Origin of the sequence: Levilactobacillus fujinensis (assembly GCF_003946335.1) — a bacterium.
Lineage (GTDB): Bacteria > Bacillota > Bacilli > Lactobacillales > Lactobacillaceae > Levilactobacillus > Levilactobacillus fujinensis.
Window position 1 is genome coordinate 1 of sequence record NZ_RHNX01000016.1, and the last position, 57,671, is coordinate 57,671.

Here is a 57,671-nt window from a genome sequence, read left to right on the forward strand (position 1 = left end):
GATTGGTATAATAATTCGCGACGCCAACCAACACTAAACGGCATGACCCCAGTAGAATACCGGAATCATGCCGTTAAGAATACTGCATAATGATTTTAATTATTTAGCTGTCTACTTGACAAGGAGCCGCGCCACTTCTGTCCAGTCTCTTCGTTTCAGTTAGGTTAGCGACTAAAGGATGAACATGCTAAAACAACTAGAACACTGCGCTTAAAATTGGACAACGTTGCTCGAATTTCACCCGAATAGTCGGCACTTTTAATTTTCAGTCAACGGATTAAAAGTTTCGTTGCTCCCGTGAAATGGTGCTAGCGTCGATACGGTGCCGGATCGCCTTCGCAATTTCCGTGACGATCAGCACGACGGCCCCCGCTACGATTGGGATTCCCCAACCATAATGGAAGTTGACGCTGGTCGTGTGGAACACACCTTGCATGGCTGGCCAGTAGATGATCATGGCTTGTAACGCCAGCAAGACGGCCACGATGACGAAACTCATCTTATTTCTGAAGAAGTATTTCGACAATACGGGGTGGTCATTTTGCAGGTTAAACAGGTAGAAGACCTTCCCAAAGATGATGACGTTCAGCGTCATTGTACTCCCAATAACGGCCGAAAGTCCTTGTGCCGTTAAGAAGTCGTAGGCAAACATTCCCAACCCGGAGATTAGTAACGACACGTAGGTGACCTCAAAGACGTCCAACTTGGATAAGATACCACGCGTCACGTCCCGCGGCCCCCGCTTCATAATGCCGCTCTCGGCCGGTTCGAAGATGAAGGCAAACTGAATCGTCAATGCGGACACCATGTTGATCCACAACAATTGCGTTGGGAACAGTGGCAGCTCCTGATCCATCAAGATACTCAGGACCACGATCAATCCTTCGGCAAAACTGGTTGGCAGCAGGAATCGAATCGTCTTACGAATGTTATCGAAGACGTGACGCCCTTCTCGCACAGCACCCAGGATCGACGTGAAGTCGTCATCGGCTAGGACCATGTCGGCGGAATCCTTGGCAACGTCGGTTCCCCGAATCCCCATGGCGACCCCAATGTCGGCCTGCTTCAGTGCAGGTGCATCGTTGACCCCATCACCAGTCATGGAAACCACGTGACCGCGGGCCTGTTGCGCCTTCACGATTCGTAGTTTGTCAGCCGGTGTCGTCCGCGCGAATACGGTATACTTGTCGATTTGACTCGCCAATTCGTCATCATTTAACTCGGCCAATTCCGGTCCGGTAATGGCGCGCGCTTGTTCCGACAGGTTCAACTGTTGGGCAATCGCAGCGGCCGTTTCGGGGTCATCACCCGTGATCATTTTAACCTTGATTCCGGCGTAACGTAACTGGCGCACAGCGTCGGCCACCCCAGGACGCGGTGGATCGATGATGCCGGCCATTCCGGCTAAATGGAAGTTCTGGCCCACGGTGATATCGTCAACTTCAACAGCGTCAGCGGCAACCGGCTGATAGCCCAAGGCCACCACCCGTTTTCCTTGGCGGGTCAGTTGCGACAAACGTTGTTGCCAAGCATCTTCATCGACAGCCTCATCCTGTTCACGCATCAAACGCGTCAAGGTTTGCGGTGCCCCCTTGACCAGCAGATATCGCTGGCCCTTATGGTCGACTAATCGTGCCGAATACCGAATGGCGGAGTCAAAAGGCAGTGAATCGATCTCTTGTGGATCGGGATCAGTGCCAACCAGCTTGTGGTAAAGTGCGGTCAGAGCCCCATCGGTCGGTTCCCCAGTCAGTATCCACTGGCCTTCCTCCTCGTGGAATTCGGCGTCAGAGGTCTGACCGGCAATTTGGACCAGCCATTCGAGGTCGGGGTCAGCCTGCCAGTCGACGTCTTGGCCCTCGTCGTTTTGCACCTGACCAGCGGCATCGTAACCCACGCCAGACACGGTATAGGTGTCAGCAGTCGTCAAAATATCGGTCACGGTCATTTCATTTTTCGTCAGTGTCCCGGTCTTATCGGTATTGACGATATCCACGGCCCCCAACGTTTCCACGGCAGGCAGTGTTTTAACGATAATATTTTGCTTCGTCATCTGTTGGGTTCCCATGGCAAGGACGACCGACGTACTGGCCGGTAGCCCTTCAGGCATCGACCCGACGACCATCGTAATGACGGCGACTAACAGAACGGGCAAACTGTACACCTTGGTGATCATCCCTAAGATAAATAAGAGGACCGCTGCAACTAAAATCGCAATGGATAGCCCTAAGCCTAAGCTATTCAGGTTCTTCATCAATGGTGTTGCTTGCTGCTTAACTTCCGCAACGTTTTGTTGGATATGACCGATTTCGGTCTGTGCACCGGTCACGGTCACGATACCGCGGCCAGACCCATTGGTAACGGCCGTTGAGGCAAAGGCCTGGTTCGACCGTTCGGCTAACGGTAAGTTTGCGGTGGGTAAGGGATCCTCTCCCTTAAGCACCGAGTCAGTTTCACCGGTCAAGGCGGACTCCTGGATCTTTAAGTTATCCGCGCTGATCAGTCGGAGGTCAGCAGGGACAGTATCCCCGGCTTCCAACTGAACAATATCTCCAGTCACCAATTCACGGGCGGGCAAATTAATTTTCTGTCCATCCCGAATGACGATGGCTTCGGAGACTAAGAGGGCCTTGATGCGGTCCAAAGCGTTATCCGCTGAGCGTTCCTGAAAATAGCCAATGAAAGCGTTGGCGATGATGACCAATCCGATAACGATAGAATCGGAATAATGGTGCATCAACAGCGTAATCAACGCGGCAGCCGCCAAAATATAGATGATGGAGTTGTTGAACTGCTTCAAGAAGCGTAACAAGTTTGATTGCTTCTTCGCGGTCAGCTCATTAGGACCATTTTGCGCGAGGCGTTTCTTCGCCTCAGCGGTCGTCAGCCCGGCATCTTCATCGGTGGCATACTCAACAAGTAAGGACTCAGTCGAGCGCTGCCATAACGGCGGCTGCTGGCTGGGTCCAGGGTCAGTGGTTTCTGCTTCGGTTGTCGTTGAAACGGTTGATTCGGGTTCTTGTGCCATATAAATAAATCTTCCTTTCTACGATAAAAAACTAACGATTAGCGGTCCGGTATTGGGAGTGCTGCAAACGGTTGGTGCAAGACGTCCACCTCCAAATCTCATTTTTAGTTAATTTATTTTACCAAGTTTTCATGAAAATTGCATCTATTTAGGGGGTAATGCAATCTAAATTTAATACTGGGAGTAAATCAATAACGGTGCAAGGGACATTTCACGTGACTGGTAGTTGCTAAAAATTTACATGTTATTGGCAATAACCGTCGCCTTGCCTGTCAATTTTCAGCGAAACTAAGTAACGAAATGGGTTGCTTTTCACCGATTTTCCCTTAAGCTAAACCTATGACAACTAAAGGACTGATATACATGCAAGCTTGGACGATTACCGGGGCTGGCCCCCACAGCCTCAACGAATTACAGCTGCAAGATGTGCCGGCACCCCTACCACAGACCGGTGAGCTGCAGGTACGGGTACACGCGGTCGGCTTGAATCCCGCCGACTACAAGGTCATCACCGGCGGCTCATGGCAAATACCGCACGTGATCGGCATGGACGTGGCTGGCGAAGTCACTCGGGTCGGCGCCAACGTCACCGATTTTACTGTTGGTGAACGCGTCTTTTATCATGGTGACCTGCGGCGATCGGGGAGCCTAGCCGAGTTCACCGTCACCTGCAGTTGGTCGGTCGCTAAGATTCCGGCGAGCGTTTCTTATGAACAGGCTGCGGCCAGTTTATGTGGCACATTGACCGCCTATCAAGCGCTCTACCGCAAGGCTAACTTAAGTTTAGCAAAGACGATTCTGATTCACGCAGGCGGTGGCGCTGTTGGCTTGGCCGCACTACAATTCGCCCACCAGCTTGGCTTGACGACGATTACGACGACCTCTGCACGCAAACGCGCACTGATCGACCGGGTTGGGGCCGACATCATCATCGACTATCATACTGAAAACGTGACCGAAAAAGTTCGCGCCGCCACTAACGGTCGCGGCGTTGACCTCAGCATCAACACGATTGGCGGTGAGGAACTGGCAGCCGATGTCGACCGACTCGCCTACAACGGCCAGATTATTGCTGTGGGCGACGGTTACCCGCAGCACTTTGACTTCGACGACAAGGCACTGGGCCTGACGCGTTCGGGGCTAGGTGGCGTCTACCGATCAGCTGATTTTACCGGTATTCATGACTTAGCCACCATGGCAACGGCGGTTGGTGATTTGTTGGCGGCCGGAAAATTTGATCCTGTAATCGACCGGATTTTGCCATTTGACCAAGCCCAGGCTGGACTGATGACACTCCAGCGCGGCGAAAACTTGGGGAAAATTGTGGTTCGGATCTAAGTAAAGCGTTTGGGACATAACTCAAAAAGTCGCTTCTTTCAGCATCGTTAGATTCTAAAAGAAGCAACTTTTATTTACGCCATTATGGTATCGAAACGTGGGACATAAGGCAGTTTGTTGCGCTTAATCCGATAGCGAAATCATGCCAGAATCAAGCATAATCTCTGCTATCACGTTAATACTCGTAAACTAACCGTCTTATATCCCACTCTGTTGCTTGCCTAATAAATTACTTTAAAATTGGTTTGCTGTTCCCCAGTCACAACTGGATGTGCCTCGAAATATTGCATGATGAGTTCGGCCATATCCACGTTGACCTCCCGAATGGCCTTGGCTGGTGAGAACATCGGGTAATCGCCACCGCCGTTGCCACGGTACTGGTTCATGGCAACGTCCAGTTGGTCAGTCGGCTGGACCGCACGCCCGTGATACTTCAGTGACACCACCCGACTACCACGCGGTTGGGTCAGATCAAAGCAATAGTCCAGCCCACTATAGATATCGTAGTTGTACAGTTCGCATTTCGGCGTGACAAACGCCGCAGCGATTCCAACACGCTGATCGGCGTGCAGGTCGAAGAAGCTTGCACATCGTTCCAGCGCCAGCCGCACGTCCGCTCCGGTCAAGCATTCGACCACCAGCGTATTGGGATACGGGTAGCTATTCAATAGTTGGCGGAGCGACACGTTGCGACCAAATCCACGGACTTCATCATTAAAGAGCGCCGTCGCAGCAATATCCGTGCCACCCGCAGCCATTTCAACTTGATTAATAAACTGGAGGTAGGGATGGCCGTGGAGTCGCGCATCCATTGGGTCCGTGACCGCTAAACTGGTCCCTGCAATTTGACCAACCGCTTGGTCCAACCACGTTTCGACCCTATCTTGCACTGGTTGGGTAAGCTGTGTCAACGCTACGTCTGGTTCCACACCCGCCGTTGGTAACAGTCGGGCTGACCGCGCGATTATTCGATAAGTCGCATCCAATTCGAGGTCGATACAGCCCACCGCAATTCCCTTGTCGCCTGGTTGTGTTGCGGGCACGCCCTGATAGACCCCAGCGATTTGGCGGTGCTGATGGCCGGTCACTAACGCGTCAATTCCCGGAACCTCGGCTAATAACTGATACCCTTCATTCTCCCCAGTCTGTCGTTCCGTTGGTACCCCGGTCGCCGGGTCGGCTTCAAAACCACCATGATAGGCAACGACGACGATGTCGGCTCGTTGCCGCAGCTCAGGAACCAAACGCCGGGCAGTGGCAACGGCTGGTTCAAAGGTCAAACCAGCAATGTTACTGGCCCGCTCCCAAACCGGCACATAGGCCGTGGTCAACCCTAAGATTGCAATCTTAATCCCCTGTTTCGTGATAATTTTATAAGGGGCGTCTAGAATGCGCTGATTCTGACCACCAACGATATTGGCGCCCAATAACGGATAGGTCCGCTTGGCCTCCGCCGCGCGAATATAGGCTAAACCATAGTTAAACTCATGATTGCCGAGAATCCCGGCATCGTAGTGCATGGCACCCGTGATACGAGTGAACAAGTCTTGCTCCGCGGCTGGGCGTTTGGCCAGGTAAGTCGCAAATGGCGCCCCTTGTAGCCAGTCCCCATTTTCAATCGTGATCACCACGTCATCTGGGCCTGCAGTCGCCTGGGCCTGCCGAATCACCGTAGCTGCCTTTAACATGCCGTATGCATGCCGATCTGTCGGCGTGCTGTAATCCGTCGGGTAAACGTAGCCGTGCACGTCACTCGTCGACAGGATTTGAATATGCATGGTTAAATCAACCTCTTTCGTAATTGCTCGGACAGCGAATCAATCAGCAGCACCATAACCACGATACCTAAGAGAATGATGCCGACCTTAGACCAATCCCGCGTTTGAATGGCGAAAATCATCGGCGTCCCAATCCCACCGGCACCGACCATCCCCAAGATGGAGGCAGATCGTACGGCAATTTCAAAGCGGTACAGCGTGTAGGACAGAAACTCCGGCATGATTGTTGGAATCGTCGCTAACGCAAAGACTTGACTGGAACGACCACCGGCACTGGTAATGGCCTCTTCAGAACCCCGGTCCATATTCTCAATGGCCTCGCCAAATAGCTTACCCAACATGCCGACCGAGTGAACGCTGACGGCCAAGACCCCAGCGTAAGATCCGGGGCCAACTGCCTTGATGAACATGATGGCCAAGACGATTTCTGGAAAAGTCCGAATCAACGTCAAGACGATTTTCCCACTACCGGAACGTAGAAAATAATGTTCCTTAGGTCCACGCGCCGCCCAAAAAGCAAAGGGAACACTGATCAAAGCCGATACAATCGTTCCCAAAAAGGCAATCGCTAACGTTTGTAAAATCAAGGAGACGAGGTCTTCGCCGCTGCCGTCATAAACGTAGGACCACGTCGGATGAACCAGTCCGTGCAGAATGGATTTCGAGACCGCGGACGCCGATTCCTGAAACCCCGTAAACTTCAGACCGTTGATCGTCCAGAAATAAATGATGCCAATAATCAGTACCCAGAGCAGCCAGCCCCACCGTTGCCACAGCGAATGCCGTTGAGAAGGCGTCGTAATTGTTGTTTGCATGTTAAAGTAGAACCCTCCTTAGATGGTTGCTGACGCCATCGATGACCAATACCACCACCAGCGTAGCCAAGATAATGACCGCCGTCTGGTTGTAATTGAACTCATTTAACGAGCGTTGTAAGAAGACACCAATCCCGCCGGCACCCAAGTACCCCAAGACGGTTGACGCCCGGACATTGATCTCTAAGGTATACAGAAAATAGCTGACAAATTGGTTCAGAATCTGTGGGAGCACCGCGTACCAAATAATGGTGATCTTCGTGGCTCCCACCGACTCCAGAGCCTCTAGCGGCCCCATATCGATGGTTTCAATGACTTCATAAAATAGCTTGGATACCATCCCAAAGGAAAAGATCGCCAAGGTGATGACCCCGGCCGTCGACCCAATCCCAAAAATTGCAACGAAAATCGCAGCCAACAGTAAATCGGGTAAGGTCCGCACTAAGTCCAAGAACAGTCGTGTCAATCCACGCAACCAGCGATTGTGAATCAGGTTGCTCGCACTTAGAACCGCAAAGGGAATCGCAAATGCCGCCCCAATCGTGGTCCCCAAAATCGCCATCTGAATGGTTTCCAAAAGTGGTTGGATGATAACCGCCGTGTAGTCCCAAGCGGGGTTGGACATCCGTACCAGCAGATTCGTAAACTGACCCAGGTTGCTAAAGAACATGCCCACGTTGACCCCAGTCATCTGTGCAGAAGCAACCAGTAAAACCAAGAGGAGCACTGTCCAGCCGATACCCTTCACATGGTATCGTTGGGTCCAGGAACGCCGCGGAATTGTGGGTGTACTCATGCCTTTTCCCCCTCTGCCTGATAGATTTGGTCCAAATCATCTACCGTGACCTTGGCAATCGGCTGGTCATAGACGAGCTGACCGGCCCGCAAGCCAATGATACGGTCGGCATATTCCCGTGCTAATGCGACCGAGTGCAGGTTCACGATGACGGTGATCCCGTCCTCTTGGTTCAAGCGCTTAAGGGTATCCATGACCGTCTTCGTGGTCAGTGGGTCCAGTGAGGCCACCGGTTCATCAGCTAAAATGATTTTGGGGTCTTGCATCAACGTTCGCGCAATCGCAACCCGTTGCTGCTGTCCACCGGAAAGTTCATCGGCTCTGGTATAAAGTTTTTCTACTAAATTGACACGTTCCAGGGCGTGCACCGCTTTTTCCTTATCTGCCTTGCTAAAAAGCCCTAAAATCGTTTTCCAGGTCGCGTAATAACTAACCCGCCCAGACAGAACGTTCTTCTCTACGCTCGATCGATTGATCAAATTGAACCCTTGGAAAATCATGCCAATCTTACGCCGCAACAGCCGCAACGCCTTGCCCTTATAGTCACCAATAGCTTCATCTTCCACTGTGATCTCTCCAGACGTAATCTCGTGCATCCGGTTAATGGTCCGTAACAAAGTACTCTTACCGGCTCCCGAAAGCCCAACAACGACCAGGAACTGACCACGGGGAATGTCAAAACTGATATCCTTGAGGCCAACGGTGCCGTTGTTGTAAACCTTATTGACGCCTTTAAATGAAATAATTGGTGTTGCTTGCTCCATAGTTGGTTCCCCCGTTATTAAAAAAATAGTGAGGTACGGTGTCGCTGCCCTCACTACTTCTGCTGTCTGATCTTCTCTTGAGACGCTATCTTTTACCTGCCGAGCCTATGCATCATTTAAGTCAGGCGGTCATCAGAACAAGAATCTCTAATTCTGCTAACCACTAGATTCATCTAAAAATCTGACATCGGCTCATCACAACGCGCTACTTATCTAACTTTTGAATCTGCTTGTCGTAGTCACGAATGATATTAAAGGTACTGTCCTTCGCATCCACGTAACCTTCGTGAGAGTAAACGCTAGAAATGATGGCGTGCCCCTTCTTGGTCTTGGCAATTGTCTTGAAGGCTTCAGCAATCTTCTTTTGCCACTTCGCACTCATGTCACCACGAACCGTGATGGTATCGTTAGGAATCTTGGCAGTCGTGTAGATTGGAACGACTTGACTCATGATATCCTTATCGTCCTTTTTCACTAAGTTCCGGGCCCCTTGGAAGACAAAGGCGGCGTCGGTGTTTTTGTTGTAAACGGAGAGAACCCCTTGGTCATGTCCCTTGACCGTGACTGTTTGGATATTGTCCTTATTAATGTTGACACCGTGCTTCAACATTTCAACGGCAGGGTAGATCCAGCCGGCAGTCGACGTGGTATCTTGAACGGCGATCTTCTTGCCCTTCAAGTCCTTTAACGTCTTGATGCCACTATCCTTACGTACTAAAATCTGAGCGCGGTAGTAGTTGACCAACTGCTTAGTTGCTTGGTCATTTGGTTCCTTAACGCCAAACCGTTCAGCCTGTAAGAGCACTTTATCCCCATACTGCTTATGTGCAAGCACGTAGGCATCAGGCGGCAGGAAGCCAACATCGACCTTCTTTGATCCCATGGCCTCAACAATCGTATTGTAGTCGGTCGAGACACTAACCTTAACCGGAATCCCCAATTGTTTCTTCAACAGGCCCTCTAACGGTTTGGCCTTCGCTTCAATCGTCCCCGCGTTAGATGACGGTACAAATTCAACCGTCAACTGTTTCGGCGTATAGCCTTGCTTGGAACTTGAACTCGTGCTGCTGCTTGCCTTCCCACAGGCAGCCAAACCAGCTGGTAGTAACAATAATGCTGCCGCGATTAAGAGTAATTTTCCCTTACCCTTTAAGTACATCGAACTCACTCCTCAGATTATGTCGTATGGCTCTCTTAAGACACTTTTAATATTACCAGAAGAACGAACTTTTACAATGGCTTTATCGTTTTAAGTTCGTTATTAAAATGCTTATAATGTGTCATGGCGGTGTTTATTAGAGGGTAAAACGTAAAACCCAAACATTAATTAATTTAATTATTTAATGTCTTTCGCTAGCCTTTTCCCTAAAACTTGGTTCCACTACGACACTAGCACTATCATTTAACGGAAAAGTTACTAAAAGGAGCTACCAATTTTGCTCTAACAGATGGCAAAATCGGTAACTCCTCGTTTAAATTTACTAATTGTTTACATTAACCTTGCGTCGCGTTGTGACCGTGATCTGTGGCCGTATCCGCTAGCGCATTCAGCTTCGCCATGTCGGCCGCATTGATTGAGAAGTCCAACTGGGCGTTGGCTTCAATGTGCGCTTGACTCGTGGCCTTTGGTAATGGCAAGACACCATTTTCCAAGACGAACCGTAGTGCCAACTGGGCCGGTGAAACGTGATACTTGTTCGCCATTTCCTTAACGTCAGCATTCTCAAGCATATCACCGGTTGCGAGTGGTGAGTAAGCTTCAACCAACATGTTGTGGTCTTGTGCGAATTTCGTGATCTTAGGTTCCGTAAAGCCCACGTAATACTGAATTTGGTCGACCATTGGGGTAACTTCGGCGTGATTCAAGACATTTTGCAGGTCGTGCACATCAAAATTGGAGACCCCGATAGCCTTAGCCTTGCCGCTGGCATAGATTTTTTCCATCGCCCGCCAAACGTCGCGGTTGCCCTGATCGCAGTCCTTCCCAATTTCCGCCCATGGCCATGGGGCGTGGACCAAATACAGGTCAACATACCCCACATCCAAGTTCTTCATCGTGGTGGCAAATGCGTCCAATGCCCCTTGGTACGTCTTCACTTCAGCTGGCAGCTTGGTCGTCACAAAGATCTCTTTGCGGTCGATCCCAGAGTCGCGGATAGCCTTCCCCACACTGGATTCGTTGGCATAAGCCTTCGCCGTATCGATGTGCCGATACCCGGTCTTCAACGCGTTAGCTACCGCATTGTAAGCCGTATCGCCACCAGGAATTTGCCAAGTACCAAAACCAACTTGGGGAATCTGAGTCCCGTTAGCTAAGTTAAACGTATCCGTTAATACTGACATAGCAAAACCTCCAATTGTATTAGACCTGCCGCGCGCACACCGAAAATGAGTAGCTCACCGCACATCCTAAAATGTGTCCAGCCAAAACGTTTAGTCAATAAATAAATTAACCAGTCACACTCACCTATGAATAATTATACGCCCGGGTACCCACTCAAAAGCAATTATTCCGTCAAAGCACAGCAATTGTTTATAGTATAACTATTCGTTAAAACTAATTTGGAAAATTGTAATATTACAAATTGCCAGAAACGCCCAAAGCCCTTGATTTCTTTGTTATGGCAAATTACAAGTTTAATCCGAACAAGCCCGGAATCTTTCAATGGCAGTCTGTTGATGATGTATTTTTAATGGTCGTTGATTAATTAGTTCAAGTGCTGCTAGGATCTCATCAGTCGTTACTTGGCTAAAATTGGTCTTTTTCGGGAAGAACCAGCGTAACCGTCTATTAAAATATTCATTGGAACCTCGCTCCCATGGTGAATATGGATGGCAAAAATAAACTTTGATCTGATAATCCTGTTCTAAGGCCTGATAATTGGCAAACTCTTTACCATGATCAACAGTAATGGATTTTACTTGGGGACCGAAGGCCCCCATAAACTTGCCAAAGGCGGTGTTTAGAGCCTTAGCCGTTCTATTAGGGGCTTTGATGGCCCATAGAAGTCGGGTCTTACGTTCTACGAATGTAACCAGACATGATCGTGACTCACTTCGACTAGAAAGCACCGTATCTACTTCCCAATGACCAAAGGCTAACCGTTGATTAACAGTTGTTGGCCGTTGTTCGATGGAAGTCCCACTTGTAAATTTCCCACGATTTTCGCTCACTCGGTGCTGGCGGACATTCCGATTGGGTAGATCAGTCAATTTGAAGGGGAGCCAGCCACGATTAAGCCAATTATAAATTGACGCAGTGCTCAAGTTATAAGCGGCCGCAATGGTTTCTGGTGACCAGGTTAATCGTAAGTGATTGGTAATTAAAGTCGCTAATGCTGCCGTCAGCATCGAACGACGACCGCAATTCCGCCTTTTGCGATCTGCATCTTGCTGAGCTAATTCTGGATCATAAGGTTTAACCCGGTCCAACTCATAGCTAATCGTAGCTTTGGCGACGCCTAAGGCGTCAGCCATTACTTGGTAAGATTTATTCCCCTCATTGACCAGTTGTGCTAGTGCGCCACGTTGAAAACGTGATAAAGTAGATGTACCCAAAGTAATCACTCCCTATATTGGTTGGAATTAGCTACTACCATTGTAAGTGATTGCTTTGGGCTTTTTAATTTCTGTTCGGATTAATTATAGAATTTGCCTTATTATAAAGATGTCGTAAAACAATTGCTTAACAAACTGACGACAAACTAAAGCTTTTTTGGTAACAGTCAACGAAGTACCCGGAAAATGCTTCGTTGGTCACTGTCCCCAATTGAATATTAATCCCATTGAATCAGGCTAAATCCCAGTTCGATTCAATGGGGTTAATTTTTTTGCGCTAAAATAATTATCGACTAGAGGTCCTATCTAAATGATTGACCGCTAGAAAAACCAGACCAGATTGCCTATTTTTTGGCTGGAAGCGTTCCCCACAGCAAGCGGAATCCCTGGCGGCCGGCGTGCGGCTGTTTTCACTAATTTAGCCGTAATAATTCCTACTGTCGCAAGAGTAACGCAAATACTTTGGCTTCCAACCTTTAGATTTCTTTAATAAAAATCCCGTTGAGCCAGCTATCACTAAGCTCAACGGGATTTTTCGTCTCCCTCCCTATTCCTCATAATCGTCGTTGCCGTTTAAGACGGCTGACAGGCGTTGTAAGACGCGTAGAAGCTCCCCACGGTCCGCATCTGAATATTTCGCTAACCGTTGGCGAATGGCCGCTTCTCTGGCTATTTTAATCTGATGGACCGTTTGCTTGCCGTTAGGGCTCAAGATAACCTGGCGAACGCGTTTATCTCGGCGCTCGGTCTCCTCTAACCAGCCGGCCGCAATTAGCTTATCGACCTGCCGACTAATCGAAGAGTGGTTCCGACCAATCTGATCAGCCAGCTCACCAATACTGATTCCGGGTTGGTGATCAACCCGCATGATGATTGGTAAAGTTGGCGCGTCCAGCTTGACATGAGCTCGTTCCAGTAGCTTGCGATCCTCTTCCGTTTGATTGAAAAAAGTGACGATTTCAAATAGTGCTTCGAAAATTTGATTATCCATACTTGTTATTATACCAGAACAATGCTAAGATGTGTGCATATTGCACGGATAAATTCAACCACTTAAGGAGACTCCCTATCATGACAAAGAAAATTGGTTTAATCATTGGCTCGACGCGGCCTAACCGTATCAGTACCAGCATCGCAACTTGGCTTCAACCCGCCGTCGCCCAAGAAGGTTTGGCCGTTGATTTAATCGACCTCGCAAAGATCGACCTGCCCTTCTTAGACGAACCCGGCCAGCCTGCCGACGGTAACTACACCCTAGCACACACCAAGGCCTGGAGCCAGTTGATTCAGGGCTACGACGGCTTCATCCTGCTCTTTCCCCAATATAACTGGGGCTACCCGGCACCGCTAAAAAACGCGCTCGACTATCTCTATGCGGAATGGCGCGGCAAGCCGGTCAGCCTGGTATCCTACGGCGGTCATGGTGGCTTCCAAGCCGCATTGGGCATGCAACTAGTCGTCCGCGGGCTCAAAATGCCACTGATGACGACGAACCTGCAATTGACGCTGCGCAAACAGGACCTGGACGACAATGAACAATTTATCGACCCGGCTCAGGCCCTCGCCCCCTACGCCTTCAACGCCAACCAAATGGGCGCCGAATTTCTCAATCGCTTGTCTTAGGTCACGGACAGCTCTAAGGTATCGCCCGGCGGCAGGGATTCCGCCTGCTGTGCGGTCGCCTTCCAGCCAAAGTATGGGCTTTCGGCTCGATTTCAGAATAGGCACGATAATCGCTACGATTGACAAAAATTCACGGTTCTTCCGTGACCTGCAAGTCAACATGCCTTTCAAAGAACCATTCGATCAACACGTCATCGAAAATAATTTAAGTTCACAATCAGCGCAAAAAGCGGATGCTACCCACTATCAGGTAACATCCGCTTTGCCATGCAATCACTTCTAGTTTAACCGATACTGCCAGCGAACGGCACGTGTGGCCAAGTCGTCGGCTAACAGAAACGACTTTCGCTACCCGCGCATCAGGTCTTGGCGGAGGCGCATCATGCCGATGAAATCATCGGTGAAGATACCCGCCACGTGTTTCTGGAACAGTTCCGTTGCCAACTCTGGCTTATCAACCGTCCAGATACGTTCGGCGACTGGCACGTCAGCTTGATAGTGACTCAAATGGAGGCCGCTCAGATGCTCATTGGCCACAAACGCTGCGGCATTGACCACCGGTTTATCCGTCAACCAGCAGTAGGATTCGTCTGGCGCAATCTTTTGACAATTTTTCAACGTCTGTAAATGAAACGACGAGAAGATGACCGGGTGCTTGAGCGGCGCCCCATGGACCATAGCCATGACGATGGCTTCGATCTCTGGGTACTGGATCTTGTCCGTCTTCAACTCCAAATTCAACTGAACATCAGTGTCGTCGACCAACGCTAAGAACTCCGCTAACGTGGGAATGGCCTCCTGATTTGCTAAGCGAAAGTGCCGCAATTCGTTGAAGGTGAAGTCGTTGATCAAACCACTACCATCTGTCGTACGGTCGATGTGCTCATCGTGCATAATGACCGGGACTTGGTCCTTGGTCAAATGGACATCGAATTCCAACCCGTCCACGTTGTTCTCCAAGGCATAGCTGAACCCAGCGATGCTATTTTCCGGAAACTTTACCGGGTAACCCCGGTGTCCAAATACTAACGTTTTCACTGTCATAAAATCGCTCTCCTACTTAATAGCCGTTCGCACGGTTGTTATTTTTAATGTTGCCGTTGAGCGACGTCTGCGCCGTCTGCAACGCCTTTTGAATGTTACTCCTCGCATAGATCTGCTCCATGGCAGTCTGGGTCAAGTTACGAGCCTGTATCAGACCTTGCATGAAGATTCCAGAGTTCGTATTGTTTGGTTGCGCTGCGGCCAATTGTTCGCCAGGCACTTTGGCTTCCGGCAACTTCTTGTACATATTCAGTAAGGCCGGTTGCTTCTGTGAATCCTTGTTTAAAGCTAAATATCCGGTCGCTGCCTGCCATTCTGCTTGGCTCTTAGCGGTCATTAAGAACTTGATGAAATCCCATGACCCACGTTGAACGGTCGCAGACTTATCATTTGAGATCCACAGCGACGCGCCGCCAATGGCCACCCCATTACTCTTTTGGCCATCGGGATGCGGATAGTAGGTGATACCCAATTTATTTTTGTTGCCCGTAGTCAACTGTGTTGTCGTCGCGGAACTTTGAAGGAACATGGCAAGTCGGCCAGACAAGAAGCTGGCGATTTCGTTGTTCAGTGCATTCCCACTGGCTCCGTAATTGGCAAAGACACCATCTTTGACGTTCGTTTGCAGCCATTTCATGGTATTCACGGTGCTAGTCCCAGTCAGGTTAGAGGCCGTTGGCGTGCTCGTGTGACCATCGTCGTTGTTCGCAAACGAAGTGCCGGAGTTCGCCATGAACTCTTCAAATAACCAGCCATAAATCTCGACCGACATTCCTTGAACCTTCTTGTTAGATTTTTGCATCACCTGGGTAGCAACCCGCGTAATGTCACTGTAGGACGGATTGACGGGAGGTGGTGTAACACCCAACTTCTTTAACAACGTCGCGTTGTAAAAGAGAACGGGTTGTGACGTGTTAAATGGCATGGATAGCTGCGTCCCCTGGTTGGCATAGAACGCCCGGGCACCTGCGGAGATCTTGTTCACATCATAATTATCGGCATCGATGAATTTCTGGACCGGCGTCGTATAGCCAGTGTGGTGCATCTGACTGGTCGAAATGTCCATGGATTGAAAGACCGCGGGCGACGCATCGGTGCCGTGCGTGTTGATAACCTTCTGGACGGCTTCATTATAACTCCCCTCGAACTCGGGGACGACCTCATACTTCTTTTGGGACCGGTTAAATTCGTTAGAGAACTTAATCAATTGTTGCTGCGCGGGCCCTGTCATTTCGTGCCAAAAGACCACCTTGATGCGGCCATTGCTCTGCGCCGAAGCGGACGGATGACTGAACGCGGTCCATCCCAGAACCACCGCCAAAACGACCAGAACACCGGCCACAATGGCAAACACTTTGTGGGAAACTGTTTGTTTTTTCATTTCGTGGCCCCCTCATTCAAGCCATCCTTGAAGTAATGTTGGCCCACAAACAGCACGATCAGCGTGGGAATCACAACGATCACGGCACTGGCTTGAATCATCCCCCAGTTGTTAAACGTTTCTTGTGACTGCAGTTGCCGCAACCCATCTTGGACAGGGCGGAACTTATCACTAAACGTGGTCAACATTGGCCAGAGGTATTGGTTCCAACTTTCAAGGAAGCTGTAAGCGGCTAACGTAAACAGACTGATCCGGGCATATGGTAACGTCACCCGCCAGTAAAATTGCCAGTGATTTAAGCCCTCAACGTCGGCGGCTTCCTTTAACTCCGGTGGAATCTGACGGAAGGATTGCCGCAACATGAAGATACCGAAGGCCGATGTCAGAAATGGAATAACCATAACGGCGTAGTGGTTCAGCAGGTTCAGCTGACGGACCGTGACGAAGTTCGGAATGACCTCAGCTTCAAAGGGCAACATCATCGTGGCCAGAATTACATAGAACAGGAAGTCGCGCCCCTTAAAGGACAGAAAGACAAAGGCGTACGCTCCCAGCGAACAGAACAAGAGTTGCGCCGCCATCGTCAACAAGGAGATCACGAAACTATTGAGCAAATAACGCATAATGGCCGTTTGCTGCACGGCGTCCACGTAGTTTTGCAAGGAAATATGGGTGCTGAATAACGCCCCCTTGGCAATGTCAGCCGTGGGTAACAGGCTGGTCCAGAACCCCAGGATAAACGGACCAATGATGATAATTGCCATGATGACCAACACCAGATAACGTAACGTTTTATGAGTCTTTGTCAACATCATTAGTAGGTCACCCGTTTCTCAAGGAATTTGAATTGTAACAGCGTAAACAAGGCAATGATGACCGCCAAGATCACGGACTCAGCACTCGCCAACCCATAGTTACCGCTTAAAAAAGCATCTTGATAGACCCGATAAACCAATAGATTGGTAGCGTTATTAGGCCCCCCAGCCGTCATCAGGTCGATCAAGCCGAAACTCTTGAAGGCCCCGATCAGCGTGACCGTTGACGTGAAGAACAGCGTTGGTGAGATCATTGGAATGGTCACGTGGAAGAATTGGTAGCTCTCGGACGCCCCTTCGATTGCAGATACTTCATAGAGCGATTGTGGTACCATCTGTAAGGCGCCAAAGAGGATCAAGAAGGTAAAACCTAGATTCATCCAAACCGTGGAAATGACAACAGCGGTCATGGCGGGACCGGGCTGCGTTAACCAAGCGACAATCGGTAAATGTAAGAAGCTACCGATCTGGTCAAACAGACCGATCGATGGACTGAAGATAAACAGCCAAAAGATAGCGGCAACGGAGACGGAAACTCCCATCGTGGCGGAGAAAATCGTCCGAAACCATTGAATACCAGCGAGTTTCTTGGCCGCGAGTTGTGCCAGCAGCAACCCTAGAATCAGGGTCAAGGCAACAACTGCAATCACGTAAATCGCCGTGGCTTGGAGGCTGGCCTGATAGGCGCTAGAGGTCAACAACCCAATATAATTTTTCAACCCAACAAAGACCGTGGGGCGCCCCACATTATCGGTTAAAAACAGGCTTAGATAGAGTGTTCGCAGCATAGGATAGAATACGAAAGTTCCGAGTACCAAGAGGGATGGTCCCAGAAAAGCAAATGCATAATACTTGTCACCTGCGTGCAGGTTGTAGCCCTTTGCGCGCTGGCGACTAATCGCAGCCGACTGATCAGCTTTAGGCTTGGGCGCTGGCGTGACTTCTGCTTGCATGTTGGCGACCCCCTTCCACCATAAATTGGACTTCGCCGGCATGGTCAAAGACGTAGGCGTTGCCATCAATGCCAACAGACAGCCAGTCACCGGTCCGATAAACGTCGTCGGGATCCGCGGTCAGTTCGATTGGTGTCCCGTCGCTGAGTTCAGCCTCCAACAAGATTTGGGCGCCAAGGTATTCGACGGTCTTAACCTGCGCATTGGGATCGCCTTTTCCTTGAGGGACTAGGTACAGCGACGTTGGTCGAATTCCCACGATATAATCGGCAACGGGAACGGGCTTAGGTAACGCTAATTTTAATGTATCCGCCAAGGTCAATTCCCGGTCGGCCGTCACCCGCGCCGGTAAGAGATTCATCCGCGGCGTGCCAAAGAAACTGGCCACGAAGGTGTTGGCTGGTCGATTGTAAATATCGAGCGGCGTCCCGATCTGCTGAATCTTGTGATCGTGAAGCACCATGATGTGATCGGCCATGGTCATCGCCTCAACCTGATCATGTGTGACGTAGATGACAGTCAGTCCCAGTTCTTGCTGGAGGTTTCGCAATTCCGTGCGCATCTTGATACGGAGTTGGGCATCCAAGTTGGACAGGGGTTCGTCCATCAAGCAGACCTTGGCGTCGCTGGCAATTGCCCGGGCTAAAGCGACCCGTTGGCGCTGCCCACCAGATAGATCACGGGGACGGCGATCCTTGAATTCCTCCAAGTTGACCAATTTGATGGCCTTCGTGACCCGCTCTTCGATTTCCTTAGCGGGAAACTTTCGGGCCTTCAATCCAAACGCAACGTTATCGGTGACCGATAAGAATGGAAATAACGCGTAACTTTGAAACACCATGGTTAACTGGCGGTCTTTGGGAGGCAAATCAGTTGCCACCTTACCGTCGATCTGAAGTTCACCGGTCGAAATTGGAATTAGCCCGGCAATCATCCGTAACAACGTACTTTTCCCACATCCAGAAGGTCCGACAATCGCGAAAAATTCGCCACTCTCAATGTGCGCTGTCACGTTCTGCAAAACCCACTCATCAGCGGTGTACGCTTTCCCCAATGCGTTTAACTCAATCGACATCTCGCCACTCCCCTTACTTAAGTATGAGGCAAGTGTACGCGGTCCATGTAACGAGCCCGTGTTGTCCACGTAAATAGTTTGTAAACCATCCTCAACCACGCCAAAAACGACCATGCCGCGGGGCTGGTAGCCCGGCACAGTCGTTTCAGTGGCACTTGATTTAGGGGGTTATTTAGTGAACCATCAGAACCGGAGAAAGTCAGAAATGTAACTAGCCATATCGACGATGTTAGTCAGCGTTCTTTCCGGCTTATACACTATGCGACCTGGGAGACGCCTGATTTTGGCGGCTTTCAGGCGAGCTGGAAGCCCGTCCTTTGGCTGGAAGCGTTCCCCACAGCAAGCGGAATCCCTGGCAGCCGGAGTGCGGCTGTTTTCACTAATTTAGCCGTGATAATTCCTAATGTCGCAAGAGTAACGAAAATATTTTGGCTTTCAACCTTCAGTAACTTAATTTTAGATGGTCAACCCGTGTGCCAAGCTATCCGCTTTACCCCCAAACGTCGTCGGCAATCCGTTTGACCAACTTGAGTTTGGCCCACTGTTGTGCTTCCGTTAATTGGTTGCCTTCTTCGGTCGAAGCGAAGCCACATTGCGTGGACAGGGCCAAGTTAGCCAGTGGTATCTGTTGCGCAGCGTCCGCGATGCGGGTCTTGATGTCGGCCTCATTTTCCAATTCAGGGAACTTTGACGTAATCAGACCCAACACTAATTTCTTATTCGGATCGTTATTCCAGATCTTCTTGAGCGGGGTAAAATCACCGGCCCGATCGCTGTCATACTCCAAGAACAGGCCATCGTAATGCAGTTGGCTCAAGTAGGCGGCAACGTCATCATAGCCACCGGAGAACAGGTACGTCGACTTGAAGTTGCCCCGACAAATGTGGGTGGTGACCGTCAAATCGTCTGGCAAGTCAGTTAACAGGGCATTAATGATCCGAACCGCATCTTCTGCCAAGGACACGTACGTCTGATGCGCGGTTGCATCATCGACTGTCTCATTGAGCTTGCTGATAAGAAAGGCCCACGTCGTATCGTCCAGTTGTAGGTAACGACACCCAAGCTCATAGAAATGGAGAATCGTTTCATGGTAAGCCTTAGCCAAGTCATCTAAGTAGTCATCCCAGGTCTCATAAAATTCATGCCAGTTGTCACTTCGGTTATCCCGAAACAACATGGTCGGTGATGGAATCGTCTGCTTGACGAGTACCCCTGCTGGGACTAGAGATTGCAAATACTGGAAGCTCTCAAAGAACGGATGCTCCGGGTTAAAAGCAATTTTGCCCACCAGGTCGGCATTGTCGGTCCGAGTCTTGCTCCCGTGGAATTTATAACTTTTCTGGTAGTCATAATGACCGACACCATTCAGTCCCCACAAGAAATCTAAGTGCCACCAGCTCCGGTTAAATTCACCGTCAGTGACCGCCTTCAGCCCGATGGCCACCTGCTCGTCGACGACCCGTTTCGTTTCGGCACGTTGAACGGTCTTCAGTTGGTCAATAGCAATTTCACCCGCTGCAAATTTTGCCCGGGCGTCCTTCAGGGTTGCGGGACGCAAGAGACTGCCCACAACGTCATAGCGGTAAGGGAACTCATTTTCTGTCGTCGTTGTCATGATTTATTTCCTCCTAGATTAGGTCAAACCTAAACCGCTCGACTGGCAACGTGAAGCGCTCATTTGGCGAACACGTCACCCGCAATCCTCCCAGCGTGCACCGCAAAGAGAATCTCAAGGGGTTAGCAGCGGCGAAATGGCCGTTGCCAGTCCAGCGATATAGGTCGCTTTATTTTCTAATCGGTCAGCCAAAAAAAACGACACGCTCCTCCCCCGAACTAATTGCTTAGTTCAAGGGACGAACGTGTCGTTTTACCACCCTAGTTCACAAAGTCCTCGCAGACCTTGCCTCAACGGTACCAGTTGATACCCGGAAAGTTAACGGTTCCTACCGACCAAGCAGCGTGAACCGCTTGATAGCTATCGGGAGCTCATCTTCATGGTTCGTCGCAGACCCGTTTCCACTCTTTCGGGCTCACTGTGCAACGACAACGCCACTACTCTTCTCCTAGCCTCATTTATGACAGACCGATTAGAAATTAATGATAAGTTTAGGACTCTTCCTCATGCCTGTCAAGGGCAGATTTATTACTAGCTGCTAAAGAGGTTAAAAGCCAAATCGTTTGCATTACTCTTGCGACAGTAGGAATTATCACGGCTAAATTAGTGAAACCAGCCGCACTCCGGCTAAGCTCAGCGCACTGTTCCGCCTCTTAACTTCAAGTTCTGAGAAATCCCTTGGTACCGGTATTTGGTCCTAATGACTAACTTGCTCTTGCAATTTACGACTACTTCTTCGGCCCTAGTCAATCAGGACTACGACAGCACGACCACCTTGCCAAAACTATGCTGGCCTTCCAGATAAGCGTGAGCGGCTTGCATCTCACTTAAGAGATACGTCTTCACCGGCCGCACGTCAATTTCGTGCGCTGTGATCACCTGGAGCAGGTCTTGTAGTCGCTGACCATCAACATCCCCGGAATAAAACGAAGTCAAATAGCAATCATTAGGAATCTCTGAAATAGGCTCAAACTCTGGCAACGTCCACTGTCCGCCCAATTGGCCGGTCGAGCTAACGATTCCGCCAGGATTTAACCGTTGTAGGGAATCTGGCACGGTTGCTGGCCCAATCAAATCGAGGATACGGTCAAATTTTACGGCGGTTGCCAGCTGGTTGCCTTCCTCTTGTATAATTTTATCTACGCCAACTGCCGCGAGTTGGGACGTTTTCGTGACGTCCCGCGTTGTGGCACTGACCGTGACGTTCGCCATGGCGTGGGCTAATTTGCTGGCTGCAACCCCAACACCACTGGTTCCCCCACGGATCAACAGCTGTTGTCCCGCAGCTAGTCGCAATCCTAGCAGGGCACCATATGCTGTGTAATAGGTTTCTGGCACAGCCGCCAGTTCCGCCCAGGACAAGCGCGTGGTTACCGGAAAAATCTGTCCATTTGGCACCAATACGTACTCAGCGTACCCACCATCGTAGGCGCGCCCCATTTCTCCCATGAAGGTCACGACCGTCTGTCCCACTGGCAAACGTTGCTCATCGGTTGTATCAGCGATGATTCCAACCGCTTCAATTCCCAGGATTCGCGGAAATTTCACGCTAGGTGACTCACCTTGTCGTGTAAAAATTTCCGAATGGTTAATCCCGCGACCTTTCACCTGAATCAACGTCCAGCCTGTTTTCACCGTCGGCTTCAGCACCGCGACTGTTTCTAAGACCTCGGGGCCCCCGGGATGGCGCACAACGACTGCTTGCATCATGACAACTTCCTCTCTAATTCAACAGGCCGTGACTTCGCAGGTAATCACGGGCCACCGTCGCCGCCTTTTCGTGCGCAACGGTAACCTTGTAATTCATCTTCTGCATATCGGTCGTGGAGACCTTGCCGGCTAACTTATTCAACGTCGTCCGCAGTTCGGGATGTTCCGTCAACAATTTTTCGGTCATTAACGGTGCCCCTTGATATGGTGGGAAGAATTGCTTGTTGTCCTTTAACACGACCAAATGGTATTCCTGAACTTCGGGATCGGTCGTGTAACCGTCAACCAGATTCACCTTGCCGTTGGCGATGGCCTTGTAGCGAATCGACGGCTCCATCGTTTTCACGCTGGCAAACTTCAGGCCATATGCCTTGCTTAACCCCGGGTAACCGTCCTTTAATTGATGAAAATCGGGGTCAAATCCAGCGTGGACCTTGTCCTCGACCGCGACCAAGTCGGCCACCGTCTTCAAATGATACTTCTGGGCAAACTGCTTGGTTACAGCGAGATCGTACCCATTTTGATACTTCATAGGCTTTAAGTACGCCATCTGGTGTTGTGCCTTCAACGCCTGCTTGGCCATCTGATAGGTCTTGGCCGGATCGTGATTCGCCGACTTTTCACCCGTGACCAACGACTCTAAAACGGTCCCGGTAAATTCGGGATAAATATCGATTGACCCCGACTGGAGCGCCTTGAACAAGAAGGAGGTCGCACCAAAATTAGCTTTCGTTGTCACCTTGATATTCGGGTGATCGTGTTCAATCAGATCCTTATACATATTGATTAAAATTTCGGGTTCGCTACCCAATTTACCAGCAACGGTGATGGTCGTTTGGGGGTTCACCAGCTTACGGTAACCGGCAAAACCACCAATTAAAACGACCAGTGTTAACAGAACGATACCCGCCTTTTTAAAGGATAACTTGCCCAGCCAATCGATAGCCGCACCAAATACCAGCGCGAGAATGGCCGACAAGACGGCCCCAATGATTAGGAGTGCATTGTTGTTGGTTTCAATCCCCAACAGAATGTAAGTCCCCAATCCACCGGCACCAATCAGGGCGGCCAAGGTAGCAGTCCCAATAATCATGACCATTGCAATCCGAATACCGGAGATAATCATCGGCAACGCCAGCGGTAATTCAACTCGAAAAAGTTTCATCCGCCGGGACAGTCCAAACGCCGTCGCCGCTTCCTCTAGGTTGGGGTCGATGGTGGTCAGTCCAGAATAGGTGTTTTGAAAAATCGGCATCACCGCATAGATGACTAAGGCAATGATTGAGGGGATGGTCCCAATACCAACAATGGGAATCAGGATCCCCAACAACGCCAGACTGGGAATCGTTTGCAGAATACTGGTAATCTGGAGCATGACCTTCGCCCAGCGCTCGTGATTCATCAATAAAATTGCTAAGGGGATAGCGATGACAGCAGCAATCAGCAGTGAAATCAGCGACAACCCAATGTGTTGCCCGATGGCACCGACGATATCGCTACCCTGCGTCTGAAGAATATGGATAATCTGTGCCAACTAGTCCGCCTCCTTAGTTGCCAAATAGTCGAGCAGATCCGGCGTACTGAGCGTCCGTGACGTCTCACCGACGCGTACGACGACCGGGGCAGTGCCCTTTAGTGCCGCTGCTAACTCGTTGACTGTGGCCGTAGCCGTCAACGTGGCTGGCGCAGTCGTTACTTCACCGTAGCCCTCATTCAGGAGCGACTGCACGGTGTCGGGACGCGGTGCATGTTCATTTTCAAAAAAGCCACGCACAAAATCATTGGCCGGGTGCTGCATGATGTCCTCACCCGTCCCCACCTGTTGAATGTGACCGAGTCGCATCACCGCGATGTGTTGGCCCAGTCGTAAGGCCTCGTGCATGTCATGGGTGACAAACACGAAGGTCATCTGAAGCTCCTTATGCAACTGTAAAACCAGGTCCTGTAACTGTTTACGGGAAATGGGGTCCAAGGCACTGAATGGTTCGTCCATTAAGACGACCTTAGGCTTGATGGCAAGCGCCCGGATGATCCCGACCCGCTGTTGTTCCCCACCGGACAGCTCATTGGGCATTCGCGTCGCGTACTTATCCGGGTCCAAATCGACCTGTTTCAGCAGTGCCCGTGCCCGCTCAACCCGCTGCTTACGTGGCCAGCCAAGGGATTCCGCCTGAATGGCAATATTTTCTTGAATATTTAAATTAGGAAAAAGGGCAATATTTTGTAGCACATATCCCATTTGAAGTCGTAATTGTGTTAAATCATAATCGATCAGACGCTTATCTTCAAAGTAAATATCGCCCTTGGTTGGCGCAATTAAGCGGTTCAGCATTTTCAGTGTGGTCGTCTTCCCACTCCCACTAGGGCCGACCAACACAAAAAAATCCCCCGTTGGAATGGTGAGATTGAGGTTGTCAATCGCCTGGTTGCCGGCGTAACGCTTGCTGACATTTCTAAATTCTATCATTCGTGACCTCCCAATACTGACTTTCAAATAACGTTCTTATTTTCAGGATAGCCTGTCGAAACGAGTTGCAGGTCGTCCAACTTTACGCGTCACATTTCGCATGATTGTCTTCAATTATACTAATCTTCTACCAATTGCCTAGAAATTAGGCTCATGAATTTTGTCAGGCAACAGGGTTCCACTTTACACGTTTCGCCGGCGGCTGTTAATATTAAAAAGAAAGACTTTCCGTCCTAAAAACTTAGAAAATAAGGTGTTTACTGTGCCCGACGAAACCGATCTTGCCATTATCAAGGAACTTAATCACGATAGTCGTATCAAAATTAGTCACTTGGCGGAACTCGTCCATCTGTCCGCGCCAGCCGTAGCTGCCCGGATTCAGCGACTCGAAGATACCGGGGTCATTACGAAATACACGATTGAAGTTGACCTCGACCAGGTTGATCTGCCGCGCCAAGTTTTTATTCAAGTTGCCGTTCAAGATCGTCAACACGCAGCCTACTTGACGCTGGTCAGACACCACCACAATGACTTCCGCCACCACTACCGTACGACTGGGAGCTACAACTACATGTTGGAAGGGGCGTTCCATGACCGCCACGTGTTGAATGACTTTCTCCTGGCCCTAGGGAAGGTGGCCCGTTATCAGGTCATCGACGTCATCGACGATATTTAAAACTTATTTTTCGTGCGGGCGAGCACTAAAGCGGTCGCCTCTGGTTGTCAGAAATTATCCGCTGTTGTAGAGGGGGTTGTGGGCACGCCTCCAGCCAAAGAACGGGCTTCCGACGTCCATGACCACCTATGGCAACGGACCGCAACGAGGCCTTCACTAGCAAGGGGGCTTCCGAATTAGTTTCCCGCCAATACCAAATTCAGAACTAACATCGTAATTTCTCCCACCCAAACGCACCAGCATTCTTGACCAGCCCCACAAAAAGTGCTGTAATCAAGTTGATAACAAACGATTACTTTGCTTAACTAGTCACAGTATCGGAGTTTACATTTAAAATTAAGGTGGGACTTAACATGGACGAAGTGGTACAAGCACTGAGTGACATTGTCAAATTAAACACAGTTAATGGGAACGAAAAATTAGTTGCCGACTATCTGGCCGATCTTTTTAAGCAACACGGCATTGACAGCACTGCCGTTGAATACGCCCCCAACCGGGTCAGCCTCGTTGCCGAAATTGGTGACGGCAACGGTCCCGTCGTTGGTTTCGACGGCCACTCAGATGTTGTGGCTCTGGGTGACGCCGCCAAATGGCAGGTCGACGCCCTCTCCGCAACGGTCGTGGATGGTAATATGATTGGTCGGGGCACATCTGATATGAAGTCCGGTTTGATGGCCGGTGCACTCGCCATGATTCATTTGAAGGACCAAAATGTGCCACTACACGGTACGTTGCGTTTCATGGCCACGGTCGGTGAAGAATATGGCCAGTATGGCGCCCAACAGTTGGGCAAAAAGGGCTACGCCGACGACCTCGACACACTAATTGTCGGCGAGCCAAGTGGGGTCCACAAGCAACTATTACTGCAAAAGCAGATTCAATACATGCTACAAAGCGACGAAGCTGGGGCTAAAAAGCTCTTTGACGCTAATCAAACTAACGAACAACACTTCATTGAATTGGCACACAAGGGTTCCCTGACGTACACGATTCACTCCAAGGGGATTGCTGCCCACAGTTCCATGCCAGAAATTGGCAAGAACGCCATCACACCATTGATGCGCTTCTATCAAAAGGAAGAGGACTACTTTGCGTCCATCAAGGACTACCGCAACCCCGTCCTTGGACCAGTTACGCCAGTCGTGACCATGATCAAAGGCGGCGAACAGATCAACACGGTGCCAGCCAGTGCCGACCTCTCCGTCAAGATTCGGACCATCCCCGAGCTACCAAACGCCGACATCACAGCCGCTATCAAGCAGATCATTGCTGATTTAAACGCGGATGGCGCTGACTTAACCATGGACATTCTCAGTGACTTACGGCCCATGCACACCATGGACAACGCCCCATTGGTTAAGGCTGCCAAGGAAATCGGCCAAGTCGAGCTCCAACAAGCCTTGCCCCTAATTGGTGTTCCTGGTGGCACCGACGCTTCTTCATTCCTAGCATTTAATCCAGACATCGACGTCATTGTCTTCGGCCCCGGTAACATCACGGCGCACCAAGTCAACGAATACGTCGACCTCGACATGTACCACCGGTTCATCACAATTTATGAAAAATTAATCACTAACCTGTTGAAGTAGTCACGGTATTCTTTTCCGTTCGCCTTCAACTCACGCTTCACAAATAGGCGTTGCAAGGGACTTGCTCCCGTTGCAACGCCTATTTGTTTTCTCCTAAAGATTACACACTGCGACTGCTGAACAGCGCCGGAGGAGGATAGGGATGTCCCTAGCCGCGTCGACGATGTTAGTCGGCGCTTTTCCCGGCTTACCTCGTGAGACGCCCTGGAAGACGCCTGGACTTGGCGGCTTTCAGGCGTCCTTGGGCTGCAGGCGTTCCCACAGCAACCGGAATTCCTGGCATCCGGCGTGCGGCCAGTGCCACTAGTTTGGCGATGGCAAGCCCTACCGTTACAAGCACAATGTGCAGATCTTGACTTGCAACCTTTAGTTTTGTTCTGAAGGCCGGATGAGCTTATTTCAGACGTGCCTATTTACCCACGTATCCTGGTGCATCCATTAGCCCCCACGTGATGGTCCCTTGGTACTCGCCAACCGTCGCCCCACCACCAAGTGCCAGTAGGAGCCCTTTGTCCGCATCCCAGCTATTGGCGACATCGAAGGGTTGATTGTCGGCCGTTTTTCGCGTGAGCACCGGTGTCGCTTCTTGACCAATGGGAATTCGCTGATAGCGATCGGCGTAAACCAGTTGACCGGCCAGTACCTGTCCCGTAGCCGTCTTAAACGGCCCAGACTGTGCAGTCAGTGTCCAATGTTCATTCGTCCCCCGCGTATCCTGAATACGCAATTGCCAGTTTCCCGCTCGGCGCACGTCTTGGGGCTGACCCGTTAACGTGGTCGACTGAAACTTTTCTTGTTGTGAGACCTCAACAAATTTTAGTTCACCCACGACCGTAATCAATACCTCTACGGGTTCCGATGCATCCCCCATGTTTGTGATTGCCTTTAACAGCAATCGATTTGTTCCGGGTTCAAGCTGATTGGCCATGATTGGCAAGGCAAACTTACCTTGCGGATTAACCGCAATCGACCGCAACACTTGATTGTTTAATCGCGGTTCCACCCGTTTTCCTGCTAGAATAGTCGCGTCTCCCGTCGTCCGTACTTCTCCCTCAATCGTCGTATTTTCTTTTGAATTCAATTTGAGCGGGTTATCACTCGTCACTTTTAACCGTAATCCCACGTTAGGGTTAATAATGAATTTAGGTGTATCCGCGCTGTTGACCAATCCTGACGACGTAAACATACTGGTCGCCGGGTCAACGGTTCTTGTCGCGGCGACCGTCGCAGCTTGTCCCAAAATACTAATCGTCGCTTTACTCTTTTCCTGACTAAGTTCACTCTTCAAGGGCAAAGAAAGCTGCCCATCCGTAAACTTATCCAGGGAAACCTGCTCTTTGTGACCATTGCTGGTCGTTATAGACACCTCTTCCACGTTAATATCCGTTGGAATCTTCAGGTTAGCTACTATGTCTGACCAAGGTTGGCGTCCGGAGCGGTAGGTCAAATCGTAATCGAGTCGTAAACGACTTCCACTTAGTACCTGCCCACCAGGGTTGACCGGTCGCTGACGATTCAGATCCGTTAGAGACGTTTGAATATCAGCATCGATCATTCCCGGAATATTTTCAAAAATAACCATGTGCTTTTCATACAAACTCCCCGTTGCTGCGGTGAGTCCCCAACGAATCTTCTTCGTACCGTCAGGATCAACAATTTTATGATCCAGTGCTATCGTCTGACTCATCCCTGTCCGACGGGTATTCGTCTGTGGATCACGATCATCAATCGTGTAAATCAACGTCCCATTCTTCTCATAATTGATTGTGACGTGATGCCATTGCCCATTAGCTAAGAAGTTGGGCTTATTGACGTTATGGATGACCCCCCGATGCACCATGTTGTAGAAGTAAGCTCGCCGCTGGCCTCCCAGCAGGCCGTGCCAGAACCCATTATCGATCACGTTTTGCGGATAGGTTCTCGCCTCCCCCGGATAGTTTGACGCCACGTGAACCACTGGATATCCACTATCAAATGCCAAAGATTTTCCTGGCGCATCATCCCCAGACACACCGTTATAGTTGGTGTCAAATTCTAACGCCCAACTCCGCTGTATGGCTGTGGCCGCAATTCCCTGAGATGTTTCCTGCTTCGGGTCATCATCCACTCCCCAGACGCCCAGTGTTTCGCCGGGAATCGGATTTCGCCGACTAGATGGCATAGCCCCCACACCATGGCCATCATTTTGCAGAACGAAAGCCATGCCATCACCAGAATCCGTATCCCGGTCACCCAAATACAGCCACATTGAGAAGGTCTGGTCTTGATCAAGCCGCAAGTAGCCCGTATCGGTCGACCAAATCGAGCCAAATTGATTAGACCCATTCGTTAACATCGCCACCTGAGTTCCTGGCGTTTCCGGGTTATCGGCATCCACGATGTTAGCCGAACTTTTATTGGTCGTTTCGACGGTTACGAATGGATTCGTCTTGTCTAGGATAATTCCCTGAGGTGCCGAAGCCAGCGCGTCGTAATAATCATCGGCAGCGTGACCCACGCACCAACTTCCCAAGCCAAAACTAACTGCGATGAAGCTCAATCCCACCCGTAACCATCGACTGAATCCCATTATTATTCCCCCGTTATTTTTTACATATTTTGCGTCTCAACATTTCTGTACTGGTCAGCAAGCTTTCTAAAATTGTCGCCGCTAGCTCTGTGGCAGTACTCGCAACTGACTGACTAACCACTATCATGGATGACCTTGGCGACGTCATAGACTATATCTCACAACCATAAGCGTTCCAGTCAACCACCTAGTTTACAAGTTGCGGTTTTAACCAAAAAAATGTCCAGCCCGCTGTGAGGATAACCTCGCGGTAGACTGAACACTTGTTAACGCTGCATCCAGTTTGAATTTTTGGTCGCTGGGATGACCCAACCGACCGTGACTCTTCTTTAATGTAGCGATGAAGCCATTGCAAACGATTTTCCTCGCGATTAACTCGGCGCATCGCTAAGCGTCCAGGTAATCGTTCCCGAATAGTTACCGACTGCTGAACCGTTATTGACCGCCAACAACATGCCGGTCTTCGCTGTCCAACTTCCGGCCACGTCGAAGCGACCGTCATTTTCACTATCGTCCGTAACGTGCGTTAGAACCGGCGTAGGGGTCGCCTCAATTGGAATTGACCCGTGCGTGGTTACGTAGACCGGCTGCCCGGCCAACTGCTGCCCGTCACTAGTGGTAAACGGCGTTGCTTGCGCGTTTAACGTCCAGCGAGAACCCGTTCCCCGAGTATCCTGAACAACCAACTGCCAGTCGCCGGAACGACCAACACGTTGACTGTTACCGGTCAGAGTACTGATTTGAAAGCTCTCCTCGCTAGAAACCGTGTCAAATTTCAGCTCGCCGGTCACCGTGATCATCACGGTAACCGTTTTGGAAGTGTCACCATCGGCCGAAGTTGCGGTCAACTTGAGCAGGTTTGTTCCCGACTGTAGCTGGCTGGCAGTCAAGGGCAGAGCAAATGTGCCATCCCTTTGCGGGGTTACCTTTGGAAGCGTAGTCCCATTAAGTTCTGCGGTGACGCTGAGTGCTGGCGGCACGTTGGCACTGGTGAATCCACCAATTTTTCCGGCGACCGTTGTTTGCCACTTATCCGTTAAAACTAATGGATTGGCACTAGTCACGGCTAAATCAAGGTTAACGTGGGGGGTCACAGTAAAAGTTGGTGTCTCCGCCGTACCAACAAACGCATTGGACGCGAAGATACTGGTTGTCGCAGCGACGTGCTTCAGCGAATCCACCGCAACCGCACGTCCCGTCAAGCTTAACGTGGCATGTGAATCTGTCGCACTCAGCGGATCTTTCAGGTAAGCTGTCACCTTATCATTCGTGAGATCCTGAGTTGAGATGCGTGTCGTGGTTCCGTTGGCGTACGTAATCGTGGCATACTTATCATAAGCAATATCCGTAGGTAATCGTAAGCGGCCCGTGATGCCTGACCAGGATTGCCGACCAGCTTGATAGTCCAACTGATAGTTTAGCCGAACACGATCTTGACTCAGCACATCGTCGTCGTTATCGACGTTTTTATCCTGTGTAAGATCCGTCAAACTGGCCGTAGTACTGGCACTAACCAGTCCTGGTGCACTTTCTAAGACGACCAGATTGTTTTCATAACGATTATCCGTGGCTCCAGTAAATCCCCAAAGTGCCCGACCGGTATGGTTCGGATCAACCTTGTTCAAGTCGATTCGAACCGTCCGGCTGACACCCGGTGTACTTTCTTCAGTTACAGGATTCTTATCGTTAAATGTGTACGTCATGGTGCTTGCCCTGGCGTTCCAGCTCAACGTTAAGTGGTGCCACGACCCATTGGCCAAGAAATTGGATTGGGTCGCTTCACTGATTAGACCGTTATGTCGCACCCGAAAAGTCGCTGCACTTGGATCAGAACTGAAGGTTGTGTCCTTGACGCGCGCGTAGCTTTCCGCGTCGCCCGGATAGTTCGAGGCAATGTGAACGGGCGGCTGTCCCACGTCAAACGCATTGGCTTGACCACCGGCACCATCGTTGAAGTTTGTGTCAAACTCCAGTGCCCAGCTATTTTGAATCGCCGTTGCGGCAATGCCGGCAGCCGTATCCTGCAACGGGTCCGCAGTCACACCCCAAACACCCAACGTCTCAGCGCTGATACCGTCACTCCCCCAAGCAGGCATCGCAAGCGTTCTTTGAGAATCATTTTGCAATACGAAGGCCATACCATTGTCCGCCGCAGTGCCCTGATTTCCAAAGTACAGCCACATCGACATCGTTTCGTTTTTCGTTAAATCAAAGTCGTTTTCGTTTGTGGACCAAATTGATCCAAACTGATTTGGTGCATTCGTCACCACTGCAGCCTGTGTCCCCGGAGCTTCAGGATTATCCGTATCCACAACGGTAGCAGAGCTCTTACTAGCCGGTGCCACCGCTAAGATGGCAGTCGTCTTGTGACGTAAAATTCCCTGGGGCGCGGTCGCTAAGGCGTGTGAATAATCATCGTCTGCGTGGGCCGTGACCCCAACACTACCACAGGCCACGGCTAGTAGAATCAAGCTAGCGTCCAACCATCGTCTGAACATGGGTCATCCCTCCCCAGTTACACGACTTCAATGCTCTTACTTTAAGTCCGTGACAAACACCACAGTGATCAGTGCCGCCAGTCGACTACACTAAGTTATGAGAGACAATCTTGATTTTTCCCACAGCATCACATAATCGGTCGCAGCGATATGTCACCACTAATCCTCATCGTCATTGTGTCGGTTCCGGTAAAGCAGGTAAACAATGATGGCAATCAGAACGGCAATTAAGAGGCCTAACGCCGCATACAACCAGTAATTTGGTTGTTTAGCAGGTGCCAAGACCGTCTTGTTTAGCCGCTTGACGGTCTGGTCAGCAATCGTAAAGTTACGGGTAAACTGCCAGGTCTGAGATCCCGCCTTGGCTGACAAATACAGCGTGTAATGACCAGCCGGAAGCGTCTGGTTCCCCCACGGAATGCCAAAGTTGAAGTTACTGTTTGGTGCCATGCCCATATTGGCTTGCTGTTGCCGGATCAGGGTTTTGGTCGTATCAAACTTGGTGACTCTGGCATTGACCGTTAAATGCTGCATGATGCCTGGCTGTGGATTTTGCAGGTTAGCCGTCACAAAATTGCGTCGGTTGATCTGTGTCGCCTGGACTTGATGTAATCGCATATCAGGTAACACGGTCTGTTTATTCTCTTGCAGTCGCAAGCCAATGGCGTAGGCGAAGGCATTTTGAATCATGATTTTCGCGGTCGCACGTTTGGCTGTCGCGGGAACCTGTTCCACGTACACCCCACCTAAAATAATCCCCGGTAACTTTTTGGCGGGCATCGTGTAGGTAAACGTCACCCGTTTCTGGGTATTCGCCGCCACGGTTACTTTTTGATCAGACCCTTTAGCGAAGATGTTTTTCGTCCCCACCTTTAATGACGAATCCAACTTGGGCTTCACCTGACTGTAGTCGATCACCCCGTTATCGTTCGTCACGGATTGATTGATGCTCACGACGTACTTTTGTTGTCGATTGCTCGTATTGGTAATGACGATCGCCAATTGCTGCGTCTGACGTGGCTTCACGCGCAGGGAAAAATAATTCACCTGTTTGTCATCCTGATTACTTGGTAGCACAGCTCTGACTGTGTACCCCACGCTATCCGCTTGAGCCGTTGGTAATTGCCAACCCACCAACCCGACTAAGGCTAGACTTAATGCGAGTAAAAGTTGCCATCCTCGTTTCATCATTGTCATCCCCTATCAACCGCCAGAAAAACCGGTGTCATCGAAATGGCACCGTCAACACTATTTCACACTTCAGAACTCACTATTACTGTGGCGTGTCACTTAACTGCCAGGTCAGCGTGGACGTATACGTCCCACCAACTTGCCCAGCGGGAACTGTCAAATTGATGTTGCCCAAACTATATTCAGAGTTCCAGACTCCCAGACCGCCCTTAGCAGCGGCGGCCAGAACAATCTGTGACGTCCCGTTGCCATTCAACGGCGAATTAGTTCCCACGGGTGCCGTAGATGGGTTACCGGTGTTGGCCGCTGCAACTTCCGGCGTGCCTAAAGTTAACTGAGCACCACCTAACGTGTCTCCCGCCGCATTCGTAAATGGTGTGTTCTTTAACTGAACGTTCCAACCACTGGCTAAGCCAGGATTGGAAACCTCAACGGAATTATCGGCAGTCATTGCTGTATAACTGCCATTAGTCTTGCCGTTAGGAGTAACGTTCTTACCAAAACCAATGTTTGGCGCCGAATCCAGCGAAATCGTCGCGTTAGGGTCCGTATCGAATTCAGCAGACGTTGTCGTTGTCTGTGTCGTCGTGGATGAACTCGTGCTACTAGTCGTGCTAGCGCTAGTACTACTTGTATCCGTAGTGGCTGCATAGACTGGTGCAGCAGCTGTTAGGCCGGTCCCAAGGCTTAAAACGGCCAGGGCACTAAACAGCGTGATTTTTAACTTACGAGTCATTTTTACTCACTCCTCTAATCAAATATCGTGATTACCAGCATTAGAGTAAACGAGGAACCTTGGTAATGGCTAAGCCCCCCGCTAGCTTACAACCTGAATTGTTCCATGCCAGCCACATTGTTCGCTGGCTATCTGACCGAATTAATCTTTTAGTGTCCATACGCTTGATTCAATGAAGATGATAACCGCTATAAACTAAAAAGGCCAGCTTTTCGCCAGCCTTTCGTACCTAGACCTTTAGTGGTGAAAGTCGCTCACCGTTAAGCCTAACAATTCATTTAACCACTGATGTGTCGCATCATCGGCGCTTGGTGAAACTTTAAAACCAAGCGGTAAAAACAACGAACCAACTGCGTTCCACTGGACTTGTCCCCCCACAAAGAAGCTGTGGGTCAACTGTTCACGCTGTTTCGGCGTAACGGGTGTTGCCATAACGGTTAGTAAATTGACGGCTAGTTGATCGGCCACTAACCCGGCATATGCCGTGGCCGTCAGGGGCTTCACGATTTGGCGGGGAACTGATAAGGGGACAACCTGTCCTTCACGCAATAATAACCGTTGCCAGTTCATAATTTGACCAAGGAGTACGCCGTAAAATTGCCAAGGCACCTGGTTGCCAATTCTTTTGAACGTCGTCGCCGTAATAGCAGCTATGTCCCACTGAACCTGCTGTTCACCTTGCGCCAATGCCGTTTGCAACCATTCGCTAAAGAAGCGTTGAACCGTGGCGTCGACTAACGGCGGTAGCTTACTGCCCTGAACCAGATGGTAACGACCGAGTAAAAAGTCCTCAACTTGGTCCCAGTCGATGGTGCGGTTGGCCTGCTGCTGCTTCCGCCGTTTAAGTTGCCGTAGTTGCTTTAAGCGACTTGATTTTCCGTAATTTCCTGGACGACTCATTGGTTCGTCCCCCATTTCTAGATTTATTTTCACTTTTCAATGCAAGGCACGCGCGAGATTTTCGCACTGTAGCCGGTAAGGCGATGGTTGAACAACGTTGCCTAATTTTAGTCTCCGTATCGTTACAATAACAGTCATGATTGGCATTTCAGACCTTTCAACCTTCAGTTTATCAGCCTTAATGCTTGCCAGCCAATCGCCTTTTGTCCCACTCTTTATTCCAATATACGCTACAAAAAGCGAATCCTCAATTCACGACACGCCATTGCGAACAGACATTACCTGGCCGTACCGATCAAAATGAATTCGGCACCTAAACACTGATTCAGTCCGGATTTCACTGCCAAATCGATTAAAAAATAGCATCATGGGTAACTCAAATGACAAGAATTTTTGTCTTCACCTAACCGCCAGAACGTGTTCCATCCACACCAACTTAAGCGCACCGATTCACTGTTGGTATAAGCTAGACAATTTAGCAGTCAGCCTCGTCCGTCTCTAGTTGTCATTTTACCCCACCAAAAAGGGCCCGCAGATGCTTTCCACGGGGCCCTTTATTTGCGATTAGTCCCTGACAAAATCAGTTATGCAGGGCCAACACTTTATTTTTCTGCCGTTTCACGGGCGTGATATTTTCTGAAGTAAATGAGCGTCATGATTATCAGAAAGACGACGCCAACTAAAATGGAGATTCGCGTTTCGGGATTCAAGAACATAAAGATCAATGTGATCGTTAGAAACACCAGTGTAATGTAGTTGGACCACGGTGCGAATGGCATCTTGAAGGGGTGTTTTGCCATGTGCTGCGGATTTTGCTTACGAAATTCGATTTCACTGATTAGAATCACGAACCAGGGCACCATCCCTGGCAAGACACTTGAGCTATAAACCATGACGAAGATCTGACTGGCATCCTTGAAGTACATCGGCAAGACCACGTTCAAGACGACCCCGATACCAATACCGATGGAAATCGCGATGACCGAGTAGAACGGAACCCCGTGCCGGTTGAGCAGCGTCACCTTTTTCGGCAACTGGCTCTTCTCGGCCAAGGTGTACGCCATCCGACTGGCACTGTAGATTCCAGAGTTTGATCCGGAAAGGGCGGCCGTGATAACCACGAAGTTAATGATGGAAGCCGCGGCGGTAATCCCGATTTTAGCAAACGTCTGCACGAACGGCGAACCAATCTGGTTGAGTTGATTCCACGGGTAAATGGAGACAATCACGAAAATGGCTCCCACGTAGAAAATCAAGATTCGGGCGACCGTCGAACGAATCGCCGTGACCAGCGTATGCTGTGGGTTCTCGGCTTCACCAGCCGTGACCCCGATCAACTCAATGCCTTGATACGACGCGAGCACAATGGCCAACGCGTAGATAAATCCTTTGGCACCACCAGTAAAGAACCCACCGTGCGTCCAAAGGTTACTGATGCCGACCGCGTTCCCGTGATTCCCAAATCCAAAGAGAATCACACCCAACCCGGCAATGATCATCAAGACAATTGTGACCACTTTGATCAGGGCAAACCAGAATTCGAGTTCCCCAAACATTTTAACTGAAATCAGATTGGCCACACACAGAAAGGTGATGGCAACCAGCCCCGGTATCCAGTCCGGCAGATTGGGCCACCAGAAACGGAAGTAGCCGCCTAACGCAATCATTTCACTCATCCCGACCACGATGAACTGGAAAATATTACTCCAGGCTGTCAAGTAACCAAAAACGGGATGCATGTATTCGGAAGCAAAGGTTGCAAATGACCCGGTCGTGGGGTGCACGTAAAGCATCTCCCCGAGGGCCCGCATAATTAAGTAGAGGAAAATTCCAGAAATGATGTACGCGATAAGGACGGACGGCCCCGTCCACTTGATTGTGGAACCAGACCCCATAAATAATCCAACGCCAATCGTACCGCCCAACGCAATCATTTGCATTTGGCGTGCGCTTAGTTTTCTTTGCAATCTAATTCCTTCTTTCTATTCTATGTGAATATATTTTTAAAATGTCGGTGGCCGAACGACTAGGACGACGCCAAATCGTACAGCCCATAAATTAAAACTTTATGAGAACAAGTTTATCTGGTTCTGCGCCGTAACGCAATCTTTTTTTGTTTAGACCACTGACCAATTGTTCACCTTAACTAGTTTCCAACCGGACAGCTAAGGGTTGAAAGTCCCGCCTGTAACCTCGGTGTTTTCGAGGCACCAAGTTGGGGTCGTCCCCCGCCAACCCATATTTTGGCGATTGGAGAGGCGAGACCCCACCTGTGCTCGCAAATTTCAAATCAGCTAACTTGATCAGTCCATGCCTATAAACGATAAAACTTGCTTTTAATTATGCAGCAGTTTCCCGTTTTATTCAAACTGACCCGGGCAGCAAAAAGGCCGCTACCAGCGCTACGCCGGCAACGGTCATTGGTCAATTTTTTTAGACTAACTTTTCATATACAAAACAAACGTCAGCGGGGTGATAAACACCGACTAAATCGCCGACCTTTTGGAAACCGAATTTCTCAATTAGGTGTTGCATCTTCTTATTGTCCCGGTGCGTGTCGATACGGATGCTGTCGGCATCGGGATGGTTTTCTGCGATGTAATCGAACAGGTCACGGAACAGTTGTGACGCGTAGCCCTTCCCCTGATGATGGGAGAAGATGGCGACCCGGTGGACCGTCACATACTTGTCGCTCGTTGAGAGCCATTCACCGTCCATCGTGTCGTACGCATGATCCGGTGATTCAATAATCGCGGCCACACCTAATGTTTCGTGATCATCACTATTATAAATAACGGCCCGACCGTCTTCGATGTCACCCTTGATGACGTTGCGATTCGGGTACTCATTTTGCCATTGGTCGATACCAGCGTCGGCCAGTTGTTGTTTGCCATCTTCAATGATGTCACAAACTAAGTCTAATTCTTCGATTTTTGCTTTACGTAAATACATGTCGTGGTCACCTCATTATTAAATTCCGAAACTTTTTAATACCCGTTGCGCTAATTGATCGATGCGTTGGTAATCGTCATCGTCCGGATCCTGATCAATTTTGACCGAATCGGCAACCTGTTCACCATTACTGGAATTTAACTGGATGGTCAAATAATCGACTGCGCGACCAAAATGCAGGTGCTGCTTAGAACTGGACCCCAACACCGCAAACTTGGTCCGCTCCAGGTCAACTTCCTTCAGGTCAGCAAAGAAATCTTGCGCTTCATCGGGTAACTCACCGTCGTGATAGGTGTAGCACGCAATAATCACGGCGTCAACACTGGGCAGGGCAACTGCATCGGCTTGCGAAATCTCGGTAATCACCGTTTGTGCCCGAGCTGCCAACTGCGCCTGCAAGTGGCCAGCAATGGCTTGATTGCGACCAGTATGACTGGCATAAATAATCTGAATTGATGGGATCATAAGTTAAATTTCTCCTCGATACAAAATAGCCGGGACACGAATGGCGGCACCGGCCAATAGTAAACTGGTAAGTATTATAGACTATTTTTCAGAAATTCCCTAGCAATTCACATCACTTATTTTCGGGCCCATGAGAGATCGTGGTGGGTGTAAACGATGCCATTGCACCACTCACTGGAATTCCACTAGAATGCCAAGTCAGCAAACTTTTCTACGTCAAATTCATTGGTCACACCGGGAACAGCAAACCCACTTAGTTGACGAAATTCACGTCGAAATTGTTGATACCCTGGAAGATCCACCGTGAAATTAACCGGTGTTATCTGCGGCAATAGCGTGGCCACCTGCTCCTGAACGGCTGGTGAGAGTTCCATGGCATCTGGACGCAATCGCCCTAGCGTATCGACCTCACGTCGACTCCCGTAAACCATGTCGCGGAATAGCCGATCCTGCTGATCAATGGCGCGTTCATGGGTGCCCAGCGCCTGTTCAACCTGATATAACGCCGTGCAGTAGCGTGAAAAACCTGGAATTACGACGGACGCTTTCGTTGTGACGGACCGGTTGACACTGATCAAAGCCTCGCCGCCACTAGGCACCAATTGCTTTTGCAGCTGCCGTGCACTGGCCTCTGCTGCACGTTTGGCCCGCCCCAAGGTACCATCGTGATAAATGGGCGCCATGGCTGCGGGACCTTCATAGGAAAAAAGAAGCGTTTTACAGTTCGGTGCCAACACGCCAGCGGCCTGTAAGGACTGCACCCACAGCTCCCAATCTTCACCACCCATCACGTGTTCGGTAGCCGTAATCTCGCTTGGCGTGGCCGCTTCAGTTGTCGTAGTCAGCAACTGATTGTGCGCCAAGTCTACTGTAAAATCAGTGACCGACTTGCCAATAGGCTTAATGACGGACCGCCAGATTTCATTTGGGTCAAATGGATTCACCCTTTTCGGGGCCGCAATCGAATAAACCAAGAGATCAATCGGCCCATCTAACTCGGATTGGATATAATGGATAACGTCTCGCTTCGTGGCGGGCAAAAAGGCATTGGCATTAAAGTTCTTGGCGACGAGTCCAGCAGCTTCGGCGGCCTGCTTGAAGAAGACCTGATTCCACCAGCCAGCAGCACCTAAGAAATTATCCTGGGGTGGGCGCGCGTAGCCCACCGAAACGGTCGCAGCACCTTGCCCAAAAGCAGCGGTCACGCGACTGGCTAAGCCGTAACTGGCGGACCCACCCAGAATTAGAGCACGCTTCGCACCCGTATATTGACCCTTCTCTCGCACGACCGCGATCTGAGACTGCATCATCCGCTGTAGCCCTTGCGGATTGACCGACCGCGCCACGTTCCCCTCAATCTTTTCTGTTAGCGTCACTTGCCCCATGACGTTCCCACCCTTCCTGTTCCTTATAAGATACCACTTTCCTTAGGCGGTCCAAGCAGATTTGCTCATTGAAATATTAATAACTAGGTCGGCTGAACTCGCCTTACGACTGCTCGAGGCGCTGCCACTACCCCCGTCCTCCTACGGCATGGGTTGTATGCCTAACATTCACCAAATTTTACTAGCTCACTACAATCATTATTTGCCACAGCATTGCAAAAGCTCACGCAGCGTGGCTTCTGTCATTCCTATTGTGATTTCTAATTATTAAAATCGAATGTAGATGTTCTAATTATTAATAACAAAAACTTCATTTAAAAAAGTGCCGCCACCGTCTAAAAATCAGACGCCTAGCAGCACTTTAACTTGAATTTTACTGTTTAGAATGTCATTACAAGATGTCATATGCCCACCTGTGTCAAGCAAAAGTAAGACGAGTTCGTCATCATGAATAATTTGGTATAGGAGCAACCAACTCTTATCTAAATGAATTTCGTTGATTCCCACAAGATTGCCTGTCAGCATGTGCCAGTCAAATTGATGCACGAGTGTTTCATGATCTTCCGCTAAAATCGTATTAACAGCCGTTTTTAGCCGTTTCATATCATAGTGCTTTTTGGCTAATTTCTTGTAAGCACGATCGAAGCGGGCAGTAGTAAGTGAACGTTTAATCATTTACTGAATCATCTAGTTTTTGTAGATGTGAAAAAAGCTCATCAGCATTATTGAATTTCGTAACACGGCCAGCCTTGACATCAGCTAGTGCTTCATTGAGTTCTGACACAGCACTGCTGGCGGTCGGCTTAAATGGCAAACCGCTTTCTTTGACTAATTGAGCTATGAAAATATTGACCAAGTTAGGTAAGTCCGTGCCCATTTCCTTTGCAATCGCATCGGCGTCTTGTTTACGTTGATGATTCACTCGAATTGTCAAGCGATCTTTAGCTTGCTGATTTGGATTGATCACAAATATCCCTCCATTCATTTTGTCGCTTTATTGATGACATTTAAACATCTCCCAGACATTCCTTTCAGTAAAATCACTTTAAATGCTACGCGTAGCCTTGTTCTAACTGGAATCATTTGCTGTAGCTAAAAGTCATTGATTATTTTGCTTTATACGTTACAATTTGCGAACATTTTTTGCTATTTCAAGTTGTACCGATAAAAGGTTCACTGTAAGAAGATATCCCAGGCCTAATGATATAATTGAGAGACTGCCTAATATTATTACTGTCGACATTGCTTTTTCCCAGCGCCATCAATAAACAATCCCATCGAAAATGATCTTATTACCTTTATCTTACTGATAACATTCGATAAAGGTAATAAGATCATTTTGATAATTTGCTTGGAATTTTTTTAGGCGAATTTCATTTTAGAAGCCTTAAATTTTCACGCTAACCCTAATCCGTAAATTCCGATTCCGCTAACAGCTTACGGACCTCATCCGTCGTGTGTGTCTCCATCATTGCATTACGGAGACTAGCAGCGTTGCGCTGGTTGCGAACGTAAATTTTGAAGAATCGTTTCAATGAAGGGAAACGCGACGTGTCGAAACGCTTCTCGAAGTCATCGTACAGATCGAGCTGATAGTTCAGCAGTCCCAACAATTCCTTGATATTATGTTCCCTCGGTTCTTTTTCAAAGGCAAATGGACTGGTGAAGATGCCGCGCCCAATCATGATGCCATCGACACCCGGATGGTCCTTGGCCAGCTGCACGCCTTGCTGGTAGTTCTCAATATCACCGTTCAATTGTAGCAGCGTATTCGGCGCAATTTCATCTCGCAGCTTGACGATCTCATCGATCAACTCAAAGTGAGCAGGCACGCGACTCATTTCCTTTTTGGTCCGCAGATGAATCGTCAGTAACGAAATGTCCTGTTGAAACAGGAAGGTCAGCCAGTCGCGCCATTCATCCAATCGACTGTACCCCAACCGTGTCTTGACACTCACCGGTAGGCCAGCCGTCTTGGCACTGGCGATAACTTCAGCGGCACTGTCGAAGTTACGAATGAGGTCGCTTCCCCCATGGTTTTTAATGACCGTGGCATCCGGGCACCCCATGTTCAAATCGATGGCTTCGTAGCCGAGGTCCTTGACGACCACCGCAGCCCGTGCAAAAGCATCGCCATCATTGCCCCAGAGTTGGGCAACTGGCATGTGAGCCTCTTCAGGCGCCACGTAGAGCCGCCCCTGAACGGTAAATTTAGCCTTGGGATGGGTCACACTGATGGCGTTCGTGAATTCGGTGAAAAAGACATCGGGGGCTGCAGCACGGGCCACGACCCGCCGAAAAATAGCGTTGGTGACGGCTTCCATGGGGGCCAAACTAAAGAATGGTCGGTTTTCGGTCTTCGCATGATCCGCAATGTTTTGCCAGTAAGCTGAGTCAGACACGATAAAATCTCCTTGATCTCGTTAAATTTGATGTTTAATCCGGTTTTAAGCAGTTCCTACATTCTACCACGTTTCGCAGCCGAAACCAGCAAAAAAGAGTTGCCCCCAACGGACAGCTCCTTTATATAGGTGACGCAACCTAATCTGTGCTGACGGTAATATCGCCATCGGCAGTCGTCAATTTATATTGCGCCTTCGCATCTTGATGTCGCCAATAACCGCTGGGACGCGATTTCCCCATGACTTTAATGTCATCCATGTCCGCATCCTTACCGATTGCTTTGACGCCGGCCGATTTAGCGATGTGTGCGGATATATCCCCCTCATCGGTGTAAGCGGTCAATGTCTTGGCCAATCGATTATTTTGTAAATGAATATCCCCATTAGATGAGCTGACGTGACCGCCGCCGAGCTTCGTTTCTGAGACGCGCACGTCACCATTCTCCGAGACCATCTGATTATTATTGGCGGTCAAGTGACTATCACTGACCCCAATGTCCCCATTTTCGGCATCAATGCTAAGTTGCTTGGCCTTGACACTATCCACCCAGACGTCGCCGTTGCTAGACTTGACACTTAGCTGATTATCGACACGTACGTTCATGAGACTGATGTCCTTGCTGCCGGCAATGGTCATGCGTTTTGCCTGCAGATTACGCAGTGAAAGTGCATGGCTCCCCCTTTTTACCGTAATATCAGTTAGCTTCTTATCCCGCGGCACGGTCACTAGCACACCGCCACTGGTATAGCCGCTATCACCCATGGAAAAACCCATATCGCTCAAATGAGTCGTGGCACTACCCCCTTCAATCGTGAGGGTTCCCTTCGCTACCGTTGCGGTCGGATGCCCCTTGATATTGTCCAAATAGCTCACGGTCACGCGGTTACTATTACCAGCCTTGATGGTGACTGGGGTCTTAGAGTCGACCACGATTCGTTGATAAGCACCGGGTCGATGACTCTGCTGTACCCTACGAATCACCCGAAATCCCCGCGGGTTATTGGACCACAGCACGCTCTTATTCCCGTGATTCCACCACCCGATGCCCATTAATAATAGCCCCAAGATAACTAAAATAATTGAAATTTTCGTACTCCGCTTCATAGTTTGTGCCCCCGTTCTGCGCGACTCCGTGGAATAAAGCGATCATAGATTTTCTTCGCCGTCCACGACAATGCCCAGATGACCTTACTCCCGAACCATTTCACGATCAGCCAGCAAAGCCAGCTGCCCCCCAACGCCGCTAACCCCATGCCCAAGTAGAAGATTCCGGTCCAAGGTGCTTGGAAAAGAGTCGTCACCCCAACGACAACACCGACGATTCCCACGGCGATAACGCTGAGAAAGACCGCAAAGGCCGCGACAATTAAACTAAAAATTACCGCTGCAAAGGCAATAAACAAAGCACCGATCACCAGTAAAATCGGAATCGTCACCGGCGTCGATAATAAGGCCAAAATAATCAGCCAAACCGTCTTCACATTATTCTTGGTCGCTTGTATGTCCGACCGTGATTTGGTGGACTGGCTCTCCTGACTGCTCGAGCGAATCGAATAGTCGGCCAATACCTTTCTCGCTAATGACCGTGGCGTCCCCAGTTCGTCGACGGCTTGTTCGTATGTCTCAATGCCCGCGTCCAGTAAGTACTCCCGGTAATACGCGATGACATCCTGTTGTTCGGCCGTCGTCAGCTGCCCCAGTAGCTTTTGCACGGTCTGAATGTAATCATTCATCTACGTTCCCTCCCAATAACTTGGTAATTGCTTGATTAAAGTCAGCCCACTCGCTTTGAATCTCCGTGAGTCGCTCACGACCACTGTCCGTCAGCCGGTAATAACGCCGGTTGCGTCCCTGAAACGGTTCGTCGTAAGTTTCTAGCCAACCATTTTTCTTTAGCCGCCGCAACACCGGGTAGAGGGTCGATTCTGAAATGGGAATCACCTGCCGCACCGCCTGTGTCAACGTGTACCCGTAATGGTCGCCCTGGGTGAGTAACCCCAAGACACTGCCGTCCAACAACTCCGTTGGAACCTGAATGGCCATTTTACTTGCCTCCCCGCTATACTATATGGCATATAATATCAATTCACCAATAATATACCGTGCAAAAGACTATCTGTCAACTTAATTTGGTCGCAAACTTTATAAATCGTGAAAATAGACCGCTGGCTGACCGTAGCAGGATTCGTCGATTCCTTATTAATAGACCCGCATCAAATATTAAAACCGTTATCACCACAGTCATTGACATTCAGTCATTGCCCCTGCATACTGGAAAAAATCTCTTGAGGAGGTCATCGTATGGCAACGAACCAAGCCTTATTGATTATCGATTACACGAACGATTTTGTTGCGGATAAGGGGGCTTTAACTTGTGGTGAACCGGGCCAAGTCCTCGCACCAGCCATCGTCAGCTTAGCGAACGATGTGCACCAGTCGGGGGGCTGGGTCCTCCTCCCAACGGACGTCCACACGCCCCATGACCCTTACCATCCAGAAAGTAAGTTGTTCCCACCCCACAACGTTCGGGGAAGCTGGGGCCGTGAACTCTATGGTCCGGTCAAGACCTGGTATGCTGACCACGCCGCCAACGACAACGTCTGGCAATTCGATAAGACCCGCTACAGTTCTTTTGCCGGTACCGACCTTGACCTCCGACTACGTGAACGCCACGTGGACACCCTCCATTTAGTTGGCGTCTGTACGGATATTTGTGTCCTCCATACCGCAGTGGACGCGTACAACTTGGGCTACCACCTGATTATCCACGAGAACGCGGTCGCAAGCTTTGATCCGGCGGGTCACGCTTGGGCGTTGAGCCATTTTAAGACTGCTTTGGGTGCAGAAGTCATCTAATTCATTCTCCTTCAACCTAAAAACGGCATCGTTGCTACAATCAGTGTCTTGTTTAACCTGACCTGGTCGTTGTAATGACACCGTTTTTTTGTACTGCCGGCCCCCATTGCGAAGAGCCCTACCGCGCGATATAATTAAGCACATAACCAGTGATTAGTCGCTTTATATTTAGACGGACATAAGAGAAGGATGGGCACTATTTATGAAAAGATTTATCGGCGTTCTGGCCCTAAGTTTGGGACTATTGGGGGGCGGTGTGCTGAACGCACAAGCTGCTAAAACGACCGCTTCGTCCGCGTCATCGACGACAACTAGCAGCTCGTCATCAACCGAAAACGCGACCAGTGAGAGCACGACGAAACCCGTAACGGTGAAGTATCGGCCGGTGCTGAGTACGAAAAAGGTCACCTACTACACGAAGGTCGGCCTCAACCTGACCCACAACTACAAGGTCTACAAGACCGGTGGTGCCAAGTCCTCGGCGCAGAACATGAAACCGATTGCGACCGGCCGGCAGTACGCTAATCTGAAGGTTCACATCACCCGCGAACAGAAAATGGTAGATGGGACTTGGCTAAAATTTACATATAATCACACCCAGACCGGCTGGATTCACCGCAACGGCACAGTGAAAAGCTATCGTTATTTGAACGTTCCCTTAATTGCGCAACGGCCACAGTTACCGACTGGTTGTGAGATTACCGCAACCGCAATGATGTTGAAATACGCCGGCGCTAACGTGACGAAGATGACGCTGGCAAAGGAAATGCCGCGTAGCTCTAATCCTAACAAGGGATTTGTGGGTAGTCCCTACTCTGAATCTGGCTGGTGGGTCTACCCTAAGGGCTTGCTGGGTGTCGTGAGAAGTCACGTCGGTACGGCTAAGGATATGACGGGGGCCTCATTTGCCACGCTAAAAAGCCAGATTGATCAGGGCCACCCGGTCGTTATCTGGGTCGCGGGTGTTGATGGCTTCGTCAACCACGCCATTACGATGTCGGGCTACAGCACAACACGTGTGTATTACAATGATCCTTGGACCAAGAAAAAGACCAGTATGACGCAGGTTAGTCTGAACACACATCGGAGTCATGATGGCTATCGGGCGTTAAGTTACTAGAAAAGGGGAGACTATTTTGAAGAAACAGTGGTTAACAGGATTGCTAGTCGTCTTAGGCTTAGGCGGACTGGGCATTACGGTACCTGCACAAGCGGCCAGCAGCTACTACACGACTAATCCCGGAATTATTCGCGTTAAGAAAACGGTGGCGTATTATCAGGACGCGGCAAAGACCAAGCACGTATCCACAGTAAAGGCTGGTCACTACGCTAAAATTTCCAAGATCGTCACGGAAAAGGGGCACGCCCCCGTCTTAAAGACGAACACTGGAAAGTATGTCACTGCCAACAAAGCCTTTGTTGCCAAGACTAGTGGTTACCAAAATCCCAAGGCCTACTATCAAGTCAATTACACGCAGATCAAGCCTTATGGTAAGGTCGGTTATACGGTCAAGCGGAACTACGAGGGAATTAAGACTTGGAAGATCATGAAGCGTTTGGGGACTGCCAATGGCTACAACAAGTATAACCAGGCAACTTATAATGCCGTACGGAACTTCCAGAAGAATCATCACCTCAAAGTCACGGGAAACGTTGATGGGAAAACGTGGGTTAAGCTTGGCTTCTCCAAGTCAAGTTGGACTAGTATCGATGCTTACGTTGCCCCACTTGGCGCACATGCTTGGAACGGCCGTGCGGAACACATCAACGCCATGATCAAACAGGCTTACCAGTATAAGGGCAACCCCTATTTGGTGGGTTCTTCATCCAATCCAATTTACGGTACGGATTGCTCAGGCTTAGTGATGCAGGCACTCTACGCCGGTGGCATTAATCCAGCGCCAATTAGTTCCATTCACCACGCCTACCCCGGAAACGAATGGAATTCACGGAATCTGTGGGCAAGTAACAAGTTCAAACACGTGGCTTACAGCAACCGGCAACGTGGCGACCTGGTCTTCTACTATCAACCAGGCACGCACGTTATCTGGCACGTGGCCATTTATCTCGGTGGGAACAAGGTCATCGAAAGTTGGCCACCACGGATTATGGTGCAATCCATCAAGAATGGCCAACGCTCAGACGTGGCCGGAATTGCACGGGTATTTAACTAAATTCAGCAAGCAATTAAGCGGTCACTCCAATTGTAGGGTGGCCGTTTTTGTTGATCACTTGGATTCCTATCGTCAGGTGCACATGGTAAAGTCAGCGTACTGTTTAGCTGGATTTTCTTGTAAGTAACTAAAGTTGAAAGTCCCAAAACACCCATTATGACTGTTGTCACAACGATATTGGATCTAAAATTAGGCAACGTTGTCCAACCATCGCCTTACCGGCCGGCAGATATGGGCTGGATCGGTGCGAACACAACTTGAAGCCTCGAAGGGACCGAGTCTCCAAGCTTGGTTTTCTACTAAGCCAGCAGGGAAACCACCTGCCGACTAAGTAGAACGACGCGCCTGAGCCCATATCTGCCGACCTCTCGGCTGACGTAGTTGTTCTGAGGAAACATGGATCATGCCGTTTGAAACGCTATTGAATTATGCTTAAACTTTAGCAGCCACTTGGGATTCAGTGATTGGAATTGACCTGCACAATCAAAGCCGGAGGAGGCCAGGGATGCAGCTAGCCGTGTCAACGATGTTAGTCGGCGCTTTTTCCAGTTTACATCGTGGGACGACCTGGGAGACGCCTGATCTTGGCGGCTTTCAGGCGAGCCGGAAGCCCGTCCTTTGGCTGAAGGCGTTCCCCACAGCAAGCGGAATCCCTGGCAGCCGGAGTGCGGCTATTTTCACTAACTTAGCCGTGATAATTCTTACTGTCACAAGAGTAACGCAAACATTTTAGCTTTCAACCTCAGTAAGTAATTAAAATATTTGACGCCATTTTACGGAGTTAGAAAAGATCAATGTAAAATAGGAAAACCGGCATCGCAAAAAATTGCGATGCCGGTTTTTATTTACCTTATTAATCAATCACGAACGTATTAAATGAATTTGGTGCCAAAGTCGCTTCAACGCTCTTTGACGCGTCCTCTGGATCGGCAAATGTAAATGATAAGGTGCGTTCCAAAGCATTTTGAACGACCACTACCAATTGCCCATCTGGGTTACGGAAGGCCTTCCCCATCGAGTTAAAGTGACCCGTCGTTTCTAAGACTTGGGCGCCCGGCTTAACATAGTGGGCGTAGTGGCGCATAACGTAGTATTCTGGGTTACGCGTTACCGCTTGGGTCTTGGAATCAATGGAGAACATCGAATTCTGGTGCCAGCCCCAAGTACTAATGGAATCACCTAAAATGATGTTCCAGTATGTGTAAGCCGTAGCGCCAGCCGTGAAGTAATGGTTGACCAGGTGGAAAATGTATTCGGCGTATGACCAACTATTTTCACCATAGCCACATTCAGATTCGGTCTGAACTAACTCAATTTCTGGCCACGAACTGTGGGTTCGTTCAATGGCATTCTTGCCAGCCCACTGATACCCAATACCTTTGATGTACTTCCGCGCGTCATCATCGAATAGAATGTTGTCAACGTAACGGTTGTAGTTGTCCAGCTTGATACCAGAAGCGTTGAACGACATGTCTTCAGGACCATTCAATGTTCCCAAGAAGATTTCAGTAGTAATGCCTTCCTTTTCAAAGGTTGGTCCCAGGTAGTCGCGAATGAAGACCTTCAAGTCATCACTGTCCCACAGACAAGATGGAAACTTTTGATCCGCGAAGACTTCATTTTGTGGGCAAACCCGTTCAATGTGAATGCCTTGCTTTTCGTAAGCCCGAATGTACTTTACAAAGTAATTGGCGTAAGCTTGCAGGTTTTCTGGCGTCATCACAATTCGACCAAAGTTATAGACCTTCGGGAACTTCATCCAGGTCGGTGGCGTCCACGGGCTGGCGAACAGCTGTAGGTTTGGTTGATACTTTTTAGCATTATTGATGTACGGAATCAGTGTTTGCTTGTCATGATCAACGGAGAAATTCTTTAAATCGTAATCCCCATCGGTTTCATCATAGCTATACCACGTTTCAGCGAAGTCATTAGCGCCGATCGGTGTTCGGTTAAACGTGAAGTTCAGTTCTTCCGGTGAGAACAAGTCTTTGTAGATCTCCTGTTGCTTATCGTCGGCTAACTTGCTTAATGGCAGGTACCCCAGTTCGTTAAAGCACCCCCCAAAACCACGTAGCTTTTGTAGCCCCTTCCCCGTCAATTGTAAATCCGAGGAAGCTGTCACGTTAGCGGCAGTTGGCGTTTTCTCTTGTAAATAATTATCTGGTGTACTTTCAATCCAGGTGGTCATTATTTTTTCCTCCTTAGAAATCAGTTCAAGTTATAATCAATGCTTATTTTGTGGAACGAATCATTTGAATGAAGATGCAAGCGAGTAAGACGAAGACAATCGCAATTGGGAAGACCAACTTGTAGCCGCCCATAACCACGACGATACTCGTCACGATTGGGCCAACCGTTTGGCCTAAGGTCGTCGCAATGTTCAAGATGCCTAAGTCCTTACCAGCTTCTTCTTTGTTTGGTAAAACGTCAATGTTCAGTGCTTGGTCAACGGCGCCATAAACGGCGTAGCCTAAACCAGCGAACCCAGCAAACAGAATCATGGAGAATGGGGAGCGCATGACCCATGGCAATAAGTACCCAATGGCTAACAATACGGCGGAAACGATCACGGGCAGTTTCCGGCGACCAATGGCATCGGAAATCGCACCAGAAGCCAGTGAACCGACTAAGCCAACAATCATCGTAACCACGGACATAATTGAAATCGTTGCTGCAGCGTCCGCTTTGCCTTGGCCAATGTAGCTTTCCAAAATATATAATTGATAGTTTAAAATCATGTAGTAACTGAAAATCAACAACGTCCGGCCCAAGAAGGCTAACCAGAAATCACGGGCACCCTTTAACGGTGGGCGGAATGATGCCATTAATTCAGCAAATCCGCCTTCAACAGCCGGCAAGTCCTTCGCTGATTCTTCGTGTGGCCAAACGATCACCGTACAAATACCGGCAATTCCCATTAAAATTCCGGCGATAACAAACCCTGGAATCTGAATTGAGATAAATCGCGCACCAATCAAAGTCCCCACTGAAGTCCCAGTGGTCGTCCCAGCGGACATGAAGGCAGACATTGTGGCCCGCATATCGTCGGAAACCCGGTCGGATAACGTCGCAATAACCGGTGCAATCATCATGTTTAATCCTACCATGCTAAGGCAGTAAGCGATCCCGATAGCCCAGGCGTTACTCAAGATCCCGATTGAAAAGAGTGACAGGCCCCCAATGATCCCACCGGCAACGACCCACGGTGTTCGCCGGCCGAAACGGGAACGCGTCCGGTCGGAAAGGTTCCCAAACAACAGGTTAGAGACTAACGACGTGATGGCGGTCGCGGCGTTTAGAACACCAAAAATGGCAGTTGACGCATTGGGTCCGACTAAATCCTTTAAATGTTGCGGTAACAGCACGGCCGAGACAATTCCCAGACCACCCATCCATAACAGGGCGAAGATAAAGAAACTAGCCGAGAAGCGAATCTTATTCGATTTACTCATCGTAATCTTGCTTTTTTCATTTTCCATGATGTTTTCTCCTCAAATGTTTACGCTTTCAATTATGTATCGAAGAAGCGACTTAGTCCTCTTCAACGATGGCAACGCCCCAAGGCGCAAGCTTTAACTGTGACTGGATTGGCTGGTCACTGATCAATTCGTTTCCGGCAACTGGCTGCTGAACCGTCTGTTCCGTGCTCGAGTAATTGAAGTAGTAGGTCAACGTCTTACCTAAATCATTTTGTCCCTGCTTCACAATTACCGGGAAATTTTCGGCAAAAGTATTCAGGTTGATTTCCTTCACATAGTCACGAATCAGGTCCGTAATGACCTCGGCAGATGGGTAACAGCCCATGTAGATGACGGAGCCCTTCCCAAATTGATTCTTAGTAATTGCTGCATAGTCAGACCAGTTCGGATCATCGTAGGTGGCCAGCACCGCCGCCGTATCCGGAATCAACAGTTCCATCCAATCCTTCAAGGAATCGTCCTTAACACCTTGTAGACTAGGTGCCTGACCCACTAGTTTCGTCCCATCGGGATCAACAAACATTTCGTAGTGCACGCCGCTAGCTTCGGAAATAATTCCCGGTTGGCGGTCGGTGCGGACCTTAACGTGCTCGTCGGTAAAGCCTGACTTGAAGGTGTAGATGACGTGACCACCACGTTTGACGTAATCATTCAAGGCCTTTAGAAAGTCATCGCTAACACTGTAAAGTGCTGGCACAACAATCAGCTTGTAGTCATCCAGCTTGATATGGTGTTCATCGGTAATATCTGTCCGCACGTTTAATCGGTAAAATTGGTCGTACAGTGAGCGGAAAAGGTCATTGTAGTTCCGCGTATCGGAGAATGGAAAGGCATTGATCGCCGTCAAGCTTTGATTGCTGACCAAGAAAGCCACTTCTGACTTAATCTTAACGTTCACTAGGTGTGAAGATAGCCGCTTCAATTCCGCCCCGGTTTGTTGGACCTCGTTGTAGACGGGGTTAGGCTGGAAGTCATGACTCAAGATACCCTTCCAGTAAGTTTCAGCCGAATTGTGAATGGAATGCCAGTGCCAATACTCAACCATATTGGCTCCGGAGGCCAAGTGACTGTATGCTAGTTGCCGCAATTGTCCTGGATAAGGAACTTGTTGCTTAAAGGCTTGTGCTTGCGTTTCCATTACGAGATAATTATCATGTTTAAGGGATCTCAACTCATCACCGGCAAACGAGACTTCCGTTCCCGTAAGGTGCTTACGTGCAGGATGATAAATGTCGCCACCCGCATAATCTAAGGCCTCGCTGGCATTGAAGTGGTTCACATCGGGTTGGATTCCGTATGAATACCCGCGCCATTCGAAATCAAAGTTATGGGTGATAAATTGATTGGGTTGGCGATATTCCTTCACTAGGTCAACTTGCCACTTCAAGTAATCGGTAACCAGCTGTTGCCGATACTTGTCGAATTCTGTCTTCAAACTGCCGTTGATGGTCCCGTCCATGGACGGAAAATCTTCCCAGGCATTGATGCGGTTACTCCAGTAGTCCAGGCCAAATTCGTGATTAAAACGATTCAAATCGTCATTAAACTCTTGCTTGATATACTGGACAAACCCTTTTTGAACATTGTCACTGGACGTGCCATAATGCTTAGTCTCGTTATCAACCTGGAAGCCAATAACGGCCGGATGGTTAGCAACGTGAGCAATCATTTCCCGAATGATCCGTTCCGCATAACGAAGGAATGTTGGGTTGCTAATATCAAAGATCTGCCGGGCACCATAGGGTTGGCGTTGGCCGTTGATTTGAACCATGACTTCTGGGTATTTTTTGGCTAACCAAGTTGGGATGGCGTAGGTTGGCGTTCCGACAATCACTTTAATGCCGGCAGCGTGCATCGCATCAAGGACTTTATCCAATGGTGAGAAGTCAAAGACCCCATCTTGCTTTTCGTAAGTTCCCCAGGTGCTCTCGCCGATACGGACAACGTTGATGTTAGCTGCGGTCATCATTTCGATATCTTTATCGAGCCGGTCGACTGGTAAATATTCGTAATAATAGGCTGTTCCGTACAAAATATTTTTCATTTTTTATCCCTCATTCATTTCTTGTAAACGCTTACTGTGCTTATTATTACCGATTTAGTAAACCTTGTACATGGCTATGTTCGGCCAAAAAAGACCCAAATCAAACTTTTTCAGGAAGGAATGACCCTATGGATATCCTTAAAAACGCCCACCGGCTCCCGGTTCTCGACTGGAACCTGAATTTTTTCGGTGGCCATTACCAAAAAGTCGTCAATGATTGGCAAGTCCCAATGGACAAACACCAGGCCTTCGAACTGATTTTTGTGATTGAGGGACAGGAAAGCCTCTCAATCGAGCAGGAATCTTACACCCTTAATCAAGGTGACTTTGTCCTGATTCCGCCTGGCTTTCGGCACACGGCACACGCCATCGATCATCTCACCTACTTCTGCTTTCACTTTGATCTGGACGAACCCAATTTCATTGTCCAGCTGATTCAGAACTCGCCAATTTATTTTCCCCAGGGTGATAGCTTGAATCGCGCCATTTGCCCCATCTTACAGGAATTGATTGCACTAGTTTCCCTATCGGCCGACTACTCCTTCAAGGACAAAATGCAGATTCAGATCTATCTGTCACAAATTCTGATGATCTTTAGTGAGCTCATTCCCGCTAAATCGGCTGCGACCAATGCCAACCAATCGCGTTACGCTAAAATCATTGCGGAGTCTCTAAAATCTACGTTAAATGATGCCATTCTTCATCCCATCGATGGCGATACCGAACAGATCTCAATCGCCGACCTTATGGCCACCATCGGCATCAGTGAAGGCTACGGTAACCGCGTCTTCAAAGACGCTTATGGTTTCTCACCACAGAAATACCTGTCCGAGTTGAAGTTGAAATGGGCCAAGAAGATGCTGTTAAAGCCACAATTCAGTGTCGCCGAGATTGCGGCCACCTTGGGCTATCAAAACGCGTCGCACTTCAGCCGTCAGTTCAAGCGCTGGACGAAGATGTCGCCCAAAACGTATCGCCAAATTGTTGCCAAAACCTAAGTCGGTGCAAGACAAGCGTGTGGAATAAAGGACAGTTAATGGGCGAGCATTAAAGCTGCCAGCCGGTAAGGCGATGACTGGACGAGATTGCCTTTTTCCGCCCATTTCAGCAATTCATATTTGGAGACAACAAAGGAGTCTGGGGAAATCCCAGACTCCTTTGTTGTCTCCATACAGCTACATTTTACCATTCACATTTCGAAACGCGCTGGGGGTCATCCCCACGTAGCGCTTAAATACGTCCGCGTAGTGGCTAGCTGAAGAATAGCCGTAGTCAAACGCAATCGTGCTAATGGCATGCTGCGTATAGATCAAATCCCGCTTGCTGGCATTCAACTTTTCTCGTTGCACGTACTCACTAAATCGTAATCGCTGGCTGTGGCGAAATAGACGTGACAAATATTGCGGGGTCACCTGACAATGAACGCTGACGGTCTGTAGGGTGAGCGCCTCGTGCAGATGTGTTTGCACATAGGTCTGACACTTGCGAATAATGCGGTTCATGTCGGCCGTCGTCTTATTCTGAATGTCATGGACCACCTGTGTGTATTCCTGTTTGGCCTGCAGTCCCAAGGCCATCACGTCTTGCTCCGTTCGCGCAGCTTCAAGCGAATTAATGTACTGATCATTAATCGTAAAGGATTGTTCATAATCCAAGCCACCACGAATCGCCGCGCGCGCCAATAAGGCCAAATCAACAATACCTAAGTTTTTCAACGACCGCAACCGGGTCGGCCCCAACTGGGCGAAATGGCCATCAAAGCTTTCATGGAGACTGGCCTGTAATCCAGCAATATCTCCTGTCGCCACACTGTTCAGTTCTCGTAGCTCTTGATCGTACGGATTGTGAATAAAGGCATGCTCCTGGTTCTGATTAAAACGGCGGACAGTCTCCACGGCATTCATTTTCTGTTCACCGTGACTAATGCCATTTTTCATATACAAGTCACTAGGACGTAGGTTACTGCCATCTAGAATATTTTGGAGTAAGCATAGCCCTTCCAACCAGTCATCCCATGAACAAGACTGCACGTGTGCCTCCACCATTTCCGGTGTCGCTACTAAAACTGGCCCCAGGACATAAATGACATGTTCCTTACGAACGAGTGCTAACGATCGGCCATCTGACCAGCGCTCCAGCTGGGGGCACTGCCCTGTCGCGTGCGGGACAAGCTGTCTAATCACCGTCTGTTCTTTTTCGTTAACCACTTGCTGGCCAATACACCGGACAAACTTACCGTTATCATATTGACTGATTGGCACATGTCGCGTCCGTAGCAAATAATCCAACACGACGGCTACCGGTTTTCGCATCGTTTCACACCCTCCTAATCAGTTTCGTTATCTGATATTTCATTTGATTTTCTGATATAAAAGCGGTTACATACCGACTATTATATAGCCATCAGGAGGAAATCACTATGCAAATTCATTTAAATTCTAAAAATACATATGGCACGATTAATCCCAAACTCCATGGCCAGTTCATTGAGTTTCTCGGTAGTTGTATCGATGACGGCATCTGGGTCGGTAGAGACTCTGCCATTCCTAACATCCATGGTCTGCGGCGAGGCGTCGTCGAGGCTCTGAAAGCTCTCGCACCACCCGTCGTTCGCTGGCCAGGCGGCTGCTACGCTGACACTTACCACTGGCGTGACGGCATCGGTGCCCCCGCGAAACGTCCCGTGACCTTCAACGAAAACTTTGGGACCTATGAACTGGATCAGCATCAATTTGGAACCGATGAATTCATGGACTTTTGTGCCTTGATTGGCGCCGAACCTTGGCTCAACGTCAACCTCCTCAGCGGGAGTGTGCAGGAAATGAAGGATTGGCTAGAATACTGTAATCGCGCGCAACCAACATCGCTGGCCAAGCTTCGCCAAGCAAACGGCCATGCTGATCCCTACAATGTCAAATACGTCGGTATTGGCAATGAGGTTTGGGGTGGCGGTGGTTTCATGACTCCCCAACAGTATGCGATGACATACCGCAAGTATGCGACCGCTATGCCAACGTTTAAGACTTCCCTATTTGATCAGGAAAAAACTTACAAAATTGCGAGTGGTCCCGATGGTAACAAGCCTCAGGAACGGGTTCGCTGGACGCGCGACTTCTTAACCGCCCTGGCAAGCTCCCGACAACCTGCTATCGATGCCATCGATCTTCATTTCTATAACTGGAACATCGACCACGAGAACGACACCCCGACTGACTTCACATCAGACGACTGGGCGCGCGTCATTCAAAGTGCTCACGAACTCGACGACGTCATCAGTGAGCAGGAAGGTCTCATCGCTAAGGGACTAGCCAATATGCCAATCCCAGAATCCACGATGGATCACCGCCTCGACCAGATTGATCTAGTCGTTGGCGAGTGGGGCAACTGGCACCGTCCAGCCTTCACCGCACGGCCCGCCCTTTACCAACAGGTCACCATGCGTGATGCCCTGACGACCGCCATTAGCCTAAACATTCTGCAAAAACACTGCGATAGTGTTGCCATGGCTTGTGTGGCGCAAACCGTTAACGTGTTGAATTCACTTCTACTGACCGACGGCGACCAAACCATTCTGACGCCAAACTATGACGTCTTCATGCTGTACAAGGGCCATCGTGGCGGCCACGTCTTGCCCCTCGACACGAAGACACCCGCTGTCGAGACCTTTGCATCCATAAAGGACGGCATCATCACGGTCAGTCTCAGCAATACCGCCATTAATGCGCCTAAATCCCTCACACTTACCTTTGACGATACTGTCCACCTAATCACGGCAGAAACACTGAATGCCGCCCACGTCACCGACTACAATGATGCCGCCCATCCGAATACTGTCCGCCGTCATCCCCTAGCCATGAAGCAGACGACCAGCCAACGGCAGACCGTCACTTTGCCAGCGGCTTCCGTGACCACGCTTCAATTCAAACGCAGTTAACTTTCAATTCAGTCAAGGAGAAAAGACTATGGATAATACCAATAAAAAAATCACGATGAGCAAATCTAGCAAGGTTCGCTTCTCGGCCAGCTTCTTTATTTTCGCTTTGCTTTGGATGGGTGGCTTGGGGATCGTCGCCGCCGTTTTACTGCCCCAACACTTAAAAGACATCATGGGTCCCAGCGCAGCCACTGCCGTCTTTGGCATTCTAAACGCTGCGACCGCCATTTCTTCTCTAGTGGCGAACCTCCTATTCGGAAATCTGTCCGACAGAACGCGTTCGCGCTTTGGCCGACGCACACCGTGGGTCGTCGCTGGTGGTCTAGTTGGCGGACTTTCCTTGTTTCTCATTGGTATCTTCACCAATGTTTGGGCCATTGGCATTGCCTACTGTGCCAGCATGTTTGGTCTAAATATGATGATTGCGCCAGTAATTGCCACATTATCCGATCGCGTCTCTGATGATATGCGGGCCACAATGTCTGCCTTCATGTCCGCAGGAACGACCTGTGGGACATCATTAGGAACGTTAATTGGTGCGCGCTTCATTTCGATTCAAGTTCCGGGCTTCGTCGTCGCTGGAATTCTCATGGGAATTGCTGGAATCTGTACCGTTATCGTGTGGCCAAACGAAGACTCCGCAAAGAACCTGCCCGTAGTTTCCGGTGGTGTCAGCGAATTACTTGCTTCATTTCGACCCCCAGTGAAAGGCGCGCGCGATTTTTGGCTAGCCTTCGTCGGTCGGACACTCTTAATTTTTAGTTATTACATGATTTTTAACTACCAGCTCTACATTTTGGAAAGCTACATTGGCCAAGGAAAGACAGCCGCTGCAGCCACAATTTCAGTTATGTCTGTCATCACAATGATTGTTGGCTTAGTCGGGTCACTGACTTCCGGCGCCATTTCTGATGCCATTGGTCGGCGAAAATTACCAGTGATCGTCGCGTCGATCCTATTAGCTATCGGTTACTTGCTCCCTTGGATGATGCGTTCACCACTATCTATGATGCTCTTCGCCGGATTCGCTGGCTTGGGCTATGCTGTCTACGGGGCTGTT

Annotated in this window: 48 protein-coding genes (1 of these 48 running past the window's edge); 11 read left to right on the forward strand and 37 right to left on the reverse strand. The window is 49.5% G+C overall.

All coding sequences use genetic code 11. The annotated features are described in order from the left end of the window. On the forward strand, positions 1-90 hold a 90-nt coding region (locus EKM89_RS07245), incomplete at its 5' end, for an IS3 family transposase (RefSeq protein ID WP_164510537.1). Positions 91-277: 187 nt separating this feature from the next. On the opposite strand, the gene EKM89_RS07250 is transcribed toward EKM89_RS07245, so the two are convergent. Then, positions 278-3,028, reverse strand: a complete 2,751-nt coding sequence (locus tag EKM89_RS07250; protein ID WP_125687131.1) for an HAD-IC family P-type ATPase — start codon at positions 3,026-3,028, stop codon at positions 278-280. A 363-nt stretch (positions 3,029-3,391) separates the two neighbouring features. Here EKM89_RS07250 and EKM89_RS07255 point away from each other — a divergent pair, with 363 nt between their 5' ends. Beyond that, positions 3,392-4,366 (forward strand): zinc-binding dehydrogenase, encoded by a 975-nt coding sequence (locus tag EKM89_RS07255; protein ID WP_125687132.1) that lies wholly within the window; start codon positions 3,392-3,394, stop codon positions 4,364-4,366. A gap of 221 nt (positions 4,367-4,587) precedes the next feature. Here the strand turns inward: EKM89_RS07255 and EKM89_RS07260 are convergent, their stop codons facing one another. From EKM89_RS07260 to EKM89_RS07295, 8 genes are all read right to left on the reverse strand, one after another. Further along, the gene (locus tag EKM89_RS07260; protein WP_125687134.1) at positions 4,588-6,144 is read right to left on the reverse strand and encodes a bifunctional metallophosphatase/5'-nucleotidase; all 1,557 of its coding nucleotides are present in this window, start codon (positions 6,142-6,144) and stop codon (positions 4,588-4,590) included. A gap of 2 nt (positions 6,145-6,146) precedes the next feature. Next, positions 6,147-6,959, reverse strand: a complete 813-nt coding sequence (gene phnE / locus EKM89_RS07265) for a phosphonate ABC transporter, permease protein PhnE (protein ID WP_125687136.1) — start codon at positions 6,957-6,959, stop codon at positions 6,147-6,149. Position 6,960: 1 nt separating this feature from the next. Next, positions 6,961-7,755 (reverse strand): phosphonate ABC transporter, permease protein PhnE, encoded by a 795-nt coding sequence (phnE, locus tag EKM89_RS07270; protein ID WP_125687138.1) that lies wholly within the window; start codon positions 7,753-7,755, stop codon positions 6,961-6,963. After that, entirely contained in the window at positions 7,752-8,519 is a 768-nt protein-coding gene (gene phnC, locus EKM89_RS07275) for a phosphonate ABC transporter ATP-binding protein (RefSeq protein ID WP_125687139.1), read from the reverse strand. Before phnC ends, phnE (EKM89_RS07270) begins: the two co-directional genes overlap by 4 nt. 205 nt (positions 8,520-8,724) lie before the next feature. Beyond that, on the reverse strand, positions 8,725-9,678 hold the full coding sequence (locus EKM89_RS07280; protein ID WP_125687141.1) for a phosphate/phosphite/phosphonate ABC transporter substrate-binding protein: 954 nt from the start codon (positions 9,676-9,678) through the stop codon (positions 8,725-8,727). 335 nt (positions 9,679-10,013) lie between these two features. After that, complete coding sequence (locus EKM89_RS07285) at positions 10,014-10,862, reverse strand: aldo/keto reductase (protein ID WP_125687142.1); 849 nt, start codon at positions 10,860-10,862, stop codon at positions 10,014-10,016. 294 nt (positions 10,863-11,156) lie between these two features. Then, positions 11,157-12,077 (reverse strand): IS30-like element ISLsa1 family transposase, encoded by a 921-nt coding sequence (locus tag EKM89_RS07290; RefSeq protein WP_011373852.1) that lies wholly within the window; start codon positions 12,075-12,077, stop codon positions 11,157-11,159. Between the two features lie 547 nt (positions 12,078-12,624). Beyond that, complete coding sequence (locus tag EKM89_RS07295) at positions 12,625-13,068, reverse strand: MarR family winged helix-turn-helix transcriptional regulator (protein ID WP_125687144.1); 444 nt, start codon at positions 13,066-13,068, stop codon at positions 12,625-12,627. 80 nt (positions 13,069-13,148) lie between these two features. On the opposite strand from EKM89_RS07295, the gene EKM89_RS07300 reads away from it, so the two are divergent. Beyond that, positions 13,149-13,700, forward strand: coding sequence for an NADPH-dependent FMN reductase (locus EKM89_RS07300; RefSeq protein ID WP_125687146.1), 552 nt, complete (start codon positions 13,149-13,151; stop codon positions 13,698-13,700). A 348-nt stretch (positions 13,701-14,048) separates the two neighbouring features. Here EKM89_RS07300 and EKM89_RS07305 read toward each other — a convergent pair whose 3' ends face one another. The 9 genes from EKM89_RS07305 to EKM89_RS07345 form a co-directional block, all read right to left on the reverse strand. Continuing rightward, positions 14,049-14,744, reverse strand: a complete 696-nt coding sequence (locus EKM89_RS07305; RefSeq protein WP_125687148.1) for a glycerophosphodiester phosphodiesterase family protein — start codon at positions 14,742-14,744, stop codon at positions 14,049-14,051. A gap of 16 nt (positions 14,745-14,760) precedes the next feature. Beyond that, complete coding sequence (locus tag EKM89_RS07310; RefSeq protein ID WP_125687149.1) at positions 14,761-16,125, reverse strand: extracellular solute-binding protein; 1,365 nt, start codon at positions 16,123-16,125, stop codon at positions 14,761-14,763. Beyond that, a complete protein-coding gene (locus EKM89_RS07315) occupies positions 16,122-16,937 on the reverse strand; it encodes a carbohydrate ABC transporter permease (RefSeq protein ID WP_382333513.1) in 816 nt (271 codons plus the stop codon). Before EKM89_RS07315 ends, EKM89_RS07310 begins: the two co-directional genes overlap by 4 nt. A gap of 2 nt (positions 16,938-16,939) precedes the next feature. Further along, positions 16,940-17,893 (reverse strand): carbohydrate ABC transporter permease, encoded by a 954-nt coding sequence (locus EKM89_RS07320; protein WP_125687153.1) that lies wholly within the window; start codon positions 17,891-17,893, stop codon positions 16,940-16,942. Further along, positions 17,859-18,968 (reverse strand): ABC transporter ATP-binding protein, encoded by a 1,110-nt coding sequence (locus EKM89_RS14360; RefSeq protein ID WP_125687155.1) that lies wholly within the window; start codon positions 18,966-18,968, stop codon positions 17,859-17,861. The genes EKM89_RS07320 and EKM89_RS14360 overlap by 35 nt, the downstream gene beginning before the upstream one ends. Before the next feature lie 490 nt (positions 18,969-19,458). After that, positions 19,459-20,583 carry a vitamin B12 independent methionine synthase gene (locus tag EKM89_RS07330; protein ID WP_125687157.1) on the reverse strand — a complete coding sequence of 375 codons (1,125 nt, stop codon included), beginning with the start codon at positions 20,581-20,583 and terminating at the stop codon, positions 19,459-19,461. Positions 20,584-21,339: 756 nt separating this feature from the next. Further along, complete coding sequence (locus tag EKM89_RS07335) at positions 21,340-22,290, reverse strand: zinc-binding dehydrogenase (protein WP_125687218.1); 951 nt, start codon at positions 22,288-22,290, stop codon at positions 21,340-21,342. A gap of 16 nt (positions 22,291-22,306) precedes the next feature. Next, the gene (locus tag EKM89_RS07340) at positions 22,307-23,827 is read right to left on the reverse strand and encodes an ABC transporter permease/substrate-binding protein (RefSeq protein WP_125687158.1); all 1,521 of its coding nucleotides are present in this window, start codon (positions 23,825-23,827) and stop codon (positions 22,307-22,309) included. After that, a complete protein-coding gene (locus tag EKM89_RS07345; RefSeq protein ID WP_125687160.1) occupies positions 23,828-24,760 on the reverse strand; it encodes an ABC transporter ATP-binding protein in 933 nt (310 codons plus the stop codon). Positions 24,761-25,022: 262 nt separating this feature from the next. On the opposite strand from EKM89_RS07345, the gene EKM89_RS07350 reads away from it, so the two are divergent. Continuing rightward, positions 25,023-25,436 (forward strand): Lrp/AsnC family transcriptional regulator, encoded by a 414-nt coding sequence (locus EKM89_RS07350; protein WP_125687162.1) that lies wholly within the window; start codon positions 25,023-25,025, stop codon positions 25,434-25,436. 353 nt (positions 25,437-25,789) lie between these two features. After that, a complete protein-coding gene (locus EKM89_RS07355; protein ID WP_125687164.1) occupies positions 25,790-27,025 on the forward strand; it encodes an ArgE/DapE family deacylase in 1,236 nt (411 codons plus the stop codon). Positions 27,026-27,434: 409 nt separating this feature from the next. Here the strand turns inward: EKM89_RS07355 and EKM89_RS07360 are convergent, their stop codons facing one another. The 15 genes from EKM89_RS07360 to EKM89_RS07430 form a co-directional block, all read right to left on the reverse strand. Beyond that, positions 27,435-29,594, reverse strand: a complete 2,160-nt coding sequence (locus EKM89_RS07360; protein WP_125687166.1) for a WxL domain-containing protein — start codon at positions 29,592-29,594, stop codon at positions 27,435-27,437. A gap of 371 nt (positions 29,595-29,965) precedes the next feature. After that, positions 29,966-32,092, reverse strand: a complete 2,127-nt coding sequence (locus EKM89_RS07365; protein WP_125687168.1) for a WxL domain-containing protein — start codon at positions 32,090-32,092, stop codon at positions 29,966-29,968. Between the two features lie 159 nt (positions 32,093-32,251). After that, positions 32,252-33,283, reverse strand: coding sequence for a DUF916 and DUF3324 domain-containing protein (locus EKM89_RS07370; RefSeq protein WP_125687170.1), 1,032 nt, complete (start codon positions 33,281-33,283; stop codon positions 32,252-32,254). Positions 33,284-33,365: 82 nt separating this feature from the next. Further along, a complete protein-coding gene (locus EKM89_RS07375; protein WP_125687172.1) occupies positions 33,366-34,019 on the reverse strand; it encodes a WxL domain-containing protein in 654 nt (217 codons plus the stop codon). Between the two features lie 237 nt (positions 34,020-34,256). Further along, on the reverse strand, positions 34,257-34,919 hold the full coding sequence (locus tag EKM89_RS07380; protein WP_125687174.1) for a hypothetical protein: 663 nt from the start codon (positions 34,917-34,919) through the stop codon (positions 34,257-34,259). 602 nt (positions 34,920-35,521) lie between these two features. Beyond that, on the reverse strand, positions 35,522-36,886 hold the full coding sequence (locus EKM89_RS07385; protein WP_125687176.1) for an amino acid permease: 1,365 nt from the start codon (positions 36,884-36,886) through the stop codon (positions 35,522-35,524). A gap of 466 nt (positions 36,887-37,352) precedes the next feature. Next, on the reverse strand, positions 37,353-37,871 hold the full coding sequence (locus EKM89_RS07390; RefSeq protein WP_125687178.1) for a GNAT family N-acetyltransferase: 519 nt from the start codon (positions 37,869-37,871) through the stop codon (positions 37,353-37,355). An 18-nt stretch (positions 37,872-37,889) separates the two neighbouring features. Next, positions 37,890-38,336, reverse strand: a complete 447-nt coding sequence (locus EKM89_RS07395; RefSeq protein WP_125687180.1) for a flavodoxin domain-containing protein — start codon at positions 38,334-38,336, stop codon at positions 37,890-37,892. Positions 38,337-38,521: 185 nt separating this feature from the next. Further along, positions 38,522-39,721 carry an enoyl-[acyl-carrier-protein] reductase FabV gene (gene fabV / locus EKM89_RS07400; protein WP_125687182.1) on the reverse strand — a complete coding sequence of 400 codons (1,200 nt, stop codon included), beginning with the start codon at positions 39,719-39,721 and terminating at the stop codon, positions 38,522-38,524. Between the two features lie 342 nt (positions 39,722-40,063). Continuing rightward, a complete protein-coding gene (locus tag EKM89_RS07405) occupies positions 40,064-40,396 on the reverse strand; it encodes a type II toxin-antitoxin system RelE/ParE family toxin (RefSeq protein WP_125687184.1) in 333 nt (110 codons plus the stop codon). Continuing rightward, the gene (locus tag EKM89_RS07410) at positions 40,389-40,688 is read right to left on the reverse strand and encodes a type II toxin-antitoxin system RelB/DinJ family antitoxin (RefSeq protein ID WP_164510538.1); all 300 of its coding nucleotides are present in this window, start codon (positions 40,686-40,688) and stop codon (positions 40,389-40,391) included. Before EKM89_RS07410 ends, EKM89_RS07405 begins: the two co-directional genes overlap by 8 nt. Positions 40,689-41,127: 439 nt before the next feature. After that, complete coding sequence (locus tag EKM89_RS07415; RefSeq protein WP_125687188.1) at positions 41,128-42,123, reverse strand: tRNA dihydrouridine synthase; 996 nt, start codon at positions 42,121-42,123, stop codon at positions 41,128-41,130. Positions 42,124-42,262: 139 nt separating this feature from the next. Continuing rightward, positions 42,263-43,228: a DUF4097 family beta strand repeat-containing protein gene (locus tag EKM89_RS07420; RefSeq protein ID WP_125687190.1), complete on the reverse strand. Its 966-nt coding sequence runs from the start codon at positions 43,226-43,228 to the stop codon at positions 42,263-42,265. Beyond that, positions 43,225-43,857: a DUF1700 domain-containing protein gene (locus EKM89_RS07425; protein ID WP_125687192.1), complete on the reverse strand. Its 633-nt coding sequence runs from the start codon at positions 43,855-43,857 to the stop codon at positions 43,225-43,227. The genes EKM89_RS07420 and EKM89_RS07425 overlap by 4 nt, the downstream gene beginning before the upstream one ends. Continuing rightward, complete coding sequence (locus EKM89_RS07430) at positions 43,850-44,167, reverse strand: PadR family transcriptional regulator (RefSeq protein WP_125687194.1); 318 nt, start codon at positions 44,165-44,167, stop codon at positions 43,850-43,852. The genes EKM89_RS07425 and EKM89_RS07430 overlap by 8 nt, the downstream gene beginning before the upstream one ends. A 258-nt stretch (positions 44,168-44,425) precedes the next feature. Here EKM89_RS07430 and EKM89_RS07435 point away from each other — a divergent pair, with 258 nt between their 5' ends. From EKM89_RS07435 to EKM89_RS07445, 3 genes are all read left to right on the forward strand, one after another. Further along, positions 44,426-44,980, forward strand: coding sequence for a cysteine hydrolase family protein (locus tag EKM89_RS07435; protein WP_125687196.1), 555 nt, complete (start codon positions 44,426-44,428; stop codon positions 44,978-44,980). A 202-nt stretch (positions 44,981-45,182) separates the two neighbouring features. Then, the gene (locus EKM89_RS07440) at positions 45,183-46,100 is read left to right on the forward strand and encodes a C39 family peptidase (protein ID WP_125687198.1); all 918 of its coding nucleotides are present in this window, start codon (positions 45,183-45,185) and stop codon (positions 46,098-46,100) included. Between the two features lie 40 nt (positions 46,101-46,140). Then, positions 46,141-47,154 carry a DUF5776 domain-containing protein gene (locus EKM89_RS07445; protein WP_382333511.1) on the forward strand — a complete coding sequence of 338 codons (1,014 nt, stop codon included), beginning with the start codon at positions 46,141-46,143 and terminating at the stop codon, positions 47,152-47,154. An 853-nt stretch (positions 47,155-48,007) separates the two neighbouring features. On the opposite strand, the gene EKM89_RS07450 is transcribed toward EKM89_RS07445, so the two are convergent. From EKM89_RS07450 to EKM89_RS07460, 3 genes are read right to left on the reverse strand one after another with little or no spacing between them, the layout of a single operon-like run. Continuing rightward, a complete protein-coding gene (locus EKM89_RS07450) occupies positions 48,008-49,342 on the reverse strand; it encodes a glycoside hydrolase family 30 protein (RefSeq protein WP_125687202.1) in 1,335 nt (444 codons plus the stop codon). A gap of 43 nt (positions 49,343-49,385) precedes the next feature. After that, a complete protein-coding gene (locus EKM89_RS07455) occupies positions 49,386-50,633 on the reverse strand; it encodes an MFS transporter (protein WP_125687204.1) in 1,248 nt (415 codons plus the stop codon). A gap of 52 nt (positions 50,634-50,685) precedes the next feature. Continuing rightward, a complete protein-coding gene (locus tag EKM89_RS07460; RefSeq protein WP_125687206.1) occupies positions 50,686-52,677 on the reverse strand; it encodes a beta-galactosidase in 1,992 nt (663 codons plus the stop codon). A gap of 128 nt (positions 52,678-52,805) precedes the next feature. Between EKM89_RS07460 and EKM89_RS07465 the strand changes: the two genes are divergently transcribed. Then, positions 52,806-53,675, forward strand: coding sequence for a helix-turn-helix domain-containing protein (locus EKM89_RS07465; protein WP_125687208.1), 870 nt, complete (start codon positions 52,806-52,808; stop codon positions 53,673-53,675). 177 nt (positions 53,676-53,852) lie between these two features. On the opposite strand, the gene EKM89_RS07470 is transcribed toward EKM89_RS07465, so the two are convergent. Beyond that, positions 53,853-54,989 carry a helix-turn-helix transcriptional regulator gene (locus tag EKM89_RS07470; RefSeq protein ID WP_125687210.1) on the reverse strand — a complete coding sequence of 379 codons (1,137 nt, stop codon included), beginning with the start codon at positions 54,987-54,989 and terminating at the stop codon, positions 53,853-53,855. A gap of 107 nt (positions 54,990-55,096) precedes the next feature. Between EKM89_RS07470 and EKM89_RS07475 the strand changes: the two genes are divergently transcribed. Both EKM89_RS07475 and EKM89_RS07480 read left to right on the forward strand, forming a co-directional pair. Then, complete coding sequence (locus EKM89_RS07475; RefSeq protein WP_125687212.1) at positions 55,097-56,611, forward strand: alpha-N-arabinofuranosidase; 1,515 nt, start codon at positions 55,097-55,099, stop codon at positions 56,609-56,611. 28 nt (positions 56,612-56,639) lie between these two features. Continuing rightward, a protein-coding gene (locus EKM89_RS07480) for an MFS transporter (protein ID WP_125687214.1) crosses the window boundary here: on the forward strand, positions 56,640-57,671 show its 5' portion. Its footprint extends 216 nt past the window's final position; the window shows 1,032 of its 1,248 coding nt (coding positions 1-1,032); its start codon is at positions 56,640-56,642; the stop codon falls past the right edge of the window.

Coding starts and splice junctions, on each gene's coding strand:
- EKM89_RS07300 (WP_125687146.1), top strand. CDS start 13,149: ATGACAAAGAAAATTGGTTTAATCATTGGCTCGACGCGGCCTAACCGT.
- EKM89_RS07375 (WP_125687172.1), bottom strand. CDS start 34,019: ATGACTCGTAAGTTAAAAATCACGCTGTTTAGTGCCCTGGCCGTTTTA.
- EKM89_RS07305 (WP_125687148.1), bottom strand. CDS start 14,744: ATGACAGTGAAAACGTTAGTATTTGGACACCGGGGTTACCCGGTAAAG.
- EKM89_RS07335 (WP_125687218.1), bottom strand. CDS start 22,290: ATGCAAGCAGTCGTTGTGCGCCATCCCGGGGGCCCCGAGGTCTTAGAA.
- EKM89_RS07360 (WP_125687166.1), bottom strand. CDS start 29,594: ATGGGATTCAGTCGATGGTTACGGGTGGGATTGAGCTTCATCGCAGTT.
- EKM89_RS07430 (WP_125687194.1), bottom strand. CDS start 44,167: ATGGCCATTCAGGTTCCAACGGAGTTGTTGGACGGCAGTGTCTTGGGG.
- phnE (WP_125687136.1), bottom strand. CDS start 6,959: ATGCAAACAACAATTACGACGCCTTCTCAACGGCATTCGCTGTGGCAA.
- EKM89_RS07365 (WP_125687168.1), bottom strand. CDS start 32,092: ATGTTCAGACGATGGTTGGACGCTAGCTTGATTCTACTAGCCGTGGCC.
- EKM89_RS07315 (WP_382333513.1), bottom strand. CDS start 16,937: ATGTTGACAAAGACTCATAAAACGTTACGTTATCTGGTGTTGGTCATC.
- EKM89_RS07370 (WP_125687170.1), bottom strand. CDS start 33,283: ATGATGAAACGAGGATGGCAACTTTTACTCGCATTAAGTCTAGCCTTA.
- EKM89_RS07460 (WP_125687206.1), bottom strand. CDS start 52,677: ATGAAAAATATTTTGTACGGAACAGCCTATTATTACGAATATTTACCA.
- EKM89_RS07310 (WP_125687149.1), bottom strand. CDS start 16,125: ATGAAAAAACAAACAGTTTCCCACAAAGTGTTTGCCATTGTGGCCGGT.
- phnC (WP_125687139.1), bottom strand. CDS start 8,519: ATGGAGCAAGCAACACCAATTATTTCATTTAAAGGCGTCAATAAGGTT.
- EKM89_RS07260 (WP_125687134.1), bottom strand. CDS start 6,144: ATGCATATTCAAATCCTGTCGACGAGTGACGTGCACGGCTACGTTTAC.
- EKM89_RS07395 (WP_125687180.1), bottom strand. CDS start 38,336: ATGATCCCATCAATTCAGATTATTTATGCCAGTCATACTGGTCGCAAT.
- EKM89_RS07280 (WP_125687141.1), bottom strand. CDS start 9,678: ATGTACTTAAAGGGTAAGGGAAAATTACTCTTAATCGCGGCAGCATTA.
- EKM89_RS07470 (WP_125687210.1), bottom strand. CDS start 54,989: ATGCGAAAACCGGTAGCCGTCGTGTTGGATTATTTGCTACGGACGCGA.
- phnE (WP_125687138.1), bottom strand. CDS start 7,755: ATGAGTACACCCACAATTCCGCGGCGTTCCTGGACCCAACGATACCAT.
- EKM89_RS07250 (WP_125687131.1), bottom strand. CDS start 3,028: ATGGCACAAGAACCCGAATCAACCGTTTCAACGACAACCGAAGCAGAA.
- EKM89_RS07295 (WP_125687144.1), bottom strand. CDS start 13,068: ATGGATAATCAAATTTTCGAAGCACTATTTGAAATCGTCACTTTTTTC.
- EKM89_RS07255 (WP_125687132.1), top strand. CDS start 3,392: ATGCAAGCTTGGACGATTACCGGGGCTGGCCCCCACAGCCTCAACGAA.
- EKM89_RS07380 (WP_125687174.1), bottom strand. CDS start 34,919: ATGAGTCGTCCAGGAAATTACGGAAAATCAAGTCGCTTAAAGCAACTA.
- EKM89_RS07405 (WP_125687184.1), bottom strand. CDS start 40,396: ATGATTAAACGTTCACTTACTACTGCCCGCTTCGATCGTGCTTACAAG.
- EKM89_RS07330 (WP_125687157.1), bottom strand. CDS start 20,583: ATGACAACGACGACAGAAAATGAGTTCCCTTACCGCTATGACGTTGTG.
- EKM89_RS07475 (WP_125687212.1), top strand. CDS start 55,097: ATGCAAATTCATTTAAATTCTAAAAATACATATGGCACGATTAATCCC.
- EKM89_RS07390 (WP_125687178.1), bottom strand. CDS start 37,871: ATGTATTTACGTAAAGCAAAAATCGAAGAATTAGACTTAGTTTGTGAC.
- EKM89_RS07450 (WP_125687202.1), bottom strand. CDS start 49,342: ATGACCACCTGGATTGAAAGTACACCAGATAATTATTTACAAGAGAAA.
- EKM89_RS07420 (WP_125687190.1), bottom strand. CDS start 43,228: ATGAAGCGGAGTACGAAAATTTCAATTATTTTAGTTATCTTGGGGCTA.
- EKM89_RS07455 (WP_125687204.1), bottom strand. CDS start 50,633: ATGGAAAATGAAAAAAGCAAGATTACGATGAGTAAATCGAATAAGATT.
- EKM89_RS07440 (WP_125687198.1), top strand. CDS start 45,183: ATGAAAAGATTTATCGGCGTTCTGGCCCTAAGTTTGGGACTATTGGGG.
- EKM89_RS07465 (WP_125687208.1), top strand. CDS start 52,806: ATGGATATCCTTAAAAACGCCCACCGGCTCCCGGTTCTCGACTGGAAC.
- EKM89_RS14360 (WP_125687155.1), bottom strand. CDS start 18,968: ATGTCGATTGAGTTAAACGCATTGGGGAAAGCGTACACCGCTGATGAG.
- EKM89_RS07425 (WP_125687192.1), bottom strand. CDS start 43,857: ATGAATGATTACATTCAGACCGTGCAAAAGCTACTGGGGCAGCTGACG.
- EKM89_RS07320 (WP_125687153.1), bottom strand. CDS start 17,893: ATGCAAGCAGAAGTCACGCCAGCGCCCAAGCCTAAAGCTGATCAGTCG.
- EKM89_RS07355 (WP_125687164.1), top strand. CDS start 25,790: ATGGACGAAGTGGTACAAGCACTGAGTGACATTGTCAAATTAAACACA.
- fabV (WP_125687182.1), bottom strand. CDS start 39,721: ATGGGGCAAGTGACGCTAACAGAAAAGATTGAGGGGAACGTGGCGCGG.
- EKM89_RS07435 (WP_125687196.1), top strand. CDS start 44,426: ATGGCAACGAACCAAGCCTTATTGATTATCGATTACACGAACGATTTT.
- EKM89_RS07345 (WP_125687160.1), bottom strand. CDS start 24,760: ATGATAGAATTTAGAAATGTCAGCAAGCGTTACGCCGGCAACCAGGCG.
- EKM89_RS07285 (WP_125687142.1), bottom strand. CDS start 10,862: ATGTCAGTATTAACGGATACGTTTAACTTAGCTAACGGGACTCAGATT.